Origin of the sequence: Propionivibrio sp. (assembly GCF_029255185.1) — a bacterium.
Classification (GTDB): Bacteria; Pseudomonadota; Gammaproteobacteria; order Burkholderiales; family Rhodocyclaceae; genus Propionivibrio.
In genome coordinates, this window is the sequence record NZ_JAPUVO010000100.1 from 1 (window position 1) to 54,267 (window position 54,267).

Here is a 54,267-nt window from a genome sequence, read left to right on the forward strand (position 1 = left end):
AAAAACTACGAACGCATGAAGCTTCTCATCGACCGATGGATCGAGCTGGGAACAGAACTATCCAATCTCCGACTCGCCAAAGAAACGATCTGAAGGGGGAGAACTTGTCACTCTCCAGGTGAAAAGGAAAATGGCTGATATTCAGCCTAAGGTAGTGCCATTGAGATTAGGCTTCTTTGACCAACAGATTTAAACGCACCCTGGACAAGGCTTGTTTTTGACGAAGCGGGTAGGAGTCGTTATAATGCGCCCCTTCTTGGCCAGTTAGCTCAGTTGGTAGAGCAGCGGACTGAAAATCCGCGTGTCCGTGGTTCGATTCCGCGACTGGCCACCAGTAATTCAAAAACCAACCCTTATCGGTTGGTTTTTTTTCGTCCGTTCCCGCCAGTACTGGCGCGGATTCCGGGCATGGCCTCGCGAGCGCCACTCACACGAACCCCGCATTTTCACCCCTGCCCAAGCCTCTCTGTTCTCCGTTCTCTCTGGTGGTCACGCGAGCGTGCGCGAGGCCAGTTCCTGTATTGGCGCGGGTTTCGAGGCGGTCGGTTGTGGCTGGAAACTCCTGTGGCAGAAGCGACCGAGCATAACGCAGGCGCAAAAAAACCGCCCGGAGGCGGTTGTTGGCACAGTGCTTGACGTGGTCACACGGGCGGCGCGAGCACCCTCATCTGATCGCCCCAACCACAGGGCAAGGGGCGGCGCATCACCTGCTCCAGCATAATGTCAGGCGCGCCCACCAAGCGTTCGATGACGTCCGGAGCCAACAGAGTCAGGCGTAGGACGCGACGCACCTGCGTTACGTCTATGCCCTCGGCTGTGGCAATGTCGGCCACCGTCGCTGCGCGCTCCTCGTCCAGCAACCGCTGCCAGTGGTGCGCCAGTCCGAGTGACCGCAGCAGTGCGCTGTCCTGCGCTGCTGCCCGAGCCTCACGCTCCCGGGTGGCTTCGGACAGGAATTCCTGTGGCGCATCCAATGGCGTGATGATCTGCTTCTTGAACCCTCGCTGCACCAGCCTCCAGGGCACAAAGGTTTCCAGTCGCACGCCACCGGCGGGCGTTGGGAGTTCATGGGTGACTGGACGACCTGTCTGCTTGCCGTAGTGCTTCTTGGACATCGCGCCTCCTATTTGAATTGCTCAAGCATTTGGCGTTGGTCTGGCCAGAGCGCGGGGATGTCGTTTCGCATCAGCCACAGCAGGGTCAGCCTTCGCGGCTGACATCCCATCATGAACTGTTCAACGATGTCGGGGGCAAGGCGCGCCAACCGCAAGAGCCGACCAACCGTCGTCGGCATCAACCCTTCGAGTCGTGCGATTTCGACCACGTTCTTGAAGGCACCCGAGTCGAGCAGGGAGTGCCAGTACGTTGCCCGAGCGACGGCCTCGATGATCTGTACGTCATGGGCAGACGATCTTCCGTCGACGAGCAACTTTCCCTTTTTTCGTTTGAAATGAAGAGGCACAAAGGTTTCGAACGAGCTGTCCATCAGGCTTCGACCTCCAGCAGTTCCGCACCAATCCCTCTCGGGGCAAATTCACCGATCAACTTGTCCCACCCCAGCTCTCGCCACTTCACCTTGATTCCCTGTACCTCGCCGATGTGAACGAGGTCGATGCGCTCGATCATCAGGTTGGCAACGCGGTGGCGCTCGACCGGGAACAACTGATCCCACACGTCGTTGAGTCGCCCCATCGCCATCACCGTACTGGCTTCGTCAATCTGCGCGCCGTTGCGCTGGATGTGGCGTACCACCGAGGCGATGGACTCGGGGCTGGTCAGCACTGTGCGGATTTGCGCCACCACCGCCGCCTCGATCTCCGGCGCGGGCAGACGCTCGTAGCTCTTGCCCGGCGCACCGAAGCGGCTTTCCGACTTGGACACGTAGTAGTGGTATTTGCGCCCACTCTTGCGCGAGTAGGTCGGGTACATCCGTTCGCCCGATGGGGCGTACAGCAGGCCGCGCAACAAGGCATCCGTGCGCGACCGGATCTTGGTCTCCACCGACCGCGCGTGGCCGTCCTTGGCCAGCACCGCATGCACCTTGTCCCAAAGCGTCTGGTCAATGATCGGCGGGTGCGCTCCGGGGTACCAGTTCCCCTTGTGCGACAGCTCCCCCAAGTAGATGCGGTTGCGCAGCAACTTGTGCAGGTACTTCTTGTCTATGCGGGTGCCGCTACGGGTCTGGCCTTCCTGTGTTGTCCACGACTTGGTGGTGATGCCATCCAAGGTCAGGCTGGCTGCAATCTGTGTCGGTGAGCCAATGGTCAGCATTTCCTTGAAGATCCGCTGCACCACGGCCGCCTCGGCTTCGTTGATGACCAGCAGACGGTTTTCGACGTCATAACCCAAGGACGGTACGCCACCCATCCACATGCCCTTGCGCTTGGCGGCTGCGATCTTGTCGCGGATGCGCTCACCGGTGACTTCGCGCTCGAATTGGGCGAAGGACAGCAGGACGTTCAGCATCAGCCGCCCCATCGGAGTGGTGGTGTTGAACTGCTGGGTGACCGAGACGAAGGACACCTCGTGGCGCTCGAACACCTCCACCATCTTGGAGAAGTCGGCAAGACTGCGTGTCAGGCGGTCGATCTTGTAGACCACCACGATGTCGATCCTGCCACGCTCAATGTCGGCCATCAGGCGCTTGAGCGCCGGACGCTCGGTGTTGCCACCGGAAAACCCGGGGTCATCGTAGTCGTCCGCCACCGAAATCCAGCCCTCGGTGCGCTGACTGGCGATGTAGGCGTGGCCCGCCTCCTTCTGTGCGTCGATGGAGTTGAATTCCTGATCGAGACGTTCGTCCGTGGATACCCGGCAGTAGACGGCGCAACGCTTGCGCGCCTTGGTGGAAGCAATGTCGCTCATCGCGCACCACCTGTGATCAGGCCGAAGAACAGCGGCCCACTCCAATGCTGGCCAGTGATATGTCGGGCCACCGCCGTCAGGCTTTTGAAAGTGTGGCCCTCGTACTCGAAACGGCCCTCGGCGGTGACCGACACCTGATGCTCGCGCTCACCCCATTCGCGCAACAAGATCGTGCCCGGCGCGAAATCGAACTCGCGTCGCTTGGCGCGCAGCTTGATCTTGGAATGCTTCGCGCCAATGGATTCCAGTCGCAGCTTCGTCTCGGGCGCGAGGCCGCCGAAGGCTTCCTCTTGCAGCTTGTAGGCGAGGCGCGACTCGACGTGCGTGCGGTTCGGGTAGTCCGGGCGGCGAGGGAAATATCGATCCCACACCGTCCAGAGTTCAGACATCGGCATGCAAGCCAGTTCGGCAATGCGCGCAGCGACAGATGCTTGTTTCTCGTTCATCACAACTTCTCCTGTTGATAGGGGGTTGTATGAACGCGCTGGTCGGGCAGGAAGCCAAGGCCAACTTCTCTCTGTTTCGGCTCGTTGGCGACAAGTGTGCGAACGATGGCTGCCGCAAGGATGGTAGTGATTTCACCAGCACGGGCGCTGGCGCTCATCTCCGAGGGAGATGCAAGTTCGAGGTTCTTCATGACGGCTCCGGGGAATAGCAACTGTCACAAATGATCAATCCGATCTTCCGAAGAGGATGGCAAAGGAGAGCAATCGGCGGTCATTTCTTGCGGTCGCCGCAATTCGTAAATTGCGCGTTAACAAAACAGTTGACGGCGGCGATTGCTGTCGTTATGATTGCGTCAATTAACCAATCACGCAACTGGGTCACATTATGGGTTTCGGAACCTACATCAGGCAAAAACGAGACGCGAAGGGCATCGCGATGAATGACTTTGCGCGCCAACTCGACATCTCACCGGCCTATTGGTCGCGCATTGAGCGCGAGATGGAAAAGCCGCCCAAGGACGAACTGATCCGCAAAGCTGCAGAAATTCTTGGTGAGAACCCCGATGAGGCGTTCATCGAAGCTAGTCGACTCCCGCCGGACATGCGAGAGGACGTGGGCGATATCGTTCGGATGTATCGCAAACGCGCGACGGGAGAGAAATGAATGCCGGAGTTAACTCTCGCCTACCGGTGCTGTGACCGGAAACTCCCTCGCTACATCAAACATTCTGAAGTCGAAGGCATTGCAGTGCTGGCTCGCCAGCAACTGGTTGATGCCAACACCGACGCCATCTCGCTGTCTGTGTTGCGCGACATCAGTAGCCTGAAAATTAACGGCATCCAGTTCGCCCTGTGGGTAGACACCGAGCACGCCGTCAACGACGAGCAGGGAAATCCGGTATTAGGTGTTTGCGAGTTTGATCCCGAGGCATCACCGGATGCCACCATGCTGTCCGTCTCGCCTGTCAGCGAAACGGCATCCGAAGAGCTGGTGCTCAGTACCTTTGCCCACGAGCTTGGCCACGCCATTTTTGATGCGCCGAGCTGGATTGCCGCCGCTGCTCAAGGCCCCGGCCTGTTTGACGATCCCGCCGAGCTGGCACGCAAGGCATACCGCACCACGACTCGTGACGCCGAGCACTTGGCAAAACAGCCAGAGCCGAGCGCAGCACGTAACAGTGAGCTTGTGCGCAATGTCCATTTTGCCGAGCTGCGCGCCAACGAATTCATGGGGTCACTGCTTGTGCCGCGACAGCATTTGTACCGCGCGGTAGAGACACTGGCACCGAAGCACGGTGTGACGATCCACCGTAGCCCGTCTCTAGATCCGGAGCTGCCCGGCACCACGATGCGGCTGACCGCCGATGGTGACATTGGCTTCTTCGACATGGAGTGTTTGCAGAGGGCCTTGGCAAAACGCTTCGGCGTTCACCGGCGATTCATCCAGGTTCGGATGGAACGTTACGGCCTTCTGACACCGGGGGCAGGTATCGCTTGATACTTGCTCTCACCTAGCCGCCGACTTCGTGTCGGCATTTTTTGAAACCAGTAATTAACTGTTCGCGCAATCGCGCACTTCATTCAGCAAAGGAATTTCATGATGACGGCAGTCGAACAAAACAACATCGCAAATCAAAAAGAGTCGGCTGCAGATCAGCAGACATCAAAGAAAGTGCGCAACCGGCAATCGGACGATGGCCCCGATGTCCTCCCTTGCATGGAGCATTTCGTCACCCTGGCGCGCAAGGTAAAGCGACCGGCGCTCATCTTGACCTTGGTCGAGCGTGCCGCCGACACCACGCTGCCTGAAATCGCGGCGCTGGTTGAGGTCGCAAAGGGTGTGCTGCCGATTCCGGCGCGTAAGGCCATGTTTCACGTTGTGGCCAAACTCATGCCCGATAAACAGCAGCGCATCGAGCGTGCGGCTGAACTGGTGGTGCTGCTGGACGATGAGTACGGTGCGCAGGCCGTCCAGTCCTTGCTCGAGGAAAAAAATGAGGGCGACGCGGCGGTACTCGTTGCGCCAACCGACAGGTACAGCCGCGCGCTGCACCTGCATCTCCTCCAGGAATTTCCATCGGACGGCGTCAAGGCCGAACACCGCTTCGAGCACGCCGAGCGCCTGCAAGTGATGCATCGGCAGTGGAAGAGTGAAAACTTCTCCAGCCATTACCTCGGGCCAAAAGGCATCGAGCCCAAGGTCGACGTCGACGTGCAGGATGTGCTGCGCACCCGGATCGCAGCCCTCTATCCGAAGGTGGCCGCCGACCAGATTCTCATCGAGCAATTCACGCGCCGCGACCTTGCTCATGCGGATCGCTGTGGCGGGGAGGACGCAGACGACTCGACGCCAGTGCTGTTACATACGCTCACTGCAACCTTCAATGGTTCGACGGCGCATTTCAAACAAGTCGCCGACGGTGAAGTGATTGACCACGAAGAACCAGCAGCCATGTCGGCCATCTTCTCGTGGGAGCCTGGCACGGGTGCGCTTGGCGTGTTCTGCGAGGACAAGGAGTCGCGCCGTGACCTGGCTACCATCTTCCGTGATGTCGTGCTGGCCTGCGAGGGGGCGATCAACGACATGCCAATGCGTGAATTCGATCTGCTGGGTTTTTCGACGCACGCCATGCTCAAGCGCCTTGAACAGCATCTCGTCGACGGCGTGGAGAAAATCTCGATCCTGCAAGTGAAGATCGCGCGCCCCTTCGAGCAGAGCACCATCGACGAAGCCAACGGGCGCGACATTGTCCAGCACCTGTCGAGCACGCTGATGATTGGTCGGGATCGGCGCGATGCCCGTCACATCTACCAAGTCGCCTATGACGACTACGGATTGGATGATCTGACCGGTTATGCCTTGTCACAGGTGAAGCTGGTTTTCCGGATGGCAAAGCAACCGCACCGCAAAGCCCATAACGTGGCCGTCCAGATTACGTCGCCCAATGGCCTGAACGACAAGAGCAAGACCGAGGATGACCGCAAGCGCGTGATCGAGCAATTGGCGCGGCTCGGCGTCTTGTGTGAATTCTGAGGAGCACGCCATGTCTGCGTATTTGGAATATTTCAACACCATTGAGCGCGTGCGCAGCGTTGAGCCGCGCGCAATTTCCTCCACCGTCGGCCACCACCGCGCCGAATTTGTTCGCCGCCGGTGGGTGGTTGAGGATGGCTACTTGACTCGTGTGATGGTGCCTTTCCTCGATTCGGAGGAAGAGGTCGAGGCCGATATTGACGAGGACGCTGGCGTGTTCCGGTACCGGAGCCCCCAACAGCGATCTCAAATCGTCACGCGCCCGCTCTCTGACATCGTGCTTTACACGTTGCGCATTGATACGTGGCTCACCGATCTGTGCAGTCTGATCGGCATCGAGCCACGACAGCTATCGCAACAGCGTACCCGGGTACCCGATCACCTCTGGCACCTCGGTAATGCGCGAATCGCTGGCACCCACGATTTCGCGCCGGTGTTCGTCGGACGTTTATGGGAGCGCGCACCGGCCGCAGAAACGACGCCAGTGCTGTGCGATCCGGTCTGGCCTCGCGGTGGTGTGCTCCTTCGGCATCGACCGAGCAGCGACAGTCTGCCTCGTGATCATGTTTTGCGCAGCCTGAACGATTTCGTTCGCGTGGAAGGCGGGGAGGACGTTTTCGACGCGAGCGCGTTCGACCGGGTTTTGCGTGGATTCTTGACGATCAATGGCATCCCCGAGCCAGCCCAATTCCTTCAGGGCGACCGCTTGAAATTGCCGCATTTCGTCACGTCACGCGAGCTCGCTCCCGAGCGCGCAAAGATCATCAAGGTGATGTGGGGCGAAGTAGGAAAGGCACCACCGGAAATGTCGTGGGCAGAGGTCAACGGGCTGGCCAACACCGGCTATCAGTCATTCGACGACGCTTTCGGCGGCCCCGAGGATCGAGGAGATGTGATTGAAAAAGCGCGACGTGCGCGTTACCGAGTGCGCCGCAACCCATAAATCCGACCATAAACGGAACCAGACACCGCCCATAAATCCATGCGGAAACTTCGATGTGCCCATTTCATAAAGGAGGCACATCGAAATGCAAAACCAAGTCCCATCAGTTGAATCCGGTCGGCCACACCGCCGGAACATTCGAGACGGTGCCACGCGCATCGCCATCGATGAAAACGAGCTCGCTACCCGCTGGGGGCTCTCCGTCAAAACTCTGCGCCGGTGGCGGCAAGAGTCCTTGGGCCCAGTCTTCTGCAAGCTGGGTGCCCGTGTCACCTACCTGATCTCCGAAGTTGAAGCCTTCGAGCGGCGCGTTTCGCGCTACTCGACCTTCGCTCGGGCATACCAGTAAGGGGGGCGGCCATGAGCGATCTGACCGTATTCCCCGCTGACCTCGCCGCAATGTCGGTGAGCCAACTGGCCAACCTGCCGCCCGCCCAGCTGGCCGAGGCTGACGCCAACCTCGATCACCTGATCGATTGGGCCAAAAAAACGCGCACCAAGCTCGATGCCGCGTTGGATCAACGCTTCGGCGAACAGGGCCGCACCGCACTGCGCGACTCCGGCCGCGACTTCGGCACTGCCCACATCAGCGATGGCCCGCTGCACATCAAGTTCGAGTTGCCCAAGAAGGTCAGCTGGAACCAGAAGCAGTTGGCCGAAATTGCCGAACGCATCGTGTCCTCCGGCGAGAAGGTCGAAGGCTACATCGACGTCAAGCTGGCCATATCGGAGTCGCGCTACACCAATTGGCCTCCGGCGCTGCAGCAGCAGTTCGCTGCCGCGCGCACTGTAGAACCCGGCAAGCCCTCGTTCACGCTGACCATCGAGGGGGACGCACCATGAAAAAGCTCCCCATCGTGTCCGCCGTCGAGCGCATGGCTGAACGCAAGGGCGTCAAGCTCTTGCTGCTGGGCAAATCCGGCATCGGCAAAACCACCCGCCTCAAAGACCTCGATCCCGCCACGACGCTGTTCCTCGACATTGAGGCGGGCGATCTGTCCGTGGCGGATTGGCCGGGCGACACCATCCGTCCGGCATCCTGGCCGGAGAGCCGCGACTTTTTCGTGTTCCTCGCCGGCCCGGACAAGTCCTTGCCTGCCGAGAGCGCGTTTTCGCAGGCGCACTACGACCACGTCATCGAGAAGTTTGGCGACACCACGCAACTGGATCGTTACCAGACCTTTTTCCTGGACTCGATCACGCAGTTGTCGCGCCAGTGCTTCGCTTGGTGCAAGGCCCAGCCTAGTGCGGTCAGCGACCGTTCCGGCAAGCCTGATCTGCGCACGGCCTACGGACTGCTCGGGCAGGAAATGATCGGTGCCTTGACCCACTTGCAGCACGCCCGGGGCAAGAACGTGATCTTCGTGGCGATCCTCGACGAACGCTTGGATGACTTCAATCGCAAGGTGTTCGTGCCGCAGATCGAAGGCAGCAAGACCAGCCTTGAGCTGCCCGGGATCGTCGACGAGGTCGTGACGCTGGCCGAGCTCAAGGCCGATGACGGCAGTTCGTATCGCGCCTTCGTCACCCACACCGTCAATCCCTACGGCTTCCCCGCCAAAGACCGCAGCGGTCGCCTCGACGTGCTGGAGCCGCCGCATCTGGGCGCGCTGATCGCCAAGTGCGCCAGCAGCGCTTCCACGTCCGGCACCGCCGCCCAAACCCATACCGAATCCAAGGAGTAATCGCAATGACCGCCAATACATGGAATGACTTCAATGACGCCGACTCACAGCAGTCCGGTTTCGATCTGATCCCCAAGGGCACCGTTGTACCGGTGCGCATGACCATCAAACCCGGTGGTTACGACGATCCCGAACAAGGCTGGGGTGGCGGCTACGCCACCGAATCCTTCGACACCGGCTCGATCTACCTCTCTGCCGAGTTTGTGGTCACCGACGGTGAGCATGCCAAACGCAAGATGTGGAGCAACATCGGCCTGCTGTCCAAGAAGGGGCCGACCTGGGGTCAGATGGGACGCAGTTTCATCCGCGCTGCGCTCAACAGTGCCCGCAATATCCATCCGCAGGACAACACACCGCAGGCCACCGCCGCACGCCGCATCCAGGGCTTTCATGAACTGGACGGCATCGAATTCATCGTTCGCGTTGATATCGAAAAGGACGCCAAGGGTGCGGATCGCAATGTGGTCAAGGTGGCGGTCGAGCCTGACCACGCCGACTACGCCAAGTTAAAGGGTGTCGCGGCCAAGGCCAACTCCGGCGGTGGCAACTCTGGCGCTCCCGCACAGGCAGCACCTGTTTATCAGGCTCCCGCTGCTGCTCCACAACGCGCACCCGTGACGGGCAAACCGTCATGGGCGCAGTGAGGGGGATGGCCATGAACGCACCCATTCTCACTGCCAGCCACTACGGCGTCGTCCATTTCGGCGATCTGGAATGCGAGGCAGTTGTCCTCAAGGGTGGCGAGCGCGGCTACGTGCGCCGCCAGCTTGCCAAATTGCTCGGCTTCCACGAAGGCCACAAGGGTGGCCGATTCGCCCGGTTCCTCACGGATTTCGCGCCTAACTCCTTGTCGGAATTGGAGAAAACACGTGAGCCGATTTTGCTGCCGTCCGGTCGGCAGACGCAGTTCTTCCCGGCCGGAATCATCGCTGACCTCGCGTCTGCCGTGGTCAATGCGGCGCTGACCGGAACGCTGCACAAGGCTCGCAAGGGCATCGTCCCCAACTGCATGAAGATCATGCACGCGCTGGCCACCACCGGCGAGGTCGCGCTGATCGACGAGGCAACGGGCTACCAGTTCCACCGTGCGCCCGACGCACTGCAGGACTTGATCGCCAAGCTGCTGCGCCAATCCAGTGGTTCGTGGGAACGGCGCTTTCACGCCGACTACTACCGCGCCATCTACCGTCTGTTTGGCTGGAAGTACCAGGGCCACGCCCAGAACCCGCCCCACGTCCTTGGCCAGATCACCCAGCGCTGGGTCTACGGGCCGGTGTTGCCGGAGGAGTTGCTCGATGAGATTCGCAGTCGCAAGCGCATCTCGGACAAGCACCACCAGTGGCTGACCGACAAAGGGCTGACGCGGCTGGAGCAGCAGATTCATTCGGTGACGGCGATTGCGCGCTGCTCGACCAACTACCGCGATTTCAGCAGGCGCTGCGAGGCAGCCTTCGCGGGCGGCGCGCTGCAGCTCGGTCTGTTGATCGACGAGTTTGAGGAGGTGGCGTGAAATGCTGGGTCTGCAAACGTCAGGCACGGGGATTCGGTCACACCGACAACCGACACGGTGTCGGCAATCCCCGCCGCTACCCCATCGACTGGGTGTTCTGCTCGCAGCGCTGCCAGAACGTCTTTCACGCGATGTACGGCAACTGGCTCAAAGCCAAGGACGAGCCGGGCAAACGCAGGGAGGTCGTGATGATCGATCCCTCTGACATCGAGATCGCCTCGATGAAAAAGTGCCTGAAGGCATTCGGTGAAGCGGCTGGCGAAATTGGCTTCACGAAGCCCCTCGGGGATTACTCGGAAGCCGAAGCGCTGCGGGTTATCGACGCCATCGTCACCCGCTACACCGAGGCAATGGTCGAGCATCACGAGGCGACCAAGTTTCCGCCGGTGCGTGGCATGCCACCAACGCCCGATCCCTTGGCGAACCCGTTTGCCGATCTTGAGGACGATCTGCCGTGGGAGACCACGCCATGATGGACTTCAATTCCACGGCAAGCGTGTCCGGGCAAATCAGCGTGCTGGTCGACGCCGGTCTGCAGCGAGCGCGTGCCCGGCAGTCGGTGCGCCACTACCTTGGCGCATCCCGCTTGGGCGTGGCCTGCGAACGCGCGCTGCAGTACGAGTTTGCGCAAGCACCGGTCGACTACGGGCGCGACGTGCAGGGTCGGATATTGCGCATCTTTGAGCGTGGCCAGGTCAACGAAGAGTGCATGGTCGGATGGCTGCGGGATGCGGGCTTCGATCTGCGCACCCACAAGGCCGACGGCGAGCAGTTCGGTTTCTCAGTGGCTGACGGACGCCTGCAGGGCCACATCGACGGCGTGTTCGTCGGTGGCCCCGAGGGCTTCGCCTATCCGGCCCTTTGGGAAAACAAGTGCCTCGGCTCGAAGTCCTGGCGCGATCTGGAGAAAAACCGGCTCGCCATTTCCAAGCCTGTCTACGCGGCGCAAGTCGCGCTGTATCAGGCCTATCTCGAACTACACGAGCACCCGGCGATTTTCACGGCGGTGAACGCCGACACGATGGAGATCTACACCGAGGCCGTGCCCTTTGACGCAGCACTGGCCCAGCGCATGTCGGATCGGGCGGTGAAGGTCATCACGGCGACCGAGGCAGGAGAACTCCTGCCTCGCGCCTTCAATGACCCGACCCATTTCGAATGCCGGATGTGCGCGTGGCAAGACCGCTGCTGGAGGACACCAGCATGACCGATACCAACACTCTGACGAATGCCATCGAACCGATGATCGACGCCAAGCAGGCCGCCGCCGCACTGCGCCTGCCGTACTACTGGTTCGCCGACCACGCCATGCGCAGCAAGTACCGGATTCCGCACTACTTGATGGGCGGTCTGGTGCGCTACCGCTTGTCTGAACTCTCAGCGTGGGCCACGCGCAGCACTGCCGTACAAGGCCGTGATGCTCAGGATGCGGACGCATCTGTCGAGGGGGCCGAATGATCGACTTCAACGACACCACTCAAACTGTGGAGCACGACCGGGAATCTCAGCGCGACGAGATTCGCGCCGAACTGATCGCACGAATGGACTCGGTGCTGACCACGATGTTTCCGGCAGGCAAGAAGCGCCGGGGCAAGTTCCTCATTGGCGACATTCTCGGCAGTCCGGGTGACAGCCTCGAAGTCGTGCTCGAAGGCGAGAAAGCGGGCCTGTGGACAGATCGCGCCACGGGCGACGGCGGCGATATCTTCGCGCTGATCGCGGCTTATCTCGAGGCCAACATCCACACCGACTTTCCTCGTGTGCTCGACGAGGCTGCCGATCTGCTCGGTCGCTCTCGGTCAGTGCCTGTTCGCAAAGCCAAGATGGAAGCCCCGGTCGACGATCTTGGCCCGGCCACTGCCAAGTGGGACTACTTCGATGCCACGGGCAAGTTGATCGCCGTCGTCTACCGCTATGACCCTCCGGGCCGCAAGAAGGAATTCCGGCCGTGGGATGCCAAGCGGCGCAAGATGGCTCCGCCAGATCCCCGCCCGCTGTACAACCAGCCGGGCTTGGCTGCTGCTGGCCACGTCGTGTTGGTCGAGGGCGAAAAATGCGCGCAGGCCTTGATCGCCATCGGCGTGGCGGCCACCACGGCGATGCACGGCGCGAACGCCCCGGTCGACAAGACCGACTGGTCGCCGCTGGCGGGCAAGTCGGTGCTGATCTGGCCTGACCGGGATGCGCCGGGCTGGGATTACGCCGACCGCGCATCGCAGGCGATCCTGAATGCGGGCGCGACCACGGTCGCCATCCTGGTACCGCCCGACGACAAGCCAGATGGTTGGGACGCAGCTGATGCCATCCCCGAGGGCTTCGACGTGGGAGGCTTCCTCGCTGTCGGCGAACGGATGCCAGTGATGCGCTCGGTCGAGGAAACGCCGCCGCCCGATCTTCTGACTGGCGTCGATTGGACGACGGAAGACGGTCTGTCCTCGACCTTCACGCGCCGCTACGGTGAGGACTGGCGCTACTGCGCGCTGTGGGGCAAGTGGCTGGTCTGGACGGGCGTGCGCTGGAATCCGGATCAGGTGCTCTACGTGTCTCACCTCTCACGCGGCATCTGCCGGATGGCGTCGCTCAAAGCGGACAGCCCCCGGCTCAAGGGCAAGCTGGCCAGCTCGGCGACGATCTCCTCGGTCGAGAAAATCGCGCGTTCCGATCCGAAGCACGCCTCCACTGCCGAAGAGTGGGATGCCGACGTCTGGGTGCTCAACACCCCGGGCGGCGTGGTCGATCTGCGCACGGGCCGGATGCGCCCGCACCGACGCGACGACAGGATGACCAAGGTGGCCACCGCCACACCGCAGGGTGACAGCCCGACGTGGCGCGCATTCCTGGCCGACGTCACCGGCGGCGATGCCGAGCTGATGGCCTACCTGCAACTGATGGTCGGCTACTGCCTGACAGGCGTGACCAGCGAGCACGCGCTGTTTTTCCTGTACGGCACTGGCGCGAACGGCAAGTCGGTGTTCGTCAACGTGCTGACCACGATCCTTGGCGACTACGCCGCCAACGCGCCGATGGACACGTTCATGGAGGCGCGCACCGACCGGCATCCGACCGATCTGGCGGGCCTGCGCGGCGCACGTTTCGTGTCATCCATCGAAACCGAGCAGGGTCGGCGCTGGAACGAATCCAAGGTCAAGGCCATCACCGGGGGTGACAAGGTGTCCGCGCGCTTCATGCGCCAGGACTTCTTCGAGTACATGCCGCAGTTCAAGTTGGTGATCGCGGGCAACCACAAGCCCTCGATTCGCAACGTGGACGAAGCGATGAAGCGGCGACTGCACCTGATCCCTTTCACGGTGACGATCCCGCCCGAACGGCGTGACGGCAGGCTGACCGAGAAGCTGCTCAAGGAACGGGACGGCATTCTGGCGTGGGCGGTCGATGGTTGCAGCCTTTGGCAACGCCAGGGTCTGAAGCCGCCCGCCAGCGTGGTGTCGGCAACCGAGGAGTATTTCGAAGCCGAGGACGCGCTCGGGCAATGGATCGAAGAGCGCTGCCTGCTGGCCAAGTCTCACCGCGAAGGCGTCTCCGAACTGTTTGCCGACTGGCGTGAATGGGCCGAACGCGCGGGCGAGTACGTGGGCTCGATCAAGCGTTTCTCCGAACTGATGGCGACCCGCAAGTTCGAGAAATGTCGGCTGACCGGGGGCGCACGCGGCATCGCGGGCATCGCCCTCAGACCCAAGCCGTACAACCATGGCTTCCCCTACCGAGATGACTGAGCAATCCGGGCGAGTGACGGATTTGACGGGTTTCCTGATTGACGCGCTACGCGTGCGCGCACGTAAAGGCTGTTATCCCAAGAACCCGTCGCATCCGTCACTCGCCCCCCGAACTGGAGCACGACGATGAACACAACGATCCTGGCCCTTGATCTGGGCACACACACCGGGTGGGCTTTGCAGCACCTGGACGGCACCATCACCAGTGGCACGGAGCACTTCAAGCCGCAGAGATTCGAGGGTGGCGGAATGCGCTTCCTTCGTTTCAAGCGCTGGCTCAACGAACTGCTCTCGACCAGCAACCATATCAACGCGGTGTTCTTCGAGGAAGTTCGACGGCACGCGGGCATGGACGCGGCGCACGCCTATGGCGGTTTCATGGGGCACCTGACTGCGTGGTGTGAGCATCACAACATTCCATACCAGGGTGTTCCGGTCGGCACGATCAAGAAGCACGCGACCGGCAAGGGCAATGCGGGCAAGGACGAAATGATCGCGTCCGTCCGAGAGCGCGGTCACATCCCAGTCGATGACAACGAAGCCGATGCCCTGGCGCTATTGCACTGGGCGGTCGAGACGCAGGAGGTGTGACGTGAAAGTGCCGACACCCCAATACCGCTGCCCCCTTGGTCGGCTGCAACCCCAGGCCACGGATCTGGCCGCGATCAAAGAGCGTGGCTGGCACGACCAGCGCATCCTGGTCGTCTCCGCTGACGACGAACGCCTCGACTGGATGGAGCGCGAATTGGTGCGCCAGATCGGCGAGCGCCTCTACGGTGCAGGAGGACGACGCCATGGCTGACCGTCGCAACGCTTGGACAATCGAGGACATAGCCGCTCGCTTCGAGGAGGCGGCCAGCACTGCACGCCGTTTGCCACCCGTGCGTGTGCAGGGCTACTTCAACTGCTGGCCTGCGATCAAACGCATGCCCTGGGAAAACCTTGGCGCGGAACCGGCGGTCTACCGCTTTCCTCCCGACCCTGCTGCCATCGAGCGGATGCTGGAGGTCATGCGCTGGGTCCAGTGGCTGGAGGAGGAACACAGGCACTTGGTCTGGATGCGGGCCAAGCGCTACGGGTGGCGAGACATAACGATCCGCTTTGCCTGCGACCGAACGACGGCATGGCGGCATTGGCAGCGGGCATTGCAAACGGTCGCCGACCACCTCAATGCAGCGCACGGCGGTGTCACGCTGCGCGCACAGTGATCACGCTCCACACAGCGAGCCATTGACAATGGATGCTCCAAAAACGTGGGCAATTTAGGGTAATGCCTGCCGTGTTTGTCCTCGCCTTGCCTCGTTTGTCCTTTTCGAGACCCGGTAGCCCTGCAACAAAACGGGCCGGTCGGGGGTAGTATTTCAGCTATCTTCTGGACAGAGGTGACGGCAGAGGGAGCCACCCGGAAATCAACGGGTCCTTCCTGGCCAAAAGCCAATGCGGGGGGCGACAGCGCGGCATTTCGCTAGCGTCAAACTGCAAACCGAGGTTTGCAGGGTTTGCAGGTTTGCACCCCAGTCCGACCGGCCCGCCACTGCGCGGGCCTTTTGGTTTCTACCGCAGCAGCGACCCTCGTGGCCCGTGACGGGGCTTTCCTCCTTTCACCCGTCCGGGCCGCACCTTTTTTGGAAACCCGAACTGAACATGCTCAACGTCGAGTACCGCAAGGTCGAGACGCTGATCCCCTACGCCCGGAATCCGAGGACGCACAACGATGAGCAGGTGGCGAAGATTGCCGCCAGCATCGTCGAGTACGGCTGGACGAATCCGATCCTGGTGGACGGCGAGAACGGCATCATTGCCGGCCACGGTCGGCTGGCAGCTGCGCGCAAGTTGGAGCTGGCCGAAGTGCCGGTCATCGAACTGGCTTACCTGTCGCCCACCCAGAAGCGCGCCTACGTGATTTCAGACAACCGCCTGGCGCTCGATGCCGGATGGGATGACGCGATGCTGGCGCTGGAACTGGCCGAGTTGTCCGAGGTGGGATACGACCTTGCGCTCACCGGCTTCGACGATGCCGAGATCGAGCAGTTGCTCGCCACCGACGTCGCAGTCGACGGCGAAGCGGACGACGCGCAGGAGAGCGACGAACCCGATGTGGCCGACGACGTACCAGCCACTCCGGCGACGCCTGTCTCTCAGCCCGGTGATGTCTGGGCATTGGGTGCGCACCGGGTGGTCTGCGGCGACGCCACCGATCCGGCTGTGATCGTGGCACTGATGGCCGGCGAGCAAGCGGCGCTCTGCTTCACGTCGCCGCCCTATGGTAACCAGCGCGACTACACGAACACCATCATCGATTGGGATGCCATGATGCGCGGCGTTTTCGCCCAGCTGCCGATGGCCCCGACCGGCCAGGTGCTGGTCAATCTCGGGCTGATCCACCGCGAGCAGGAAGTCATTCCGTACTGGCATGCCTGGCTCGACTGGATGCGTACTCAAGGCTGGCGGCGTTTCGCCTGGTACGTCTGGGATCAGGGGCCGGGGCTACCCGGCGACTGGAACGGTCGGCTCGCACCGGCCTTCGAATTCGTCTTCCACTTCAACCGGAAGGACAGCGAGGCGCGTCGCCCCAACAAGATCGTGCCTTGCATCTATGCCGGGCGCGACACCCATCTGCGCGGCGATGGCACCAGCGCCGGTGGCATGCGCAACAAGGATGGCAGCAAGACGGCGTGGAACCACGTCGGCACCGTCACCCAGGATTTCCGCATTCCCGACTCGGTGATTCGCATCATGCGGCACAAGGGCAAGATCGGTCAGGACATCGATCACCCGGCCGTGTTTCCGGTGGCGCTGCCCGAGTTCGTGCTGGAGTCCTACACCGACGAGGGCGAGATCGTGTTCGAGCCGTTCTGCGGTTCTGGCACCACCATCCTTGCCGCCCAGCGTACCGGGCGAGTGACCCGGGCAACGGAGATCGCTCCCGAGTATGTCGATGTGGCGGTCAAGCGCTTCCAGCAGAACTTCCCCGATGTGCCGGTGACACTAATGGCCACCGGGCAGGCTTTCGATGAGGTTGCCGCCGAACGATTGGGAGCGTCGGCATGAGCATCTCCTGGCTCGCCGACAAGATCGAGCAGTGGCCGACAGCCAAGCTTGTGCCCTACGCCAGAAATGCGCGCACCCATTCCGATACGCAGGTGGCTCAGATCGCTGCGTCGATTGCGGAGTTCGGTTTCACCAATCCAATTCTTGCGGGCAGCGATGGCGTGATCGTTGCCGGGCATGGCCGACTCGCCGCCGCCCAGAAGCTCGGCATCGAAACGGTACCGGTCGTGGTGCTTGACCACCTGACCCCAACCCAACGCCGGGCGCTGGTGATCGCTGACAACCGGATTGCCGAGAACGCGGGCTGGGACGAAGCGATGCTGCAGGTGGAATTGGTCGCCTTGCAGGATGACGACTTCGATCTGACCCTGACCGGTTTCGACGCCGATGCCTTGTCTGATCTGCTTGCTGGCGGCGAGACGACTACCGAGGGTCAGACCGACGAGGACGCTGCCCCGGAGGTATCGGAGATCCCGGTTTCCCGACCGGGCGACGTCTGGATCTGCGGCGAGCATCGTGTGCTTTGCGGCGATGCCACCGATGCCGATGCTTACGCCACGGTGCTGGGCGACGAGTTGGCCGGCATGGTTTTTACCGACCCGCCCTACAACGTGAACTACGCCAACAGCGCCAAGGACAAGATGCGCGGCAAGAACCGCGCGATCCTGAACGACAACCTCGGCGATGGCTTCTACGATTTTCTGCTGGCCGCGCTGACGCCAGCCTTGGCGCACTGCCGGGGTGGCATCTACGTCGCGATGTCCTCCAGCGAACTCGACACCCTGCAATCCGCCTTCCGGGCTGCCGGTGGCCACTGGTCGACGTTCGTCATCTGGGCCAAGAATACCTTCACCTTGGGGCGTGCCGACTACCAGCGCCAGTACGAGCCCATCCTCTACGGATGGCCGGAGGGTGGCGAGCGCCACTGGTGCGGTGACCGCGACCAGGGCGACGTCTGGCAGATCAAGAAGCCGCACAAGAACGATCTGCACCCAACCATGAAGCCGGTGGAACTGGTGGAACGGGCGATTCGCAATTCCAGTCGCCCGAGCGACGTGGTGCTCGACCCGTTTGGCGGATCCGGCAGCACGCTGATCGCCGCTGAGAAGTCGGGACGGCGGGCGCGGCTCATCGAGCTCGACCCGAAGTACGTGGATGTGATCGTGCGCCGTTGGCAGGACTATGCCGGGGCGCAGGCCACCCGCTTGGCGGATGGCGTCGCCTTCGATCAGGCGGCGACTTCTTCTTCGATGATCTCGCAGTGAATCACAAAGCCCGTCAGGTAAGGCAGGCCGCGCGGGATGCCGTACTCTTTGCTGGTCTGGCGGCCAATCGTCCAGTCCATCCAGCGGGTGACCGCCGCGTCGGCCGCTTGCTTGATGGCGTGGCCCCGGAGCATCTCGTTCAGAACATCGTCTGCAAAGTGCCGCCCGTGGCGGCTGTCGAGGAAGGCCCTGACCGATTCGAGGGGCTGGCAAGTGGCGTCCGAGATCGCGGTCATCGCGGTGGGCCAGGCGGCTTGGGCATCGTTGTTCATCGTGCCCCAAAAACCCCAGGCTTCGTTTTGGGTAGCGGGGATTTGCTTGGTGGTGGTCATCGTTTTCTCCTTCGGGTTGATCGTTGCGACACCCGTATGAACGCGCTGTTCGATTGAGAAGCCAAGCGCCTTCTGCATCTTTTTCAACCCTCGATGGCAATGCCGACGTAACGCCCGTATGCGCTGCCCGAGGGGTCGACGTACAGGGTCTTGCGATTCTCGGCTTTGACTTCGACGACGTGCCGTGTGGTCTGGTCTGGGTACCCGCCTTTGCCGGCCAGCCAGTCGCGGTCTTGCAGCAGCGTGCTGGAAAAGACATCGTACTCGGCGGAGGTCAATTCGCGGGTTTCGCTGATGATCACCGGCTCTGGACGTTCGTCGTAAGGTGTGGCCGCCAGCACCTCCTGCAGGTCGACGGGCTTGCGGGTGAAGCGGACACGGAGAAGGTTGGCGTGGTTGCTGATTTCGGTGGTCATGGCGGTTGCTCCTGGTCGCGTTGATGACGCTCGTATGAACGCGCTGTTCAATCGGGAAGCCAAGCTATTTAGGAGATCGCTTCGGGGTGGCGTGGATATGCCGCCACCCCATCACGAAATCAACTGACTCGGTAGATGCGCTCGCTGCCCTCGGGCTTTTCCGAGGTGATGGTGAGCCCGAGTTTCTTTTTGAATGCCCCGGCAAAGGTGCCGCGCACCGTGTGCGCCTGCCAGCCGGTGGTCGCGCAGATCTGGTTGATGGTGGCCCCCTCCGGGCGCTGCAGCATCTGGATCACGGCGGCCTGCTTGCTGTTCTCGCGGGTGCGGGGCTTGTTCTCGACACCGACCTTGAGCAGTTGCTTGGCCGCGTCCTGTTTTTCTTGCGACCAGTTGGCCTCTGCGGCCGACACGGCGGCCTCGACCTCGGGGTCGGGGTGGATGGTGGCCGGCGTCGGCCGGGCGCGCCCCAGGGCGTCGTAGCCCTCGGCGGCGACGAACCAGTCGGTGCTGTCGCGGGTGATCAGGGCCTTGTTGAACAGGCCCTCCAGCACCTTGGTGCGGGCACCGCCCTTGATGTTGTCGGGAAACCACTCGATCTTGCCGCCGGTGTGCTCGATGGCGTAGGCGAGGATCGCGTGTTGGGCAGGGGTCAGTTGGATGGTGGTCATTTGATGCTCCTTCGTGATGGTTGATGGTCTGGTCATGAACGCGCTGTTCGCGAGTGAAGCCAAGCGCCTTCTGCTTCTTTCTCAGTCCTGCGTCGTGGCCTGCCGCCCTGCCTCGTAAGCGGCCAGCAGAGCGCTCTTGACGGCCCAGACGCTGACCTCGTGGAAGTCCAGCCGGTCACTGTGGCGGGTTTCCAGGGTTTCGATGAAGAGGTGATCCAGCGCGATCTGCTGCAGTTGCTGGTCGAGGTCTTTGGCGGCTTGCTTCGTCATGTTTTTCACCTTGTGGCGTCGTTGATGGTGATGTCATGAACGCGCTGTTCCAGAGAGAAGCCAAGCTGAATCTGAACGGGGCTGCACCAATGCTTGATGGAGATCATGGGACTGTCGATTCGCGCCTATGCCCGGCACCGAGGGGTGTCGGACACCGCCGTGCACAAGGCCATTCGTGCCGGGCGGATTACGCCGGAGGCCGATGGCAGCATCGATCCGGACAAGGCCGACCGGGACTGGGCGAAGAATTCCGACACGCCCAAGGAGGGCACCAAGCGCCGGGCTGAGACGGTCGCGGTTAAGGAGCCTGCCGGCGAGCCAGTCGCTCCGGCATTGAATGCCGGTGGCACGTCGCTGCTGCAGGCCCGCACCGTCAACGAGGTGGTCAAGGCGCAGACCAACAAGGTGCGCCTTGCCCGCCTCAAGGGTGAACTGGTCGACCGGCCCCAGGCCATCGCCCACGTATTCAAGCTGGCGCGTTCTGAGCGCGATGCCTGGCTCAACTGGCCGGCACGCATTTCTGGGCAGATGGCATCGAAGCTCGGCGTCGATGCTCACACGCTGCACGTCGCACTGGAGACCGCCGTGCGGGAACACTTACAGGAATTGGGTGACGTTCGCCCCCGGGTGGATTGATGCTGGATGCGGATTACGAAGGCGGGATCGACATCGAACGCGCCTGGCGCGAAGGACTGACGCCCGATCCGCTGCTGACGGTGTCCGAGTGGTCGGATCGCCACCGGATGCTATCCAGCAAGGCATCCGCCGAGCCGGGCCGTTGGCGCACCAGCCGCACACCGTACCTGAAGGCGATCATGGATTGCCTGTCGCCGATGTCGGCGGTCGAGCGGATCGTGTTCATGAAGGCGGCGCAGCTGGGCGCGACCGAGATGGGCAACAACTGGATCGGGTACGTGATCCATCACGCGCCCGGGCCGATGATGGCCGTGTCGCCCACGGTGGAAATGGCGAAGCGCAATTCCAAGCAGCGGATCGACCCGCTGATCGAGGAATCGCCGGTGCTGGCTGAACTGATTGCGCCGGCTCGCAGTCGCGATGCCGGCAACACGATCCTGGCGAAGGAGTTTCGCGGCGGCGTGCTGGTGATGACGGGCGCGAACAGCGCGGTCGGCCTACGCTCGATGCCGGTGCGCTACCTGTTCCTGGACGAGGTCGATGGTTACCCGAGCGACGTCGATGGCGAAGGCGATGCAATTTCGCTGGCCGAGGCGCGCACTCGCACCTTTGCCCGCCGCAAGATATTCATCGTCTCGACGCCGACGATTGCCGGTGCCAGCAGTATTGAACGGGAGTTTGACGCCAGTGACCAGCGCCGCTATTTCCTGCCGTGCCCGCATTGCGCGCACCGGCAGTGGCTACGCTTCGAACAGTTGCGATGGGAGAAGGGGCAGCCCGACACGGCGGCCTATGTGTGCGAGTCCTGCGACACGGCCATTGCCGAGCAGCACAAGACCTGGATGCTGGAGCACGGTGAGTGGCGTGCACTGGTGCCGGAGAACGGGGTCAAGACGGCAGGGTTTCATCTTTCCTCGCTGTACAGCCCGGTGGGTTGGCGCAGTTGGCGGGAAATTGCCGCCGCGTGGGAGTCTGCCGTGAACAAGGAATCCGGATCGGCGGCCGCCATCAAGACCTTCAAGAACACCGAGTTGGGCGAGACCTGGGTCGAGGAAGGCGAAGCCCCCGACTGGCAGCGGCTCATCGAACGGCGCGAAGACTATCCGGTTGGGCGCATCCCTTCCGGCGGTCTGCTGCTGGTCGGTGGTGCCGACGTGCAGAAGGATCGCATCGAGGCCTCGATCTGGGCATTCGGGCGAGGCAAAGAGTCCTGGCTCGTCGAGCACCGCGTGCTGATGGGCGACACCGCCCGCGATGCTGTGTGGAAACGCCTCGGCGAGCTGATCGCCGAAACGTGGTCGCACGAGTCAGGTGCGCAATTGCCGCTCGCCCGGTTCGCCCTGGACACCGGCTTCGCCACGCAGGAGGCCTACACCTTCGTGCGGCTGGTACGCGATCCCCGCGTGATGGCGGTCAAGGGTGTGCCCAAAGGTGCGGCCCTGGTCGGCACGCCGACGGCGGTCGATCTCTCGCAAGGCGGGAAGAAGCTGCGCCGGGGCATCAAGGTGTTCTCGGTCGCGGTCGGCATCGCCAAGCTGGAGTTCTACAACAACCTGCGCAAGAGCGCCGACGTCCTGGAGGACGGTGTCACCCTGCGTTACCCGACCGGCTTCGTGCATCTGCCCAAGGTCGATGCCGAATTCGTGCAGCAACTTTGCGCCGAGCAGCTGGTCACCCGCCGCGACCGCAACGGCTTCGCCATCCGCGAGTGGCAGAAGATGCGCGAGCGCAACGAGGCTCTGGACTGCTACGTGTATGCACGGGCAGCGGCCAGCACCGCCGGCCTCGACCGCTTCGAGGAGCGGCACTGGCGGGAGCTGGAACGACAGATTGGATTGCCACCGCCCGGCGATCCCGATCCGCTAATCGAACACCCCACTGAGGCCACCCAACGCGGTGGCCTCGCTGTTTCTGGAACCCCGAGAACGGGCCGGCGCGTCATCCGCAGTCGCTGGTTCAGCTAATCACCACCACTGGAGAACCCCACCATGAGCCTGCAAACCCAACTCAACAGCTTCGTCCTGCGCGTCGCCGAGGAATTCAACACCGTCAAGGGACGAACGGGCACGCTGACGGCACTGACCACCACCGACAAGTCGAGCCTGGTGGCGGCGATCAACGAACTGAAGGCCGCGATCATCACGGCGGTGGCCATCGACGACCTGACGGTTGCCACGACCAGCACCTACTCCTCGTCGAAAATCGTCTCGGTGCTCGATGCCCTCAAGGCCGACATCTTGGGCGGTGCCGACCCGGCCTACGACACCCTGCTGGAACTCCAGCAGGCGCTGCAGAACGACCAGACCGGCATCGCCGCGCTCACGGCCGCCATCGACAAGCGCGTGCGCTTCGATGCCGCGCAGACCCTGACCGTTCCCGAGCAGACGCAAGCCCGAGACAACATCGGTGCGGTCGCCGCCACCGACATTGGCGATACCACCACCGACTTCGTAGCGATCTTCAACGCCGCCCTGGTGTAAGTGATGAGCCTCGTCGCCCAACTGTCGGCGCTCGCCACCCGCATCGGCACCGAGATCAAGGGGCTGATCCGTCCCGACCATCCCGGACTCGCCCGCGCCTGGGTGAATTTCGGCTACGTGGGCGGGGCGATCCAGCTTCGCGCCGCCTACAACGTCGCCTCGGTGACCCGGCTCGGGACAGGCCGCTACCGCATCGACTTCGAAACGCCGTTTCCCGATGCCAAGTACTGCTGGGTCGCTACGGGCAGGAGCAACACCGCGACGGGAACCATCCGTTTCGCTGCGGCCCGGGGAACCACTGATGGTAAGACCGCCGATTACCTCGAACTGGTCTGCACCAGTTCGGCGGCGTCGCTGGCCGACACGCCAGAGATCAGCCTGGTGGTCTATCGATGAGCACGCCGACCTACACCGAGGTGCAGTTGCAGGCCCTGCGTGATGCGCTGGCCAAGGGCGAGAAGCGCGTGACCTTCGGCGACAAGACCGTCGAGTACCGCACCGTCGAGGAACTGAAGCAGGCCATCGCCGAGGTCGAAGCCGCGATGCACAAGGATGCCGTGGCCACCGGCCTGTATCCGCGTGCACCGCGCCAGATTCGGGTGACTACCGGAAAGGGCTTCTGATGGGCTGGTTCGGAACCATCAAACGCCGGGTCTTCGGCGGTACGCCCACCTACGACGGTGCAGGCTTCGGTCGGCGCACGCTCGCCTGGACGGTAGCCAACCCCGGTGCGGTGGCGGCACTCGCCTACACGCAGGAACAGCTTCGCGCCAAGAGCCGCGACCTCGTGCGGCGCAATGCCTGGGCGGCTGCCGGCATCGAGGCCTTCGTCGCCAACGCCATCGGTACCGGCATCAAGCCGCAGAGCATGGTGGAAGATGCTGCCCAACGCGAAGCCATCCAGCGTTTGTGGTGGGACTGGTGCGAGGGCGCCGATGCAGCGGGCCTCACCGATTTCTACGGGCTGCAGTCGCTTGCCTGCCGGGCCATGCTGGAGGGAGGCGAGGCGATCGTGCGACTGCGCTGGCGGCGTCCCGAGGACGGGCTGCCGGTAGCACTCCAAATTCAGGTGCTGGAGGCCGAGCACCTGCCGCTGGCGATGAACCGGGAGCTCGCCAACGGGAACGTCATCCGCGCCGGCATCGAGTTCGACCGGCTCGGACGACGTGTGGCTTACCACCTCTATCGTTCGCATCCGAACGACGGAAGCCTCGGCCCCATGTCGGGGGCCGGCGGTGTCGAAACGGTTCGTGTGCCGGCCGAGGAAGTCGTCCATCTCTTCCGTCCGCTGCGGCCCGGGCAGATACGGGGTGAGCCATGGCTCGCCCGCGCCTTGGTGAAGCTGAACGAGCTCGACCAGTACGACGATGCTGAACTGGTGCGCAAGAAGACCGCCGCGATGTTCGCGGGCTTCATCACCCGACTCGCCCCCGAGGACAACTTGATGGGCGAGGGACTGGCCGACGCCAATGGCGTGGCCCTGGCCGGACTGGAGCCCGGCACGTTGCAGATTCTGGAGCCGGGCGAGGACATTAAGTTCTCGGCCCCGGCCGATGTCGGCAGTTCCTACGCCGAGTTCATGCGCCAGCAGTTCCGGGCAGTGGCGGCCGCCATGGGCATCACCTACGAGATGCTGACCGGCGATCTCACTCAGGTGAACTACTCCTCGATCCGCGCCGGCCTACTGGAGTTCCGCCGTCGCTGTGAAGTGATCCAGCACGGCGTGATCGTCCATCAGCTGTGCCGGCCGATCTGGCGGGCCTGGATGGACCAGGCGGTGCTCGAAGGTTCGCTCGTGCTCCCTGGTTACAGCCGCCGTCGGCGTGAGTACCAAGTCGCCAAGTGGATTCCGCAGGGCTGGCAGTGGGTCGACCCGCAGAAGGAATTCAACGCCATGAAGCTCGCCATCCGGGCGGGCCTCACCAGCCGTTCGGAGGCGATCTCGGCCTACGGCTACGACGCCGAGGATGTCGATCGGGAGATCGCGACTGATAACGCCCGTGCCGATGCATTGGGCCTCGTCTTCGATTCCGATCCACGGCACGACCAGGCACCGGCGGTCGCGCCGCCTCCACAAACCGAACAAACAACGGAGTAATTCATGCTGCCACATCTCGCCTCCCGCATCTTCGGGACGCCGTTGCTCGTCCATCGCGCCAAGCTCGACGTGATTCTGTCCGCCATCGGGCCACGATTGGGAATCGACAACCCGATCCCTGCTGATACCAGGGAACTGCTGGCGGCAGTACCCGCACCCCGTTCGAATATACCCGGTGCGATCGGCATCGCTGTGATTCCGATTCACGGCACGCTGGTGAAACGCACCCTGGGGCTGGAGGCGGCCTCAGGGCTCACCAGTTACCAGGACATCAGCGTGATGCTCGATGCGGCGCTGGCCGACCCGAGTGTCACCGGCATCCTTTTGGATGTCGATTCGCCGGGTGGCGAGGCGTCGGGCAGTTTCGAGCTCGCCCGCCGCGTGCGTGAAGCCGCTGCTGTGAAACCCATCTGGGCCGTGGCCAATGACGCCGCCTTCTCGGCAGCCTACGCCATCGCATCTTCCACCGAACGCATCGTCGTCACCGAAACCGGTGGCGTCGGCTCGATCGGCGTGATTGCGCTGCACATCGACCAGTCGGTGAAGGACGCCAACGATGGCTACCGCTATACCGCCATCACGGCGGGCCGGCACAAGAATGATTTCTCGCCGCATGAGCCGCTCACCGACACGGCGAAGAGCGAGCTCCAGACTGAAGTCGATCGGCTCTACGACATCTTTGTCAGCCATGTGGCCGCCATGCGTGGGCTGCCGGAGATGGCAGTGCGTGCGACAGAGGCAGCCCTCTACTTCGGCCCGAACGCCACGGCGGCCGGTCTTGCCGATGCCGTCGGCACGCTGGAGGCAACGCTCACTGAATTCTCGATTTACCTCAGCTCCCGAGGCCGCAAGGCGCCCCCGGCTCGGGCAGTGTCTCGAAACGGGGCGACTCATTCGCTGGAGAACGTTATGTCCGAAAAAGAAGTGCAAGTAGAAATGATCAGCGTGGATGAGGCGGCCGCTCAGTTGGCAGAGCGGGTCGCCGAAGCCCGCCGCGAAGTCACCCAATCCGCCCAGGCCATCGCCGAGCTATGCCTGATCGCCGGCTGTCCCGACAAGGCTGCCGCATTCATTGCAGAAGGCAAGAGCGAGGCGGATGTGCGCCGAGTGCTGTGTGAGGCCAAGGCCATCCGGTCGGAAGCCACGCCCATCCACTCGACCATCACGCCTGAAGCCGGCACCGATGTGTCCCAGCGTCCCGAGTCTTCGCCCGTGGTCGCTGCCGTCAAGAAACTCACCACCAAGGAGTAAGTCATGCCCGCCATCACCCAGAGCAAGAATCTCGGCGACCTGCTGAAGTATGAGGCACCGAACCTCTATTCCCGCGAGGCCGCCACCGTGGCTTCCGGCCAGAACCTGCAACTCGGCACCGTGCTCGGCAGGAAAACCGCCGACGGCAAGCTGTATGCCCTGGCACCGGCCGCAACCGACGGCACCGAAGCGGCCGTGGGCGTACTCGCTGCAGACACCGATGCGACCCTGATCGATCGGGACGACGCCATCGCGGTGGCACGCCACGCCATCGTCGCGCGAGGCACCCTGATCTGGCCAGCCGGTATCACCGTGCCGCAGAAGGCGGCTGCGGAGGTACAGCTTATCGCCCTCGGCATTCTGGTGCGCGACGCAGCCTGATCCGACCCATCCCTTCGTTCCCAAGAAGCCCGCCATCCGGCGGGTTTCGTCATTCTGGAGATATGAAATGCAGAATCCCTTCGACAACCCCGGCTTCGCCATGGCAAGCCTTACCACGGCCATCAATCTCGTCCCCAACCGCTACGGTCGTATCGAGCAGTTGGGGCTCATCCCGGCCAAGCCGGTGCGCACCCGGCAGATCATCGTCGAGGAGTACGCAGGCCGCCTCAACCTCCTGCCCACCAAGCCGCCCGGTTCGCCGGGCACGGTGGGCGAGCGCGGCAACCGCAAGCTGCGCTCCTTCGTCATCCCCCACATCCCGCATGACGACGTGGTGCTACCCGAGGAGGTACAGGGCATCCGCGCTTTCGGCTCGGAGACCGAGATGGAGGCGATCGCTGGCGTCATGGCCCGGCACCTGGAGACCATGCGCAACAAGCACGCCATCACCCTGGAGCACCTGCGCATGGGCGCACTCAAGGGCCAGATCCTGGATGCCGACGGCAGCACCATCTACGACCTCTACACCGAGTTCGGCCTCACCCCCCAGGCGGTGAACTTCGACCTCGCCAACGCCAACAGCGAAATCAAGGGGCACTGCTACGACGTGCTCGCCGCCATCGAGGACGGTCTCATGGGCGAGTTCATGACCGGCGTGCATGTGCTCTGCTCGCCCGATTTCTTCCGGGCGCTCACCACCCACAAGGAAGTCAAGACGGCCTACGCCAACTGGCAGCAGGGCGCGATCCTGATCAACGACGTGCGCTCCGGTTTCACCTTCGCCGGCATCACCTTCGAGGAGTATCGCGGCCAGGCCAGCGACATCAACGGCACGGTGCGCAAGTTCATCGCCCCGGGTGAAGCGCATGCCTTCCCCCTGGGTACGATCGACACCTTCGCCACCTACTTCGCGCCAGCGGACTTCAACGAGACGGTGAATACCCTCGGCCAGCCGCTCTACGCGAAGCAGGAGCCGCGCAAGTTCGAACGTGGCACGGATCTGCACACCCAGTCCAACCCGCTGCCGATGTGTCACCGGCCCGGGGTTCTGGTGAAGCTGACGAGTGCCTGATGGTAGCCGTGGCTGATCTGTACGACGCGGCCGCCCGCGCTGGTCTGCTCACCGCCGTCAAGGTCGGCACCCTGATCGTCGAGTGCGGTTTCCGCGCACCCGACGAGACGGTGCTCGACGGCCTCGCGCTCTCACGCGATTACGAGATCGAGTACCCGACCGAGCGTCTGCTGCTCACCGTCGGGGATACGGTCGAGATCGCAGGCCACCCCTACCGCGTGCGCGAAGTCATTGCGCTGCGGGACGGCAACGAGTGTCGGGCAAAGCTCGCGAGGTTGCCATGAACTCGGTGCGTGAACGGATTGTGCGCGAGGTGGTGGCACGGTGTGGGACGGCGTTGGCGCCTATCGTGGTGATGCGTCAACCCACCACGGCCATCCCGCGCGAGCAGACGCCGGCCCTCGTCGTGATCGTCGAGTCCGATGCACCGGTGAAGCGCGGCAATGACCGTATGGAACGCGAGCTCGTCGTGCGGCTCGTAGGTCTCGCCCGCGATCCGACCGACGGCCATTCCGTGGCCGACGACCTGATCTGCCGTGCTCACGTCGCCCTGTTCGCGGACAGCACCCTCGGCAGTCTGGCACTCGGGGTCGCCGAGATGGATGCCGATTACCAGGCCGAGGACGCCGACATCGACGCCATCGCTATCCCGGCCATTTACCGCATCACCTACCGCACCCTCGTTTCCGACATCACTCAAGGAGGCTGACATGCCCAAGCTGAAACTTTTCATCACCCATACCCACGCCGGGGTGGCCTACCCCGCCGGCCACGTCCTCGACGTGGACGAGCATACCGCCCGCTGGTTGATCGACCACCGAGTCGGCGAACCCGCCACCCAGCGCCCCGATCCTGCACCGGATGCACTCGATGCCTCAGTGAAGATCGCCAAGCCCCCCAAGGAGTAACCCATCATGTCCTACTACGCATCGTTCCAAGGCCGGGTCTATCTCGGCGAACGCAACGCCAATGGCGACCCGATCAATGTCCGCTCGCCCGGCAACGTCGCCGACCTGTCGCTCGCGCTCAAGACAGATGTCATCGAGCACTACGAGAGCCAGACCGGACAACGCGCTGTCGACCTGCGCCTGGTCAAGCAGAAATCCGCCACCGTCGCACTCACGATCGAGGAGTTCACCAAGGAGAATCTTTCGCTGGCCCTTTATGGCAACCATGTCACGGATGCCGGCGGCAGCGTCACCGGCGAACCCGTCGGCGGCGCCACTCCAATCGTCGGCGACCGATACTTCCTGGCTCATCCCAAGGTATCTGCCCTGAGCTTGGTCGATTCGGCCGGCACGCCGGCAACGCTCACCGCAGGCACGCACTACACGGCCGACGAGGATTTCGGTGCCGTCCAGTTTCTGGACATCACTGGCCTCACCGCCCCGTTCAAGGCGAGCTACACCTTCGGCGCAGTGACGGAGATCGGCATCTTCACGCAGCCTCTCCCCGAACGCTTCCTGCGTCTCGAAGGGGTGAACACCGCCGCCAGTAACGCCAAGGTGCTGATCGAGCTCTACCGCGTGGCGTTCGACCCGTTGAAGAAGTTCGACATCATCTCGAACGACCTCAACAAGTTCGAAATGGAGGGCTCGCTGCTGGCCGACTCCACCAAACCCTACGACGCAGTGCTCGGCCAGTTCGGTCGCATCGTCCAGCTCGGGTGATCGCCATGACTGACGATACCTTTGCCGCGCTGCCGCCTATTCCTGAAACCGTGACCATTGGGGGCGAGACGCTCGACATCACGCCCCTCAAGGTGGGCGAACTGCCGATCTTCGCCCGCACCATCCGTCCTTTCGCCGGGAAGCTCACCGCCGATCCCGACTGGCTGCGCCTGCTGTCAGAGGATGGCGAGGCGGTGATCCTCGCATTGGCCATCGCCTGCCGCCGCCCGCCGGAATGGGTGTCTAGCCTTGCTCTGGACGACGCGATTCGGCTTGCCGAGGCGGTGTTCGGGGCAAACGCGGATTTTTTTATCCGCCGCGTGGTACCGGAAATCACGCGGGTGAGCCAAACACTCGGCACGCTGATCCCTGGAGCGACGCCATCGCCCGGCTCCTCCGGGCCGGACACCGCTATCCCGATGTCCTGACCTACACGCTCGCGCAGCTGCGGGCGTTCCTGGTTGCCGCCGAACGCGCCGAGCGGGAAGACCTCGCGGGGCAGTTCGCCTTGCTGGTGACGGCCGTGCGCGGTGGCAGCAACGAAATCAAATCCCTCGTGCGAGAACTGAAGCCATGAAACTGTCGCTCATCACCTCGGGGCTGCTCGATCCGAAGCGGCTCGACAGTTGGGTGCCGGAGAAGCGGCGGGCGATTCGCAAGGCCGTGGAAGCCGGCATGAAAACCGCCGGCAAGGAGATCGCTCAGGCGGCCCAGGCTCGGATGCAGTCAGTCTTCAAGGTGAGGAAGGCAGGATTCTTGAAGTCGATGCGGCACAAGCTCTACGCCGGCAGCCCCGAGAAATTCCCGGCGCTCCTCATCGGCTCGCGCATCTCCTGGCTGGGCATCCACGTTCGGGGCGGCACCATCGGCGGTCGCCTGCTGATTCCGCTCCTGCCCGAGCACCAGCGCATCGGGCGCAAGGCGTTCCGCCGCGTGATCGACGGCCTGATGCGTGCCGGCAATGCCTTCTTCATCGAGAAGAACGGCAAGGTAATCCTGATGGCCGAGAACATCAAGGACAACACCAGCGAACTGCGTCGCTTCAAGCGTGCGGAACGGGGTCGCTCCGGTGCGAAATCGATCAAGCGTGGTCAGGAAATCCCCATCGCCGTGCTGGTACCGAGCGTGACCCTGCGAGGCCGCTTCGATCTGCCGGGCCTCGTGCGCTCGCAACTGCCCAAGCTCTCCACCGCCATCCTGCAACAACTGAACGCAAAAGGTCTGTAACCCGTGGCCTCTGACCGCGCCCAAATCCTCATCACCGCCATCGACCAGACCAAGGCAGCGCTCGCCTCGGTCAAGGGCAACCTGGAAGGTTTGTCGGTCGCCGCGAGCAAGGTCAACGGCGTGCTGGCAGGCTTGGGTGCGGCCTTGTCGCTGGGGGCGCTGGTTGCCGCTGGCAAGGCGGCGCTCGACACCGCCGACAACCTCTCCAAACTCTCGCAGAAAACCGGCATCTCGGTCGAATCGCTGTCGCTGCTGAAACCCATCGCCGAGCAGTCCGGCATCTCGTTGGAGGGACTGGCCAAGGGAATGCAGAAGCTGGCGACCGCGATGGTCGAGGCGGCGGGCGGATCGAAGGAACAGGTCGAGGCATTCAGCCGGCTTGGCGTCTCAGTCAAGGATGCCGCCGGCCAGCTGCGCCCGACCGAGGAGGTGCTACTCGACCTCGCCGACGCCTTCGCCGCGATGCCCGATGGGGCCGAGAAATCGGCGCTGGCGGTCAAGCTCTTCGGCAAGAGCGGCGTCGTGCTGATCCCGTTCCTCAACCAGGGGCGGGCTGGCATCGAGCAGTTGAAGCAGAAGTTCAAGGAACTTGGCCTCGAGATCAGCGGCGACACCGCGAAGGCCGCCGAGAAATTCAACGACACGCTCGACACGGTGAAGCAGGCCCTATCCGGCATCGCCATGAAGGTTGCAGAAGCAGCGCTGCCGGCCTTGCAGAAACTGGCAGACGCTCTGGTGGCGCTGGCCTCCCACGGCGAGGAGATCATGGCCGTGCTGCGGGTACTCGGCGAGATCATCGTCGCTGTGCTGGCCGTCAAGGGCGTCGCGGCGGTGGCTGCGCTGGGTAGTGCATTGGCGGTACTGAAGGCGGCCTTCATGCGTTTCCTGCCGGTGCTCACCGCCGTCGCCGTCTGGGAGATGGGACGCGGCATCGTCAATATGGTGCAGGACATCCGCGAGACCAACCGCGCCATCGACGAGATGAACCGGCAGCGCCAGCAGCTGGAACAGCTGACCGCCGCGATGGAGGAACTGGCCAACACCGGCACGCTCTCCGTCAAAACCCAGATGATGCTGGCCGCGCAGGCCGCCGAGCGGCTCAAGGCCGCATTGCCCGGCACGGCGGATGCGCTGCGCGCCATCCAGGGCGCGGCCACCCAAGCCGGCGAGGCCATCCGGCAGTCACTCGATGCCGAAACCAAGAAGGCCGCCGAGACGGTCAAGCAACTCTCGGCCAGCTACAAGCAAGTGGCCGCCGACATCAAGGCGATCTGGGATGCTCGTGTCGCTGAGATCGAGTCGAACTACAAGCGGCAGGAAGTAGCGGCGCAGAATGCCGCGCGCTCTGAGGCGGCTGCCATCCGCGAGTCGGCCCAGGCATTGCTCGCCGCCGAACGGGAAAAGCTCGCCGCCGTCGAGGCCGGTGCGCGGCAGATGGAGTCGGCCTGGAAGGCGACCTATGGTCAGGCGGTGGCGCTGGCCCGGGCTGCCGGCCAGGACGTGCAGGCCATCGAGCGGCAAGCGGTCGAGGCGCGCATCGCCATCTACTCCCAACTGGAGTCGGCCTACCGCGCCACCGTCGACCGGCTGATCGCCGAGGAGCAGCGCCATCTGCAAGCGGCCAAGGCGGCTGACGAAGCCCGGCTCAACCTGCGCCTCTCGGTCGAGGATCGCATTCGCGAGCTGTCCCGCAAAGGGATGGACGAGTACGCCGCCTATCAGGATCGGCTGCGCCAAATCGACGAGAAGCAGGCGCAAGCACGCGCAGCACTCGCTGCTGGAAACTATGAGCAGGCTCGCAAACTTGCCGAGGAAGCGATTGCACTGGCCGAGCGCACGGCCTCGGCGGTGACCCGCCAGGTCGAGCAGAACGGCAAGACGGTGACCCAGACCGTGGTGTCGGAGGGTCAGGCGGCAGCCACTGCCATCGGCGAGATCAAGGAAGCCGCCGGCATTGCCGATGCGGCCCTGAAGGGCTTGGGCGACGCGCACAAGCAGGCTGCCAGCGCAGCTGGCCAGGGTGCCGACGAAGCCAAGCGGGCACTCGCATCGGTTTCCGACGAACTGGACAAGCTGCGGAGCCAACTGCTCGCGCAGGACAAACTCAAGCTCGATGTCGACATCGAGGCCGCCAAGTCCGGCATCGAAAAACTCAAGGCGCTGACCGAGGCGCAGCAGCTGGTAGTCAAGATTCAGGCCGACACCAAGGAGGCGCAAGCATCCCTGGAGAAACTCAAGTCCGACACGGACAACCTGCAACTGCTCGCCAAGGTCGAAGCCGATACCACGCAGGTCATGGCCGACATCGACCGGCTCAAGGGGACACTGGCCAGCGCCAACGTGGAAATCCCGGCGCTGGTCTCCTTCGATCAGCCCCGGCAGCAGCTGGCGTCGTTTGCACAGGATGCCAAGACGGTCTTGTCGGTCCCGACCTCGGCCACCCACACCGTCCAGCCCGACCTGAATCAGTACCGGGCTGCCGTGTCGGAACTGCTGCGGCCGACCTCGAGCACCCACACGATCTACGTCACCAAGGTCTACACCAATGCCCAGGGTGGGCTGATCCAGAAGCTGGCCGAAGGTGGGCAGGCCGTGGCCGAGGGATTTCGGCGGATGTCGGGACGCATCTTCGGACCGGGTACCGAAACCTCGGATTCGGTGCCGGCGCTGCTCTCCCACGGCGAGTTCGTGATCCGTGCGGCCAGCGTGCGCAAGTTCGGCGAGGCCTTCTTCGCTTCGCTCAACGCAGGGTTCCTGCCGACCTTGCCGCGCCTGGCCGTGGGCGGCGTGGTTGGCAACGCGGTGAGCCAGGTGGCGATGATGGCCGGTGACAACAGCTCGCCGGCCCGCGACGTGGTCGACCTGCGCTTCCACGTAGGTGGCAAGCCGCACACGCTGCAGTCATCACGCGAGACGGCGATGCAACTGGCGCAGGCGTTGCGCGAACTGTCGCGGGGGGCGTGATGAAGGAACCGTCGCCAACTCCTCTGCCGGATGTCACGCCGCCACTTGGTGGGCCGGTCAAGGCCAACCTCAAGCAGGCGGTGCCCATCGAATTCTTCGCCTGTACCTGGCAGAGCGCGCAGGACGAAGTGCGCCAGCAGCGTGACTGCGACTGGTGGATCTACGACTGGCAGAACGTCGATTTCTACTGGCTGTTCGGCAACAACTACTGGTGGATTCAGCCGCAACCCGATCACAGTCCGCTGGCACGCCGTTACTACGACCAGGTGATCAGCGAGCTCAACAACGCCACGAGTCAGGCTTACAGCCAGTGCGAGAGCCGCCATTACGCCTCGCAGTCGGAACCCGAGCAGGGTCTGCGCCTCACCGTATCGAGTCGCCTTAACCGGGGCGGGGTGAGGCGCGGCAGTAGCACTGAGCCCAGCGGAATCGAGGCGCGGCTGTCCGTACCGTTCGCGGCCGGGACGAACCCGCCGCCGCCGACTCCCTGCCCGATGCTGCGGCGCGAGCTCTTCTCCAAACCGGTCGACTTCAGCTACGTGTTGCATGGGCCGGGCGGCGGGAATTTCCGCTGGGAGTGGCGTGACCAGCAGGCCGTGACGCCCGACCCGTATTTCGAGCTCTACGGTCGGACACTGAAGTTCTCCGGCAGCAGCGGCTCGCAGTTTCTCGGCAGCCTGCACCTCATCATCGACCGGCTCGCCGACCTGTGGGTGCGCTTCGAAAATAGGCCGATTCCCGGCACCGTCGCGGATCGGGTCGATCCCGCGCAACCGCTGTCCTATCAGGTCAGCACCGGGGGCGGCTATTTCGGCATCGCCGCCGTGATCGAGGTCGCCCATCTGGAATCCGGGCAGATCTGGTACCAGAGCGTGCACGGGTCAAGCTACTCGCCCGGCCAGATGACCACCTACAGCTGGTGGCCGAGCGGATGGGAACAGATGTCGATGGACGCCAACGGCATCATCCGGCATTACAACGTGGACTGGTTCTACTGGCTCAACACCATCGACCCCGCCAGCATTGGTCTGCCGACCACCGGCACCTACCGGATGCGCTACATCCTGCTGGCCTACGGCTACCAGACCTACAGCCGTTCGGTGAGCAGCAGCGCGCTGGGTCTCTCCGGCGATACGCGGATGTCGTGGAAGTCGATCTGGCTCTCGCAAATGCCCTCGTTGATCACGTACACGCCCGGGATGACGGACGGCATCATCCCGCCGTTCGAGGTGACCTACACGCGCAGTCCGGTGCTCTATCCGTGGCCGGCAAACGGAACCGGCATCCTGTTCGATGCCGTGTTCGACATGAAGAACATCACCACCTTCCGCTTCGTGATCAAGGTGGGCAACACCTTCGATTTCGCCGTCGGATTGGTGGTGCAAGCCTCGGGCTGGCAGGCGTGGGTGCATCTGGAGCCGGGCGAGACGAAATACCTGGCCGGCGGCGTCTCGATTTCAGGGATGGCCAACTGGAATGCCTACCCGCTGCATCCCCAATCGCCGAACTACGGTTGGCAAGGCAACTGGGGCAGCAGCTACATCTCGATGTACAACGGCCAGTGCTCGATCTCGTTCAGCCTGTTCCTGACGGCACCGAACAATCCGGAGACGACCCCGGCGAACCTGCCAGCCCTGAAGGCTACGCAGCGCTGGTATTGGGACCTTTCCAGCTGGGGGCCGCAGTACGAACCCGAGTGGGGCGCGATCAAGAAATACGCGCCTGACGGGCGCTACGACTACGAGTACGTCCTTCAGCAATACAACCTGAACGCGGTGGCGATCACGAGCATCAACCGCTCGATCACCAAGCCCAGCTACCAGCCGCTGATCAACCCTGCGACCTACTTCGTGACCGGCTACCAGACGACGATGTATGACTGGATCAGCCCGTGGCACAAACGTCCCTGGCCCGGCTACTCGGGATGGGGAAGCCTGAGTGCGCCGATCATGATCAACGGCGAACAGCGCACCTGGAACGGCTCGCAGTACGTCTGGGTGCCGGTGGAAGCGGTGTCGATCTCGCTCACCCGCGCGATGATGCAGCAGGTGGCGGCAATGCTCGGTGTCGTCGAGTACGTGGTGATGGATGGCGACGACATTCGCTGGTTCGTGCCGGTCACCTACAGCCCGCCGACCTATCCCGAGTCGTTCTCGAACGTCTTGTGGATCGACCGCTTCTACACGCGGGGCGGGGCGCTGATCGATGACGCGGCGATGCGATCCGCCTTCCAGACGGTGATCGCCAACAATGCCGCCAGTTGGTCGAACTACCGGAACATCGTCATTCATCCTTCGGTGCGCTTCGGCAGCTTCCTCGACAACGGCGGCTTCGAAGTCGGCGACTACCTGCTCGGGCCCAACGGCGACATGGTCGAGGTGGGCAGTCTCGCCGATCTCGGCTCGGTGAGCACACGCTTTCTCTACCACGTCCGCCCCGAGTTTCAGTAGGAGACCCACGTGATCATCTTGGACGGCATTCAACTGCCGGCGGGCCTCCTTTGGTCCGACGAATGGACTGCAAGCCGCGTCGCGCAGACCGTGCGCCGCACCCTCGACGGGTCGGTGGTGGTGTTCTACGGCCAATTGCAGGCTGGTCTGCCCATCACCCTGGAATCGGAATCCGACGCCGGCTGGTTCACGCGCGCCCAGATCGAGGCACTGGCCCTGCGGGCGGCAAGCCCAGGCGGCGTCTACAGCCTGACCCTGCGCGGTGAGGCGCGGCCGGTGATGTTTCGCCACCAGGATGCGCCCGCCTTCGATGCCCGGCCCCTCGTGCCAGTAGCCAATCCGCAACCCGGCGATTTCTACCTCGCCACCCTGAAGCTCATGACCGTTTGAGAGGAAACCATGCCCATTCTCGACAATGAAATCGTCTGGCGGCCCGCCGCCCTGATGTCCGATGTGACGCCCACCCAGAACGGCGGTCGAATGGCCGGCGCGCTGCTGGTCTCCGGGGTGAAGAACAATCTCTTCCCCGACGTCTCGCAGTCTGAGCGACTGGCCGGCGCGGTGAAGTGGCGCAAGGCCTTCATTCACGTCAACAGTGCGCAGGACACGGCGCTGCTCAACGTGCGCCTGTTCCTCGACAGCCTGACGCCTGCCGGTGATTTCGTGGTGTTCCAGCCGGGCACCCAGACCGACACCGAGGATCAGATCGGCGGCCGCCCCTACGGCGTCGGCACGCTCTACGCGCCGATCAATGGCGGGGCCATCCAGATTCAGGTGGCCTGCGAGCACAACGTCGAATACGCCACCCTGCAGCCGCTCCGGGTCGGCGACGTGGTGCGCGTCTCGGATCGGCCCAGCACCGGAGGGGCTGGCAACGAGGAATGGGTGAGCGTGACCGGCATTGCCTACGGAGCGGATTTCGCCACGGTCGACATTTCGCCCGCGCTCGCGAACAGCTACGCCACGTCGAACACGCTGGTGTCCAGTGTGCTCGAACTGCCCAGCGCGGTGGCTGGTGTCACCGGAGTGACGATCACCAGCGGTGGCGGCAGCTTCGATTCCGCCACCGTCGGCAACCTCGTCGCCCACAACAAGGGAGCTGTCGAGGAAAACTGGACGCTGACCTTCGCCGATGCCACCACCTTCGCAGTTTCCGGCAACACGGTCGGCACCCTGGCGAGTCCGGGATCGGTAAGCGCCGACTACACGCCGCTGAACCCGGCGACCGGCACGCCGTACTTCACGATCAAGGCCATTACTTGGGGCGGCAGCTTCCAGGCCAACGACACCATTACCTTTGCGACGCAGCCTGCTGCGATTCCGATCTGGTATCGCCGCCAGGTGCCGGCGGGGACGTTCAGTCTGGCGAACGACTACACGTCGCTGGCCATTCACGGGGAGAGTGCGTGATGGCTCGGGTTGGTTTCAAGAAGACGTTCCCGGCTGGCACCTTCGACAAGGCCGCCGTGCAGGCACTGTTCGGGCACCTCAAGACCTTTGTGGCGAACGCCGGCTTCAACGTGCTGCTCGACACCATCGACGGCATCGATTTCATCCGGATGGGCTCGCCGGCAGGCACCGCCGACGACGACATTCCGCACTGGGCATTCAGCTTCCAGGATCAAGATCCCTACGGGGCGATCTTCGCGTACCCGGTCTACGGCAACGACTACCTCGATGCCAATGCCTACGCGCACAGTTACACCATCGTGCACTCCGGGTGGGTGGGCGATCCCTCGCCGGAGATCACAGTCTGGTTCGCCGCCGACGGCGCGGCCGGGTGGTGGTGGCTGCATGCCAGCCAGGTAGACACCAACAGCGCAACCGGCGTGTCGATGCGCTTCGCTGCTACCGGCGCGACCTCACGGCGCTATCCGTCCGATACCCACCAGGGGCTGTGTGCTCGCTATGGCATCTGGGATGCCTGGGGCGATTGGGAGCCGGCCTACGCGAAGGACGAAACGGGGGTGATCGATATGTACCCTTGGACGGGCACGTGGTCGCCCTTCGGCGAGGGCTGGAGCTTCAACGCCAAGCGCCATGCCGGGTCGCCGATTCCCAAGATGGCTGTGCCGCAGTTCCCCAACCGGGACGGCGGCATCAGTGCCTGCATTCTCGGCGAGTTCAATGAGATTCTGATTCTCACCGATGGCTACGCGCAGGAGGAGGTCGTCGTGCCGGGGTGGATCGCGATGATCGGCGACGAGTGGGATCAGCCCTACGCCGTGCCAGCCCCGGCCCAGTTTGATGACCCGGATGCCGGCCCGCTATGACCCTCGGCATCTCGCTCGCCCTCACGCTGGGGGCGGGTCTCTACGCCGACTCCGGCCCGACAGTTCTCAAGCGGCGGTTCGAGGCGGCCTGGGGCAAGACGGAAGTATTTGTAGCCAATGCCACGCCGTGGGAACTGGCTCGGGAGCGCGCGTGGCAGCACGCGGAAAGCTGGTCGATCCGCTTTGCGCAGAATCTCCAGTCACCCTACGGACTGCGGCTGGAGGGCGGAAGTCGGTATCCCTACGGGGACATGCGCCAGCACCGCCGGAACATTTCGGCTGCCTGGGGCGACGTGCATCAGACCAAGGGCCGCCACGTCATTCCGTACACCGATCTCGGCGCTTGCCGGAAATCGATGCAGGCTGCGTACTGGCTGACCCAGACGGTCACGGCCAGGCAGGTACTTGGGTATGACGTGACCGATGTCGACCCGGTCGCCAAGCGACTGACGGCGTCCTGGTCGATCCTCGATGATGCCCGGCTGCAGGCGGTGGTGAATAGCCCGGAACTCGTCTGGCGTGGCCAGCGAATCCGCATCGTCGAGGCGACGCTCTCCTGCGACGAGGAAAGTCCGGTCTGGATCGCTCGGGTCGAGATCACGGCCATCACCGACTTCGCCGCCATCGGCATCGGCGATACGATCACCCTTGCCCTGGGGCTGGAAAGCTTCGTACTGGTCGTCGACGGCAAGACGCTGTCGCGCACCTCGGTCGCCGAACAGCGGATGGAGCTGACAGCGGTCTCGCCTGTGGCGCTACTGGATGCTCCCTTCGCCGGCGCGATCCGCTACTACGATGCCGGTGCGGTCACCGCGCGTGCGGCCGTGGAGTTCCTGATCGGCCCGGTGGACTGGCAACTGCCCGACTGGATCATCCCGGCAGGCCGGCTGATGCTGGAAGGGGCGACGCCGCTGGCAGCCGCCCGCAACATCGTGGCGGCCATCGGCGGCATCGTCGAGAGCAACCCGGACGGATCTGTGGTCTGCCGTCGCCGGCACCCGATGAGTATCCCACAGTACGGGACTACCTTTGTTGACCACAGCCTGTTCGATGCCGACGTGATGTCGGCGCAGGCGCAGATTGCGCCGATGCGCGGTTACAACCGGGTGACGCTGGCCAACGACGAAGGCGGCGTAAGCGCTTCCGCCGACCGTATCGAGTACGTGGCCGACGCTGATGATGCCTACCGGGGCACGGTGCGCGCCTATCTCGACACCGTCCGTGCTGTGGTGCTGGCCCATACCGGGCATTCGGCCACGGTGATCGCCACGCTGGGCGAGACGATGCGCACCGAGATCGAGACGGTCGAGTTCATCGAGGGGCGGGCGAGCACCCGCTACCCGGTGACAGTCATCGTCGATCTGGCATGGCAGCACACCGGGCTGGGCGACGTGACCGCCGCAGGCCAGAACCTCACGGCGGCCACGGCGGGTTATAGCCTGCTCCGAATCACCTACACCACCACGTCGTTCGACTGGCGCGTCGCACTTCCCGTCGATGAGGAAGTGCAATTCGTGCTGGTCGATGCTTGAGGACACATCATGGCCAATGCCACCATTCGCGTTCAATTCGGCAACCCGGACGGCTCGGGTTCGGACGGCCATTTGTCGGCCGAGGTCGACACCCGACCCGATGGGCTGAACGGCGGCCGCAGTTCATTCAGCCCGGGTGAGACCGCCTACATCCTCGTCTACAAGTCCGACAACGTCAGCATCACCGACACCATCTGTTCGGCCGGCTCGCTCTCGGCACAAGGTAGCGCCGTAGTGACGGTGACCGAGGAGCTGATGTTTGAGGATTCCGATACGGCGCAGCTCTCCAAGCCGGCGCGCTCGGCCATCTCACAGTCGGTTTGGTATGGACGCAGCCTCGGTGGCCTCACCCTGCAGTCCGACAAGGTCACATTGAAGGCATCGAGTAAGGGCGTGGCGGTGGCCAAGGTCACTTACGATGCATTGGCACTGGTCTATGCGCTGTCGTCGCCGAGCACGCTCAACGGCGAGACGGATTTCTCGATCCTGGCCCTCATCAAGGGGACGGCATCGTGATCATTGAGGTCTACCGAGGCGACGGCTCGCGTGAAGGCTCGCCCATCCTGGAACCCTTGCTCGCCGACGACGCGTTGATTCACCGGGGCGTGGCTGAGATGGATGCCAATGCCCACGCCTTCAACCGGGTCGAGATGGCGGTGGTCTTCCGGCCCGGGTTTCGCCTCGGGCAGATCGTCGAGGCGACCGACCCATCCACGGCGAGTCCTTACCGCGCCAAGGTGACGGGAATCCAGATCACGGTGTCGGAAGCGGCCATCGAAACCCAACTCACCCTGGAGCAGCCGCGATGACCTTTGCGCTGAAGGAACTCTCTCGGCTACTCGCGCCGGAGCAGACGGTGGTTGGCGCGGTGGTCGGCATCGAAGGGGCCGTGGTGCGCGTGGCCACCGAGCGTGGTGCAGTCACCGCCAGGACGCTCGATGCCGTGGCCGTCGGAGACCGGGTGCAGATCAAGAACGGCATCGCCACCAAGGCACCGGTGGCGCGGCAGGTATTTCCCGTCTGACGACAAAGGAGGAATCGCAAATGAATCAGCCGACGACATTTCTGGAACGGGTGCGGCCCGTGATCGACGTCATGACCGATGGCCCCGACAAGGACAAGCTGCTCGCACTGGCCGAGGCTCAGGACACCATCGAACGCGGTGATGTGCATCCGAAGCAGCGTGCGCTGGCCATGCGCCGGCTGCTTGGAGGTGCGGTCACGACCGGAGGGAAGGCGCTGCGCCGGCAGGCCAATGGTCGCGTCAAGAATCCGTAGCACCGCATCTATTTTGATACCCGCGAACCCGCCCACGAGGCGGGTTTTGCATTTCTGGAGGACGAAAACATGGATTCCACCCAAATGGAGCGCCGGAAGATGGTGAGCATCCCGCAGGAAGAATTCGAGGCGATTCTGGAGCGTGCCGCCGAGCGCGGTGCCCGGCACGCCCTCGCAGATGTCGGTCTCGACGGGCCGGAGGCTGCGCACGATATCCGCGAACTGCGTGGATTGCTCGACGCCTTCAACGAGGCCAAGAAGACCGCCGGCCTGACCATCGTGAAGATGCTGGTCACTGGCCTGGTGATGGCGTTGCTGGCTGGCGCGTTCCTGAAACTCAAGCTGTTCGGAGGCGGGCAATGATCGAAACCCTACTCGGCGGCCTCCTCGGTGGAGCCTTTCGTCTTGCCCCCGAAGTCCTGAAGTGGCTCGACCGTAAGGGCGAGCGCGGCCACGAACTGGCGATGCAGGACAAGGCGCTGGAGTTCGAGAAACTGCGCGGTGCGCAGCGGATGGCCGAGATCGGTGCCTCCGCCGATGCAGCCTGGAACACCGGGGCCATTGATGCCTTGCGAGAAGCGGTGGCCGCGCAGGGGCAGCGTTCTGGTGTGCGCTGGGCCGATGCTTTGTCGATCAGCGTGCGCCCGGTGATCACCTACTGGTTCATGGCGCTCTACTGCGCAGCCAAGACGGCGGCGTTTGCGGCTGCCGTCACTGCTGGCACTGGTTGGGGTACGGCGATCCTGCATGCATGGACGGAGGCCGATCAGGCGCTGTGGGCCGGCGTGCTGAACTTCTGGTTCCTTGGGCGCGTGTTCGACCGGGTGCGGCCGTGATCGAGGTTCCGGAGGCTGCCATCGACCTTGCCAAGCGATTCGAAGGGTTCGAACGCAAGGTAAAGCGCGGCACGGAAATCACCGCCATCCCGTACGTTTGTCCCGCAGGCTTCTGGACGATTGGTTACGGTCATCTTTGCGATCCGAAGCACTTGCCGATCGTCGAGGCCGAAGCTGAGGTCTATCTGGCGTGCGACCTCAAATCGGCACTCGCCGCCACGCTGCGTTACTGCCCGGTGCTGGCGACAGAGCAGGAGGGCCGGCTCGCGGCCATCGTGGATTTCACGTTCAACCTTGGCGCTGGGCGGCTGCAGACCTCGACGCTGCGACGGCGCATCAACCAGCGGGACTGGGCTGCCGCCGCGACGGAGTTGCGGCGCTGGGTTTACGGAGGAGGCCGAGTCTTGCCAGGGCTGCTTGCTCGCAGAGCGACCGAGGCTGCTTGGCTGCTTCTCAACGTTTAATCCAAAAAGTGTGTGAAAAACATCATTCGCCCGAGTGTGGAAAAACCAGGGAAAAGCACGTGATGCCTTGCGCAGATTTCACACTGGCGTGGCCACCATGAGCCTCGACAATCGCCTTGGTGATGGCCAAGCCCAACCCAGCGCCATCGGAGGTGGGATGCGTGCGCGCCGGGTCGGCGCGGTAGAAGCGATCAAACAGTCGCGGCAGCACCTGGGGATCAAGGTCTTCACCAGTGTTCTCTACCGAAACTTCGGTGCCGTTTGGCAGGGCGACCACAATGATCCGGACATTGCCACCTGCCGGGGTATGGCGCAGCGCATTGGATAGAAGGTTGCTCAACGCACGGCGAAACATCAGGCGATCACCCTCGATGCTGCCGTTGCCTTGCACCGTGAGGCTGATTCCTTTGTCGTCCGCCACAGCCTCGTAGAAATCGAGCAAGGCTTGGGCTTCATCGGCCGCCATGAAGCGTTCTTTGTGTGGAAGATCCAGGCCACGTTCGGTTTTGGCCAGCAGCAGCATGTCGGCCACCATGCGGGCCAGACGCTGCAACTCCTCGGCATTGGAAGCCAGGATGTCACGGTAGGCCGTGTTATCGCGCTGCGCTGCCAGAGTGACCTGGGTCTGGGTCAGCATGTTGCTGATCGGGGTGCGCAACTCATGGGCTAAGTCCGAAGCGAACTCTGACAAGCGCCGAAAGTCGTCTTGAAGTCGCTCCAGCATCTGGTTCAAGGTGTGCGCCAGATCGGCCAATTCAACGGGAACGGCCTGAACTGGCATACACGCCTGCAATCGTTGCGCCGTCACGGCTGCTGCGTGTGCCTTGATGGCTCGAAGTGGAGCTAGGCCGTAGTGGATGGCCGCCCATCCAAGCAGGCCGCTGACCAGAATGGCGACCAGTGCATACGTCGCAAATGTGCGCAGCAGATCATCCAGAAAATGCCTATGGTGGGTCGTATCCATGGCCAGGGTGATCACCAGTGGGGCCTCAGGCGCGTATTGCGCCTGGGTACGGAATTGCTCGGTGCGGTATTGCCGCTGCCCGTGCTGCCCCCCCGTTAAGGCATGCGCAAGCGTTTCGTGCTCGGGTAGCAGCCAGCGATCTGTTGCCGGAAACCCCTCGGTCTGAAACAGGACGGTCCCTGCCTGGGTGGTCATTCGCACGAATAGTCCGTGATGATGGTTGAGCGCTTCGGAGAGCCGCCAACGCGCATCGTCGGCAGAATTGGCGCTAGCCAGGATGTCGTCGATGAGGTGTTGCTTGTCTTGCAGTACGCTGCGATCCAACTCGATGAAATGACGGTCCGCCGCTGTCATGAACAGTCCGCCGAGGCTCAGCACAACACTGGCCGCTACCAGGGTGAAGAATAGGCTCAGACGGCGGGTCAGCGAGAGGCGGCGCAACATTCAAGGCTCCTGTGGTACTTCCAGTACGTAGCCCATGCCCCGCACTGTCTGGATTAATTTGACGGACTGCCCGTCGTCAACCTTCAGCCGCAGCCGACGCATGGCCACTTCGATGACATTGGTGTCCGAATCGAAATTCATATCCCACACCTGCGAGGCAATCAATGAGCGCGGCAGGACTTCACCCTGACGGCGCATCAGCAATTCCAGAAGACCAAACTCCTTGGCCGTCAGGTCGATGCGTTTTCCGCTCCGCATGACGCGGCGGCGCAGCAGATCTAGCTCCAGATCGGCCACACGCAGGACATTGCTGTCCAGTCCACCTCCTCGTCCGCGCCGAAGGATGGTGCGCACGCGGGCCAACAACTCGGCGAAGGAAAATGGCTTGACCAGGTAATCATCTGCTCCCAGCTCCAGCCCTTTGACGCGATCTTCTACCTGATCGCGGGCGGTCAGAAACAGCACCGGCATTTCCAGCCCGCGCCGCCGCAGTGATGCCAGCACCTGCCAGCCATCCAGTTCCGGCAGCATCACGTCCAGGATCACCAGGTCGTATTCGCCATGCAAGGCCAGGTGCAGCCCATCACCGCCATTGGCCGCCAAATCCGCGACAAAACCGGCTTCATTCAACCCTTGGCGCAGGTATTCGCCGGTTTTCGGTTCGTCTTCAACAATCAATATTTTCACGGGCCTGCTCCATCTATTTCTACCCGTTAGTCTGACAGCAATTTGTCTTTATGGCAGCAAGATGACAGAAATGTCATCTTGGAATCACCTTCCTGACAGGGGTGGTGGCCCAAACTCTTTCCATGTTTCAACAAATTGATAGGAGTTTGCGGTGATGCCAAGCCCTTCGTCCCTGTCCAGAAGTCTGTTGCCGTGGCTCTGCGTGCTGGCTACCGGTGCCGCACTGGCCGCACCAGTGGAAAAAATTCAGGTCAATCCACCACCGACCAAGTTGCAGTACACCTCTGCATTGAGCAGTTATCAGGGCTACACCGATCAAGCTGTGCAGTCCTGGCGTGAGGCCAATGACCGGGTTGGTCGCATTGGCGGCTGGCGCGCCTACGCCAAGGAGGCCGCAACAGGGCAGTCAGCATCCGATACGCCACCGGCGGCCAATCCGCACGCTGGACACCATGAAGGAGGCAAGAAATGAGGCACTTGCTCACATCGCGCCGCACCAAGCTAGCAGTGACCGTGGTTGCTATCGGGGTTCTGTCTGGCTGTGCCAGCGTCAGCCTTGAGCAGAACGTGAATCGCGTCAATACCGAGACTACCGTATTCACTGACGGGCAATTGAGCTTGGCCCAAAGCAATCAGGAACGTGAGCAACGCGCGCAGCTCGCCGCCCAATTACTGGCCAATCCGATTGGGCAGAAAGAAGCTGTGCAACTCGCATTGACCAACAGCCACGCCTTGCAAGCCCTGCTGGCCCAGGGCTGGGCCGAGTCTGCCGACGCCGCACAGGTCGGCCGCATTGCCAACCCCATCTTCAGTTTTGAGCGCATGGTGGTTGGCGATGAACTGGAGCTGGCGCGCTCGCTCTCGTTTGGCCTGCTGGATCTCTTGACCCTGCCAGCCCGAGCCGGAATCGCCGAACGTCGCATCGAGCAGGCGCAGTTGCGTCTGTCCGCTGAGGTGGTGGATCGTGTGACACAGGTACGCCAAGCCTGGGTGCGTGCTGTGGCGGCCCAGCAGACCCTGGGCTACGCACGGCAGGTGTTTGAAAGCGCCGAGGCCGGTGCCGAACTCGCGCGGCGGATGCAGTCGGTGGGCAATTTCAACCGTATCAGTCGAGCCCGTGAGCAATCTTTCTATGCCGATGCCGCTACCCGCCTGGCGACCGCCCAACACCAGGCCACAGCGAGCCGGGAGGAGCTGGTTCGTTTGCTGGGGCTTGATGAGACGCAGGCACAACAGCTCCAACTGCCCGACCGCTTGCCTGATTTGCCCAAAGCGCCGCTCGAACCAAATGCGGTAGGCGCATTGGCGACGAATGGTCGCTTGGATATCCGTTTGGCGCAAAGCGCACTGGCTGGCGTGGGCAAGTTACAAGGCCTGAGCATCATCACCAGCTTCACGGACATCGAGTTGACCGCGCGACGCAATACGGTATTCGACAACGCCGCCGGAACACGAACTGATCCGCGCGGATTTGAAGTGGCGGTTCGCTTGCCGATCTTTGACTGGGGCGGCATGCAGCGCGATGGGTGGAACGCCCGCACTCTCGCGGCAGCCAACCAACTGGAGGCCACGGTGCGCGCAGCGGGCTCCAGCCTGCGCGAGAGCTATTCAGCCTACCGCACGTCTTTTGATGTGGCCAAACATTATCGGGATGAGGTGCTACCCGTGCGCCGTGTGATCTCCGAAGAAAACCAGCTTCGTTACAACGGCATGCTGATTGGTGTCTTTGAGCTGATGGCCGATGCTCGTGATCAAGTCGGCACCGTGACCGCCGCCATCGCTGCGCAGCAGCAGTACTGGCTGGCGGACGCAGCCTTGCAGGCATCGTTGATCGGCCGCCCCACTATGACCTCCCTGTCCGTGATGACCAGCGCGCCTAGCGCTGGCGCGGCTGGACATTGAACACGAGAGTAAAGCAATGACATCCAGAAGAGATTTTTTTCGATTGGCCAGTATCGCCGGTGGTGCGGTTGCAGTCAGTGCCGTGAGCCGCGTGGCGCTTGCAGCCTTGCCTGATCCCGTCATTCAAACCAGCCCTGACACCATGCCGCCACTGGTGCCCAATACTGGGCGCGCATACAACCCGGTGGTGACACTCAACGGCTGGACTTTGCCCTGGCGCATGAACAACGGCGTGAAAGAGTTTCACTTGGTGGCCGAGCCAGTGGTGCGCGAGATGGCCCCAGGCTTCAAAGCCCACCTGTGGGGCTACAACGGGCAAAGCCCTGGCCCCACCATCGAAGTGGTCGAGGGCGACCGCGTGCGGATTTTTGTCACCAACAAGCTCCCTGAGCACACCAGCATCCACTGGCATGGCCAGCGCCTTCCCAGTGGTATGGATGGTGTGGCCGGCTTGACCCAGCCTGCTATTCAGCCGGGCAAGACGTTTGTCTATGAATTCGTGGCGCGCCGCCCCGGCACCTTCATGTACCACCCGCATGCGGATGAAATGACGCAGATGGCCATGGGCATGATGGGCTTTTGGGTCACGCACCCCAAAGCCAAGCACCCGTTGATCGATGAAGTGAACCGGGATTTTTGTTTCCTGCTCAACGCCTACGACATCGACCCTGGGAGCTACACGCCCAAGATCATGACGATGCTGGACTTCAACCTGTGGAGCTGGAACAGCCGAATCTTCCCCGGCATCGATTCGCTAAACGTGCGGCTCAATGACAAGGTGCGCATCCGCATCGGAAATTTGACGATGACCAACCACCCGATCCACCTGCACGGGCACGAGTTTCTCGTCACAGGCACAGATGGCGGGCCAACTCCCAAGAGCACCCGCTGGTACGAGGTCACCACCGATGTCGCGGTCGGCCAAATGCGGCAGATCGAATTTCTCGCCGACGAGGAAGGCGACTGGGCCTTCCACTGCCACAAGAGCCACCACACCATGAATGCCATGGGCCACAACGTGCCCACGCTCATCGGCGTCGATCATCGTGGCATTGCCAAGAAGATTAATTCCTTGATTCCTGATTACATGGTGATGGGCGAACGCGGCATGGCCGACATGACCGAGATGGAAATGCCAATTCCTGACAACACTGCGCCCATGATGACCGGCGAGGGGCCGTTCGGCTCGGTCGAGATGGGTGGCATGTTCAGCGTGCTCAAGGTACGCCGCGACCAAAAGTCTGGCGACTACAGCAATCCTGGTTGGTTCAAGCACCCGCAAGGCACGGTGGCGCACGAATACACCGGGCCGCTGACTGAGCCTGCCCGCTTCAAATCTGAAGGTGGGCAATCCATGCCACGCGCCCAGAAACCGCTCACCCCAACGGAAGTGAAGGTGCGCAAGCCCAGCAGTGGCCATGAGAACCACTGATCCACTTTGATTTAACCCAGGAGACCTTGTAATGACTCAGATGACCCGCACCCTTCGCCCCTTGACCTTGATCGCCGCGTTGGCCTTGTCTGGTGCTGCTTTTGCCGGTGGCACCCATGCAGGTGGCCACGGCCACGACAGCGACGAGACCGCGATTGGGAAACCCGGCGTGGCCAGCAAGGCCAGCCGAACCGTCACCGTTGAGATGACGGACAACATGCGCTATACGCCCGCCGATATTCAGGTCAAGCAAGGTGAGACGATTCGTTTCATCGTCAAAAACAAGGGCCAGGTCAAACACGAGCTGAGTTTGGGCACTCAGCAGGAACTGTTGGAACACTTGGAACAGATGCGCAAGTTCCCGGATATGGAACACGACGAGCCCAGCAAAGTCACGCTGGCTCCTGGAAAGCAGGGGGAAATCGTCTGGCAGTTCACCAAAGCGGGCACCGTGAATTTTGCTTGCCTGATGCCGGGGCACTACGAGGCCGGTATGAAGGGTCAAGTCAAGGTCAGCAAAAAATAGTTTGAGCAATCAACAAGGAGCGCCCCATGTCACGACTGCACTCAATGGCATGTACCACCCGACGCATTTGGCTTGCCGGTATAGGAGTGCTGGCGCTGGCACCTTCGACCATGGTCGCCTACGCCGCACCGGCAACCTTGCAGGTCTGGAAAGATCCCAACTGCGGCTGCTGCAAAGACTGGATTGCGCACCTCGAAAAAAGCGGATTTGCAGCCACAGTCATTGAACACGGCAATAGCGCTGCACGCGCACGCCTTGGTATGCCGCAGAAATTCGGCTCTTGTCACACGGCCTTGATCCAGGGCTACGTGATTGAGGGTCACGTGCCCGCTGCAGACATCCAGCGCTTGCTCAAAGAAAAACCTAAAGCCTTGGGACTGTCAGTGCCAGGCATGCCGATTGGGTCGCCAGGCATGGATGGGCCTGCTTACGACAACCGGCGCGATGCGTATCAGGTGCTACTGATCCAGCGCGATGGCAGCACCACTGTTTTCAACACCTACCCAGGAGGATAACTATGAACATCATCCAAAAAATCACCGCTGTTTCCGCCCTAGCCATGGGCATTACTCTGTCTGCAAGCGGCATAGCACAGACCACTATGGATCACAGCAAGATGGACATGTCGCAGCCTGCTGTATCGATGACCGAAGGCGAGGTCAAGAAAGTAGATATTGATGTCGGCAAAGTCACCATCAAACACGGCCCCATCAAACACATGGACATGCCTGGAATGACCATGGTCTTCACTGCCAAGGACAAAGGGCTGCTCGCCAACGTGAAGCCAGGCGACAAGATTCAATTCATGGTGGTAAACGAAGGAGGAAAGATGGTTGTCACCGAGATTCAAGCTGCGCGGTAAAAAACGCTGTATTGGCGTACCGTTGCTGAATGTCGCGCAAAACATCGGCAACATTAGTCGTTTTCAATTCACAGAAGGAGAAACTCATGAACAGCACTCACAAATATTTGATCGGACTCTTCGTCGCCACTCTGTCGCTCGGCGCGCTGGCTCAAGCCGACGAGCACAAAGAACACCACTCCGCTGGCACCAAACCCGCTGCAACTGCAGTCCAGAAACCTTCCTCTGGTCCCATGGGGGCGGACAAGATGGTGGCAGTGGATCAGCATATGAAAATCATGCAGGCCATGCACGATAAATGTTTGGCCGCAAAGACTCCGGAAGAGCGTCAAGCGTTGATGGTGGAGCACATGAAATTGATGCAGGACGGAATGGCCATGATGAATCAGATGGGTGGTATGTCTGCAGGAATGGCCAAAAACTCCAAGATGACTGATCGCCAACAGATGATGGAAAAACGAATGGACATGATGGAGTCCATGATGCAAATGATGATGGACCGGATGCCTGTACAAACAAAATAGCCTGTCGAATTCTTGGAGAACTGCTATGAACCACCAACGTGAGGGACACGAAACGCCCCGAAGCTTTTGGTCTTCACGCTACGCCATTGGATTATTGGTCATTGGTGGCATAGCGGCCTACTTTCTATTAACTGAGCACTTGGCGCATGTCGTCGGCGCTTTACCATTTCTGCTTCTTCTGGCTTGTCCGCTGATGCATGTATTCATGCACGGTGGTCATGGACATCACCGGGGACGCAGCCATTCGGAATCGCAGAGTAGTTCCGAGTCAGGAAAGCCGGGAGAGCCGTCATGAACCACAGTGAATCAGCTTACGGCTTATGGTCGCTGGTTATCTTGAACTCAGCGATATTCATCATGTTCGCATTCAGCTTTTTCAAACCAAATACGGCGCGAGATTGGAGAACCTTCAGTGCCTTCGCGGCGTTTGTCGTGGCTTTATTTGTGGAAATGTATGGTTTTCCGCTGACCATTTACCTGTTGTCGGGTTGGCTCCAAACTCGTTTCCCGGGACTTGATCTGCTCTCCCACAACTCGGGGCATCTGTGGTCGACGCTGCTTGGAGAGAAAGGAGACCCACATTTTGGGATTCTGCATATCGGCAGTTACATCTTCCTAGGCTATGGCTTTTATTTGCTTTCAACAGCTTGGAATGTTCTGTACCACGCTCAGCGGCACAACTCTTTGGCAACCAGCGGTCCTTACGCACAAGTTCGGCATCCCCAATACGTGGCCTTTGTGATGATTCTTTTCGGCTTCCTTTTGCAGTGGCCCACTTTGCTGACTTTAGTCATGTTTCCGATTCTTCTGATCATGTACGGACGACTGTCAGTTGCTGAGGAAGCAGAGATGCAATCGCATTTTGGAGATACGTATAAGTGCTACGCTGAAAAGACTCCGCGCTTTTTCCCGAGGATCAGTCCACCCACAGATCCATCCAAAAATAGTTAAGTCTGAATCGACGTAATAAAAGGGCATGGCATCGATTGGGTCGAGGATGTGGCTACGACTATGGGCATACTATGAACGTACATCAAAGCAATCATCACACGCATGACCATGGGCACATTCGTCATAGGCCGAATAGTCATGGCGAATCTGCTTTGGCTTTGGGCACGGGTAATTCCAATCCTTCAAACATGAAGGATCCAGTGTGTGGAATGACGGTAACCGACCAGTCTGAATGCCGGTCCGTCCACATGGGAAGGACGTTTTTCTTTTGCGGGACTAAGTGCAAAGCGAAGTTTGATGCCGACCCCATGCAGTACATGGAAGAACGCACTGACAAGTCGCCCACTTCACCTGCGGGAACAGCCTATACCTGTCCTATGCATCCTGAAATCCGTCAGGACCATCCAGGCAATTGCCCCAAGTGCGGCATGACACTCGAGCCGCTTTTGCCAGAGTTGGAGAAAGACGAAAACCCCGAGTTGCGAGACTTCCAACGACGCTTTTGGTGGACGCTCCCACTCACCATCGTGGTGACTTTTTTAGCGATGGCTGGCCACCAGCTGAACTGGTTCGGAATGTCCGTGCAAAGCTGGATCGAACTGGCGCTATCCCTGCCAATCGTCATATGGGCTGGTTGGCCATTTTTCTCACGAGGCTGGCAATCTGTTGTGAACCGTAGTCCAAACATGTGGACACTGATTGGCCTGGGCACTGGTGCCGCCTTTGCATACAGCGTGGTTGCCACTGTGGCACCGCATGTATTTCCAGACTCCTTTATCTCGATGGGTCGAGTCGCCGTGTATTTCGAAGCAACGGCTGTCATCATTTCACTGACCCTGTTGGGGCAAGTTCTTGAACTCAAGGCTCGCTCTCAGACATCTGCAGCCATCAAATCACTTCTCGGGCTGGCCCCCAAGACGGCACGTCGCCTGTACCCTGATGGCTCTGAGGAAGATGTTCCTTTGACGCATGTGCATGTGGGCGATTTGCTGCGCATTCGCCCCGGCGAAAAGGTTCCAGTTGATGGGGAGGTGACAGAGGGCAGTAGTGCAGTCGATGAATCCATGCTGACCGGTGAACCTGTACCAGTGTCTAAGCGAGTTGGCGACAAGGTGATCGGAGCAACGCTCAATACCAACGGTGCTCTCGTGATGCGGTCTGAAAAAGTCGGCTCAGCCACCATGCTGTCGCAAATCGTTCAAATGGTGGCCCAAGCGCAACGCTCCAAAGCGCCGATGCAACGAATGGCTGACACCGTAGCGGGCTGGTTCGTGATGGCTGTTGTCAGCGTTGCCTTGCTCACTTTTTTTGTTTGGGGTCTGTTGGGGCCCGAACCCAGTTGGGTTTACGCCTTGATTAACGCAGTGGCGGTTCTGATCATTGCCTGCCCATGCGCACTTGGTCTGGCGACACCGATGTCAATCATGGTCGCTACTGGGCGCGGTGCCACTCATGGCGTTCTGTTCCGTGATGCTGCTGCAATCGAGAATCTGAGGAAAATTGATACCTTGATCATTGATAAAACCGGCACGCTGACAGAGGGCAAACCGGCTTTTGATCGCGCAGTGGCCGCGCCGGGTTTTGAAGAGACAGAGGTGCTGCGCCTCGCTGCCAGCCTTGACCAGGGCAGCGAACACCCGCTGGCCGATGCCATCGTGCGCGCAGCTCGCGAACGTAATTTGTCTTTGGACAAGCCGGAGAACTTTGAGTCGGGCTCAGGAATTGGCGTGCGAGGTCAGGTTGGAGGACGACAACTGGCCCTTGGCAACACGGCATTGATGGAGCAACTTGGCGTGGCTGTCAAGGTACTGGTATCACAGGCAGAGTCTTTGCGATCAGAGGGAGCAAGCGTGATGTATCTGGCCGTTGATGGGCAGCTGGCAGGTCTGTTGGCCGTATCTGATCCGATCAAGGCAAGCACGCCCGAGGCGCTGACTGCACTCAAAGCTGCCGGTCTGCGTATCGTCATGGCGACCGGTGACGGTTTGACCACTGCCCGTTCTGTTGGTGAACGACTTGGAATCGACGAGGTTCATGGTGAAGTCAAGCCTGCGCACAAATTAGCACTCGTGGATCAGCTGCAAAAGCAAGGACGTATTGTGGCAATGGCGGGTGATGGCATTAATGACGCACCAGCACTAGCCAAGGCCGATGTCGGTATTGCCATGGGAACTGGTACTGACGTAGCCATGAACAGCGCCCAGATTACGCTGGTCAAGGGCGACCTGTGCGGCATTGCCGTCGCCCGTGCCTTGTCGCAAGACACCGTGCGCAATATGAAGCAGAACCTGCTGTTCGCTTTTCTCTATAACGCCTTGGGTATTCCGATTGCCGCAGGTGTGCTGTACCCGCTCACCGGTTGGCTGCTGTCGCCCCTGATTGCAGCGTTGGCCATGAGTCTCAGTTCAGCTTCGGTGATTGGTAATGCATTACGGTTGAAAAGCTAAAAGAGGTTGTCGATTTGTGTACAGCAAACATACTCGGTTGTAAACTACGAATATGCGCCGATTCTTGTTAATTTTGTTGATGTGTTTGTTGCCGCTGCAAAGTTTTGCAGCGGTCTACGCACGCCTGCAAATGGACGACAAGATCGTAACGATGCAGCACATAGTGGGACAAGACTCACCTCCTTGCCACGAGGATGCAACAAGCACCTCCGCAACACAAGATGAGGGGTGTTGCAAAAGCAACGCGACATGCGAGTTTGTATGCGGTCTGTCCGTTGCGGTATTTTCCGACGCGATCATTCTTCATATCCCCATTGCGCCCGAAGCGCACTCCGCAAGATTGCCGACTTCATTCGTCAGCACACCCCTCGCTCAGCCTGTAAAACCGCCCATCCTCGGATCTCCCTAGCCTAAGTCCGTCCGCATTTTGCCGACGCTTTGTGTTTTGCTGGAGATTTAGAGTGAAAAAAATCCTACTCGGAATTTTTATCAATGCCATTCTTTGGATCGGCCATGCTGCGCATGCAGGGCCGGTTCTGTCCCTCGATCGGGCTTTGCAGCTTGCCGAAAGTCGGTCACGCCAGCTTACCGCCCAAGATGCCGCAGCCACCGCCTCCCGCGACATGGCTCTAGCCGCCGGGCAACTGCCCGACCCCACGCTCAAATTTGGCATCAACAACCTGCCAATCAATGGCGA

Annotated in this window: 68 protein-coding genes and 1 tRNA gene (1 of these 69 only partly in view); 58 read left to right on the forward strand and 11 right to left on the reverse strand. The window is 61.9% G+C overall.

From position 1 onward, the window contains the following. Positions 1 to 258 precede the first annotated feature (258 nt). A tRNA-Phe gene (locus Q1J43_RS08030) sits at positions 259 to 334 on the forward strand. 307 nt (positions 335 to 641) lie between these two features. Here Q1J43_RS08030 and Q1J43_RS08035 read toward each other — a convergent pair. From Q1J43_RS08035 to Q1J43_RS08055, 5 genes are read right to left on the reverse strand one after another with little or no spacing between them, the layout of a single operon-like run. Then, positions 642 to 1,115, reverse strand: coding sequence for a hypothetical protein (locus Q1J43_RS08035; protein WP_301101938.1), 474 nt, complete (start codon positions 1,113 to 1,115; stop codon positions 642 to 644). 8 nt (positions 1,116 to 1,123) lie between these two features. Then, positions 1,124 to 1,486 (reverse strand): site-specific recombinase resolvase, encoded by a 363-nt coding sequence (locus Q1J43_RS08040; protein WP_301101940.1) that lies wholly within the window; start codon positions 1,484 to 1,486, stop codon positions 1,124 to 1,126. Beyond that, complete coding sequence (locus Q1J43_RS08045; RefSeq protein WP_301101942.1) at positions 1,486 to 2,865, reverse strand: recombinase family protein; 1,380 nt, start codon at positions 2,863 to 2,865, stop codon at positions 1,486 to 1,488. Before Q1J43_RS08045 ends, Q1J43_RS08040 begins: the two co-directional genes overlap by 1 nt. Continuing rightward, complete coding sequence (locus tag Q1J43_RS08050) at positions 2,862 to 3,311, reverse strand: DUF2924 domain-containing protein (RefSeq protein ID WP_301101943.1); 450 nt, start codon at positions 3,309 to 3,311, stop codon at positions 2,862 to 2,864. Before Q1J43_RS08050 ends, Q1J43_RS08045 begins: the two co-directional genes overlap by 4 nt. Next, positions 3,311 to 3,502 carry a hypothetical protein gene (locus Q1J43_RS08055; protein WP_301101944.1) on the reverse strand — a complete coding sequence of 64 codons (192 nt, stop codon included), beginning with the start codon at positions 3,500 to 3,502 and terminating at the stop codon, positions 3,311 to 3,313. Before Q1J43_RS08055 ends, Q1J43_RS08050 begins: the two co-directional genes overlap by 1 nt. A 194-nt stretch (positions 3,503 to 3,696) precedes the next feature. Here Q1J43_RS08055 and Q1J43_RS08060 point away from each other — a divergent pair, with 194 nt between their 5' ends. The 18 genes from Q1J43_RS08060 to Q1J43_RS08145 all read left to right on the forward strand — a co-directional run bounded on the left by Q1J43_RS08060 (position 3,697) and on the right by Q1J43_RS08145 (position 18,533). Then, positions 3,697 to 3,975 (forward strand): helix-turn-helix transcriptional regulator, encoded by a 279-nt coding sequence (locus Q1J43_RS08060; protein ID WP_301101945.1) that lies wholly within the window; start codon positions 3,697 to 3,699, stop codon positions 3,973 to 3,975. Further along, entirely contained in the window at positions 3,976 to 4,809 is an 834-nt protein-coding gene (locus Q1J43_RS08065; RefSeq protein WP_301101946.1) for a hypothetical protein, read from the forward strand. It begins immediately after the preceding gene. Positions 4,810 to 4,908: 99 nt separating this feature from the next. Continuing rightward, positions 4,909 to 6,345 carry a hypothetical protein gene (locus Q1J43_RS08070; protein ID WP_301101947.1) on the forward strand — a complete coding sequence of 479 codons (1,437 nt, stop codon included), beginning with the start codon at positions 4,909 to 4,911 and terminating at the stop codon, positions 6,343 to 6,345. 10 nt (positions 6,346 to 6,355) lie between these two features. After that, entirely contained in the window at positions 6,356 to 7,288 is a 933-nt protein-coding gene (locus Q1J43_RS08075) for a hypothetical protein (protein ID WP_301101948.1), read from the forward strand. Between the two features lie 85 nt (positions 7,289 to 7,373). Beyond that, a complete protein-coding gene (locus tag Q1J43_RS08080) occupies positions 7,374 to 7,637 on the forward strand; it encodes a DNA-binding protein (RefSeq protein ID WP_301101949.1) in 264 nt (87 codons plus the stop codon). Between the two features lie 11 nt (positions 7,638 to 7,648). Continuing rightward, on the forward strand, positions 7,649 to 8,131 hold the full coding sequence (locus tag Q1J43_RS08085; RefSeq protein WP_301101950.1) for a hypothetical protein: 483 nt from the start codon (positions 7,649 to 7,651) through the stop codon (positions 8,129 to 8,131). Next, the gene (locus Q1J43_RS08090) at positions 8,128 to 8,973 is read left to right on the forward strand and encodes an ATP-binding protein (RefSeq protein WP_301101951.1); all 846 of its coding nucleotides are present in this window, start codon (positions 8,128 to 8,130) and stop codon (positions 8,971 to 8,973) included. The genes Q1J43_RS08085 and Q1J43_RS08090 overlap by 4 nt, the downstream gene beginning before the upstream one ends. 5 nt (positions 8,974 to 8,978) lie before the next feature. Next, complete coding sequence (locus Q1J43_RS08095) at positions 8,979 to 9,617, forward strand: hypothetical protein (protein WP_301101952.1); 639 nt, start codon at positions 8,979 to 8,981, stop codon at positions 9,615 to 9,617. An 11-nt stretch (positions 9,618 to 9,628) separates the two neighbouring features. Then, positions 9,629 to 10,483, forward strand: coding sequence for a P63C domain-containing protein (locus Q1J43_RS08100; protein WP_301101953.1), 855 nt, complete (start codon positions 9,629 to 9,631; stop codon positions 10,481 to 10,483). Continuing rightward, complete coding sequence (locus Q1J43_RS08105) at positions 10,480 to 10,956, forward strand: DUF6511 domain-containing protein (RefSeq protein WP_012080544.1); 477 nt, start codon at positions 10,480 to 10,482, stop codon at positions 10,954 to 10,956. Before Q1J43_RS08100 ends, Q1J43_RS08105 begins: the two co-directional genes overlap by 4 nt. Beyond that, entirely contained in the window at positions 10,953 to 11,690 is a 738-nt protein-coding gene (locus Q1J43_RS08110) for a hypothetical protein (protein ID WP_301101954.1), read from the forward strand. Before Q1J43_RS08105 ends, Q1J43_RS08110 begins: the two co-directional genes overlap by 4 nt. Further along, positions 11,687 to 11,941 (forward strand): hypothetical protein, encoded by a 255-nt coding sequence (locus tag Q1J43_RS08115; protein ID WP_301101955.1) that lies wholly within the window; start codon positions 11,687 to 11,689, stop codon positions 11,939 to 11,941. Before Q1J43_RS08110 ends, Q1J43_RS08115 begins: the two co-directional genes overlap by 4 nt. Next, entirely contained in the window at positions 11,938 to 14,217 is a 2,280-nt protein-coding gene (locus Q1J43_RS08120; protein ID WP_301101956.1) for a phage/plasmid primase, P4 family, read from the forward strand. The genes Q1J43_RS08115 and Q1J43_RS08120 overlap by 4 nt, the downstream gene beginning before the upstream one ends. A gap of 126 nt (positions 14,218 to 14,343) precedes the next feature. After that, complete coding sequence (locus Q1J43_RS08125) at positions 14,344 to 14,808, forward strand: hypothetical protein (protein WP_301101957.1); 465 nt, start codon at positions 14,344 to 14,346, stop codon at positions 14,806 to 14,808. A gap of 1 nt (position 14,809) precedes the next feature. Further along, complete coding sequence (locus Q1J43_RS08130) at positions 14,810 to 15,019, forward strand: hypothetical protein (protein WP_366141863.1); 210 nt, start codon at positions 14,810 to 14,812, stop codon at positions 15,017 to 15,019. Then, on the forward strand, positions 15,012 to 15,425 hold the full coding sequence (locus tag Q1J43_RS08135; RefSeq protein ID WP_301101959.1) for a DUF6362 family protein: 414 nt from the start codon (positions 15,012 to 15,014) through the stop codon (positions 15,423 to 15,425). The genes Q1J43_RS08130 and Q1J43_RS08135 overlap by 8 nt, the downstream gene beginning before the upstream one ends. A 436-nt stretch (positions 15,426 to 15,861) precedes the next feature. Next, on the forward strand, positions 15,862 to 17,268 hold the full coding sequence (locus Q1J43_RS08140; protein WP_301101960.1) for a site-specific DNA-methyltransferase: 1,407 nt from the start codon (positions 15,862 to 15,864) through the stop codon (positions 17,266 to 17,268). After that, positions 17,265 to 18,533 carry a site-specific DNA-methyltransferase gene (locus tag Q1J43_RS08145; RefSeq protein ID WP_301101961.1) on the forward strand — a complete coding sequence of 423 codons (1,269 nt, stop codon included), beginning with the start codon at positions 17,265 to 17,267 and terminating at the stop codon, positions 18,531 to 18,533. Before Q1J43_RS08140 ends, Q1J43_RS08145 begins: the two co-directional genes overlap by 4 nt. Here Q1J43_RS08145 and Q1J43_RS08150 read toward each other — a convergent pair. The 4 genes from Q1J43_RS08150 to Q1J43_RS08165 all read right to left on the reverse strand — a co-directional run bounded on the left by Q1J43_RS08150 (position 18,497) and on the right by Q1J43_RS08165 (position 20,219). Next, entirely contained in the window at positions 18,497 to 18,943 is a 447-nt protein-coding gene (locus tag Q1J43_RS08150) for a hypothetical protein (RefSeq protein WP_301101962.1), read from the reverse strand. The two genes, Q1J43_RS08145 and Q1J43_RS08150, sit on opposite strands and share 37 nt — an antisense overlap. Before the next feature lie 5 nt (positions 18,944 to 18,948). After that, complete coding sequence (locus tag Q1J43_RS08155) at positions 18,949 to 19,281, reverse strand: hypothetical protein (RefSeq protein WP_301101963.1); 333 nt, start codon at positions 19,279 to 19,281, stop codon at positions 18,949 to 18,951. 119 nt (positions 19,282 to 19,400) lie between these two features. Continuing rightward, on the reverse strand, positions 19,401 to 19,949 hold the full coding sequence (locus Q1J43_RS08160; RefSeq protein ID WP_301101964.1) for a DUF3489 domain-containing protein: 549 nt from the start codon (positions 19,947 to 19,949) through the stop codon (positions 19,401 to 19,403). A gap of 81 nt (positions 19,950 to 20,030) precedes the next feature. Beyond that, a complete protein-coding gene (locus Q1J43_RS08165; protein ID WP_301101965.1) occupies positions 20,031 to 20,219 on the reverse strand; it encodes a hypothetical protein in 189 nt (62 codons plus the stop codon). Positions 20,220 to 20,324: 105 nt separating this feature from the next. On the opposite strand from Q1J43_RS08165, the gene Q1J43_RS08170 reads away from it, so the two are divergent. The 28 genes from Q1J43_RS08170 (at position 20,325) to Q1J43_RS08305 (ending at position 42,831) form a co-directional block, all read left to right on the forward strand. Then, complete coding sequence (locus tag Q1J43_RS08170) at positions 20,325 to 20,855, forward strand: elements of external origin (RefSeq protein WP_301101966.1); 531 nt, start codon at positions 20,325 to 20,327, stop codon at positions 20,853 to 20,855. After that, on the forward strand, positions 20,855 to 22,819 hold the full coding sequence (locus tag Q1J43_RS08175) for a phage terminase large subunit family protein (protein WP_301101967.1): 1,965 nt from the start codon (positions 20,855 to 20,857) through the stop codon (positions 22,817 to 22,819). The genes Q1J43_RS08170 and Q1J43_RS08175 overlap by 1 nt, the downstream gene beginning before the upstream one ends. A 24-nt stretch (positions 22,820 to 22,843) precedes the next feature. Further along, complete coding sequence (locus tag Q1J43_RS08180) at positions 22,844 to 23,335, forward strand: hypothetical protein (protein WP_301101969.1); 492 nt, start codon at positions 22,844 to 22,846, stop codon at positions 23,333 to 23,335. Between the two features lie 3 nt (positions 23,336 to 23,338). Beyond that, on the forward strand, positions 23,339 to 23,731 hold the full coding sequence (locus tag Q1J43_RS08185; protein WP_301101970.1) for a hypothetical protein: 393 nt from the start codon (positions 23,339 to 23,341) through the stop codon (positions 23,729 to 23,731). Next, positions 23,728 to 23,958 (forward strand): hypothetical protein, encoded by a 231-nt coding sequence (locus tag Q1J43_RS08190; protein WP_301101971.1) that lies wholly within the window; start codon positions 23,728 to 23,730, stop codon positions 23,956 to 23,958. Before Q1J43_RS08185 ends, Q1J43_RS08190 begins: the two co-directional genes overlap by 4 nt. Continuing rightward, entirely contained in the window at positions 23,958 to 25,433 is a 1,476-nt protein-coding gene (locus Q1J43_RS08195; protein ID WP_301101973.1) for a phage portal protein, read from the forward strand. Before Q1J43_RS08190 ends, Q1J43_RS08195 begins: the two co-directional genes overlap by 1 nt. 3 nt (positions 25,434 to 25,436) lie before the next feature. After that, complete coding sequence (locus tag Q1J43_RS08200) at positions 25,437 to 26,684, forward strand: S49 family peptidase (RefSeq protein ID WP_301101974.1); 1,248 nt, start codon at positions 25,437 to 25,439, stop codon at positions 26,682 to 26,684. A gap of 3 nt (positions 26,685 to 26,687) precedes the next feature. After that, positions 26,688 to 27,065 carry a head decoration protein gene (locus Q1J43_RS08205; RefSeq protein ID WP_301101975.1) on the forward strand — a complete coding sequence of 126 codons (378 nt, stop codon included), beginning with the start codon at positions 26,688 to 26,690 and terminating at the stop codon, positions 27,063 to 27,065. 67 nt (positions 27,066 to 27,132) lie between these two features. After that, on the forward strand, positions 27,133 to 28,137 hold the full coding sequence (locus tag Q1J43_RS08210; RefSeq protein WP_301101976.1) for a major capsid protein: 1,005 nt from the start codon (positions 27,133 to 27,135) through the stop codon (positions 28,135 to 28,137). Beyond that, a complete protein-coding gene (locus Q1J43_RS08215; protein WP_301101977.1) occupies positions 28,137 to 28,421 on the forward strand; it encodes a hypothetical protein in 285 nt (94 codons plus the stop codon). Before Q1J43_RS08210 ends, Q1J43_RS08215 begins: the two co-directional genes overlap by 1 nt. Further along, the gene (locus tag Q1J43_RS08220; protein ID WP_301101978.1) at positions 28,418 to 28,846 is read left to right on the forward strand and encodes a hypothetical protein; all 429 of its coding nucleotides are present in this window, start codon (positions 28,418 to 28,420) and stop codon (positions 28,844 to 28,846) included. The genes Q1J43_RS08215 and Q1J43_RS08220 overlap by 4 nt, the downstream gene beginning before the upstream one ends. Before the next feature lies 1 nt (position 28,847). Continuing rightward, positions 28,848 to 29,045 carry a hypothetical protein gene (locus Q1J43_RS08225; protein WP_301101979.1) on the forward strand — a complete coding sequence of 66 codons (198 nt, stop codon included), beginning with the start codon at positions 28,848 to 28,850 and terminating at the stop codon, positions 29,043 to 29,045. A 6-nt stretch (positions 29,046 to 29,051) separates the two neighbouring features. After that, complete coding sequence (locus Q1J43_RS08230; protein ID WP_301101980.1) at positions 29,052 to 29,807, forward strand: hypothetical protein; 756 nt, start codon at positions 29,052 to 29,054, stop codon at positions 29,805 to 29,807. A 5-nt stretch (positions 29,808 to 29,812) separates the two neighbouring features. After that, positions 29,813 to 30,235 carry a DUF6631 family protein gene (locus Q1J43_RS08235; RefSeq protein WP_301101981.1) on the forward strand — a complete coding sequence of 141 codons (423 nt, stop codon included), beginning with the start codon at positions 29,813 to 29,815 and terminating at the stop codon, positions 30,233 to 30,235. Between the two features lie 145 nt (positions 30,236 to 30,380). Beyond that, positions 30,381 to 31,034: a DUF6441 family protein gene (locus tag Q1J43_RS08240; RefSeq protein ID WP_301101982.1), complete on the forward strand. Its 654-nt coding sequence runs from the start codon at positions 30,381 to 30,383 to the stop codon at positions 31,032 to 31,034. A 3-nt stretch (positions 31,035 to 31,037) separates the two neighbouring features. Then, positions 31,038 to 33,998: a hypothetical protein gene (locus tag Q1J43_RS08245; RefSeq protein WP_301101983.1), complete on the forward strand. Its 2,961-nt coding sequence runs from the start codon at positions 31,038 to 31,040 to the stop codon at positions 33,996 to 33,998. Next, entirely contained in the window at positions 33,998 to 36,448 is a 2,451-nt protein-coding gene (locus Q1J43_RS08250; protein ID WP_301101984.1) for a hypothetical protein, read from the forward strand. The genes Q1J43_RS08245 and Q1J43_RS08250 overlap by 1 nt, the downstream gene beginning before the upstream one ends. Positions 36,449 to 36,457: 9 nt before the next feature. After that, a complete protein-coding gene (locus Q1J43_RS08255) occupies positions 36,458 to 36,838 on the forward strand; it encodes a hypothetical protein (protein WP_301101985.1) in 381 nt (126 codons plus the stop codon). 9 nt (positions 36,839 to 36,847) lie between these two features. After that, a complete protein-coding gene (locus tag Q1J43_RS08260; RefSeq protein WP_301101986.1) occupies positions 36,848 to 37,858 on the forward strand; it encodes a hypothetical protein in 1,011 nt (336 codons plus the stop codon). Further along, on the forward strand, positions 37,858 to 38,721 hold the full coding sequence (locus Q1J43_RS08265) for a hypothetical protein (RefSeq protein WP_301101987.1): 864 nt from the start codon (positions 37,858 to 37,860) through the stop codon (positions 38,719 to 38,721). The genes Q1J43_RS08260 and Q1J43_RS08265 overlap by 1 nt, the downstream gene beginning before the upstream one ends. After that, a complete protein-coding gene (locus Q1J43_RS08270) occupies positions 38,718 to 40,253 on the forward strand; it encodes a hypothetical protein (protein ID WP_301101988.1) in 1,536 nt (511 codons plus the stop codon). Before Q1J43_RS08265 ends, Q1J43_RS08270 begins: the two co-directional genes overlap by 4 nt. A gap of 9 nt (positions 40,254 to 40,262) precedes the next feature. Continuing rightward, the gene (locus Q1J43_RS08275; protein ID WP_301101989.1) at positions 40,263 to 40,769 is read left to right on the forward strand and encodes a hypothetical protein; all 507 of its coding nucleotides are present in this window, start codon (positions 40,263 to 40,265) and stop codon (positions 40,767 to 40,769) included. Further along, positions 40,766 to 41,062 (forward strand): hypothetical protein, encoded by a 297-nt coding sequence (locus Q1J43_RS08280; RefSeq protein ID WP_301101990.1) that lies wholly within the window; start codon positions 40,766 to 40,768, stop codon positions 41,060 to 41,062. The genes Q1J43_RS08275 and Q1J43_RS08280 overlap by 4 nt, the downstream gene beginning before the upstream one ends. Further along, entirely contained in the window at positions 41,059 to 41,277 is a 219-nt protein-coding gene (locus Q1J43_RS08285; protein ID WP_301101991.1) for a hypothetical protein, read from the forward strand. Before Q1J43_RS08280 ends, Q1J43_RS08285 begins: the two co-directional genes overlap by 4 nt. Positions 41,278 to 41,297: 20 nt before the next feature. Beyond that, positions 41,298 to 41,531 (forward strand): hypothetical protein, encoded by a 234-nt coding sequence (locus Q1J43_RS08290; protein WP_301101992.1) that lies wholly within the window; start codon positions 41,298 to 41,300, stop codon positions 41,529 to 41,531. Between the two features lie 69 nt (positions 41,532 to 41,600). Beyond that, the gene (locus Q1J43_RS08295; protein WP_301101994.1) at positions 41,601 to 41,894 is read left to right on the forward strand and encodes a DUF6127 family protein; all 294 of its coding nucleotides are present in this window, start codon (positions 41,601 to 41,603) and stop codon (positions 41,892 to 41,894) included. Continuing rightward, on the forward strand, positions 41,891 to 42,367 hold the full coding sequence (locus Q1J43_RS08300) for a hypothetical protein (RefSeq protein ID WP_301101996.1): 477 nt from the start codon (positions 41,891 to 41,893) through the stop codon (positions 42,365 to 42,367). Before Q1J43_RS08295 ends, Q1J43_RS08300 begins: the two co-directional genes overlap by 4 nt. Next, the gene (locus tag Q1J43_RS08305; RefSeq protein ID WP_301101997.1) at positions 42,364 to 42,831 is read left to right on the forward strand and encodes a lysozyme; all 468 of its coding nucleotides are present in this window, start codon (positions 42,364 to 42,366) and stop codon (positions 42,829 to 42,831) included. The genes Q1J43_RS08300 and Q1J43_RS08305 overlap by 4 nt, the downstream gene beginning before the upstream one ends. A 22-nt stretch (positions 42,832 to 42,853) precedes the next feature. Here the strand turns inward: Q1J43_RS08305 and Q1J43_RS08310 are convergent, their stop codons facing one another. After that, the gene (locus Q1J43_RS08310; RefSeq protein ID WP_301101998.1) at positions 42,854 to 44,239 is read right to left on the reverse strand and encodes a heavy metal sensor histidine kinase; all 1,386 of its coding nucleotides are present in this window, start codon (positions 44,237 to 44,239) and stop codon (positions 42,854 to 42,856) included. Beyond that, positions 44,240 to 44,926, reverse strand: a complete 687-nt coding sequence (locus Q1J43_RS08315) for a heavy metal response regulator transcription factor (protein WP_301101999.1) — start codon at positions 44,924 to 44,926, stop codon at positions 44,240 to 44,242. It abuts the gene before it with no gap. A gap of 154 nt (positions 44,927 to 45,080) precedes the next feature. Between Q1J43_RS08315 and Q1J43_RS08320 the strand changes: the two genes are divergently transcribed. The 11 genes from Q1J43_RS08320 to Q1J43_RS08370 form a co-directional block, all read left to right on the forward strand. Next, positions 45,081 to 45,398 (forward strand): hypothetical protein, encoded by a 318-nt coding sequence (locus tag Q1J43_RS08320; protein ID WP_301102000.1) that lies wholly within the window; start codon positions 45,081 to 45,083, stop codon positions 45,396 to 45,398. Beyond that, on the forward strand, positions 45,395 to 46,828 hold the full coding sequence (locus Q1J43_RS08325) for a TolC family protein (protein WP_301102001.1): 1,434 nt from the start codon (positions 45,395 to 45,397) through the stop codon (positions 46,826 to 46,828). Before Q1J43_RS08320 ends, Q1J43_RS08325 begins: the two co-directional genes overlap by 4 nt. A 16-nt stretch (positions 46,829 to 46,844) precedes the next feature. Continuing rightward, positions 46,845 to 48,260, forward strand: coding sequence for a copper oxidase (locus Q1J43_RS08330; protein WP_301102002.1), 1,416 nt, complete (start codon positions 46,845 to 46,847; stop codon positions 48,258 to 48,260). Positions 48,261 to 48,291: 31 nt separating this feature from the next. Continuing rightward, positions 48,292 to 48,786 carry a cupredoxin family protein gene (locus tag Q1J43_RS08335; RefSeq protein ID WP_301102003.1) on the forward strand — a complete coding sequence of 165 codons (495 nt, stop codon included), beginning with the start codon at positions 48,292 to 48,294 and terminating at the stop codon, positions 48,784 to 48,786. Positions 48,787 to 48,812: 26 nt separating this feature from the next. Further along, positions 48,813 to 49,301: a DUF411 domain-containing protein gene (locus Q1J43_RS08340; RefSeq protein ID WP_366141866.1), complete on the forward strand. Its 489-nt coding sequence runs from the start codon at positions 48,813 to 48,815 to the stop codon at positions 49,299 to 49,301. A gap of 2 nt (positions 49,302 to 49,303) precedes the next feature. Continuing rightward, entirely contained in the window at positions 49,304 to 49,648 is a 345-nt protein-coding gene (locus Q1J43_RS08345; RefSeq protein ID WP_301102004.1) for a copper-binding protein, read from the forward strand. A gap of 86 nt (positions 49,649 to 49,734) precedes the next feature. Next, positions 49,735 to 50,172, forward strand: coding sequence for a hypothetical protein (locus Q1J43_RS08350; RefSeq protein WP_301102005.1), 438 nt, complete (start codon positions 49,735 to 49,737; stop codon positions 50,170 to 50,172). A 25-nt stretch (positions 50,173 to 50,197) separates the two neighbouring features. Further along, a complete protein-coding gene (locus Q1J43_RS08355) occupies positions 50,198 to 50,467 on the forward strand; it encodes a DUF2933 domain-containing protein (protein ID WP_301102006.1) in 270 nt (89 codons plus the stop codon). Further along, positions 50,464 to 51,123, forward strand: a complete 660-nt coding sequence (locus Q1J43_RS08360) for an isoprenylcysteine carboxylmethyltransferase family protein (RefSeq protein ID WP_301102007.1) — start codon at positions 50,464 to 50,466, stop codon at positions 51,121 to 51,123. Before Q1J43_RS08355 ends, Q1J43_RS08360 begins: the two co-directional genes overlap by 4 nt. Positions 51,124 to 51,311: 188 nt before the next feature. Continuing rightward, complete coding sequence (locus Q1J43_RS08365; protein ID WP_301102015.1) at positions 51,312 to 53,570, forward strand: heavy metal translocating P-type ATPase; 2,259 nt, start codon at positions 51,312 to 51,314, stop codon at positions 53,568 to 53,570. 461 nt (positions 53,571 to 54,031) lie between these two features. After that, a protein-coding gene (locus Q1J43_RS08370; protein WP_301102008.1) for a TolC family protein crosses the window boundary here: on the forward strand, positions 54,032 to 54,267 show its start. 1,069 nt of this gene lie beyond the right edge of the window; 236 of the gene's 1,305 nt are visible here — the first part of the coding sequence; it begins with the start codon at positions 54,032 to 54,034; the stop codon falls past the right edge of the window.

Coding starts and splice junctions, on each gene's coding strand:
- Q1J43_RS08035 (WP_301101938.1), bottom strand. CDS start 1,115: ATGTCCAAGAAGCACTACGGCAAGCAGACAGGTCGTCCAGTCACCCAT.
- Q1J43_RS08040 (WP_301101940.1), bottom strand. CDS start 1,486: ATGGACAGCTCGTTCGAAACCTTTGTGCCTCTTCATTTCAAACGAAAA.
- Q1J43_RS08045 (WP_301101942.1), bottom strand. CDS start 2,865: ATGAGCGACATTGCTTCCACCAAGGCGCGCAAGCGTTGCGCCGTCTAC.
- Q1J43_RS08050 (WP_301101943.1), bottom strand. CDS start 3,311: ATGAACGAGAAACAAGCATCTGTCGCTGCGCGCATTGCCGAACTGGCT.
- Q1J43_RS08055 (WP_301101944.1), bottom strand. CDS start 3,502: ATGAAGAACCTCGAACTTGCATCTCCCTCGGAGATGAGCGCCAGCGCC.
- Q1J43_RS08060 (WP_301101945.1), top strand. CDS start 3,697: ATGGGTTTCGGAACCTACATCAGGCAAAAACGAGACGCGAAGGGCATC.
- Q1J43_RS08065 (WP_301101946.1), top strand. CDS start 3,976: ATGCCGGAGTTAACTCTCGCCTACCGGTGCTGTGACCGGAAACTCCCT.
- Q1J43_RS08070 (WP_301101947.1), top strand. CDS start 4,909: ATGATGACGGCAGTCGAACAAAACAACATCGCAAATCAAAAAGAGTCG.
- Q1J43_RS08075 (WP_301101948.1), top strand. CDS start 6,356: ATGTCTGCGTATTTGGAATATTTCAACACCATTGAGCGCGTGCGCAGC.
- Q1J43_RS08080 (WP_301101949.1), top strand. CDS start 7,374: ATGCAAAACCAAGTCCCATCAGTTGAATCCGGTCGGCCACACCGCCGG.
- Q1J43_RS08085 (WP_301101950.1), top strand. CDS start 7,649: ATGAGCGATCTGACCGTATTCCCCGCTGACCTCGCCGCAATGTCGGTG.
- Q1J43_RS08090 (WP_301101951.1), top strand. CDS start 8,128: ATGAAAAAGCTCCCCATCGTGTCCGCCGTCGAGCGCATGGCTGAACGC.
- Q1J43_RS08095 (WP_301101952.1), top strand. CDS start 8,979: ATGACCGCCAATACATGGAATGACTTCAATGACGCCGACTCACAGCAG.
- Q1J43_RS08100 (WP_301101953.1), top strand. CDS start 9,629: ATGAACGCACCCATTCTCACTGCCAGCCACTACGGCGTCGTCCATTTC.
- Q1J43_RS08110 (WP_301101954.1), top strand. CDS start 10,953: ATGATGGACTTCAATTCCACGGCAAGCGTGTCCGGGCAAATCAGCGTG.
- Q1J43_RS08115 (WP_301101955.1), top strand. CDS start 11,687: ATGACCGATACCAACACTCTGACGAATGCCATCGAACCGATGATCGAC.
- Q1J43_RS08120 (WP_301101956.1), top strand. CDS start 11,938: ATGATCGACTTCAACGACACCACTCAAACTGTGGAGCACGACCGGGAA.
- Q1J43_RS08125 (WP_301101957.1), top strand. CDS start 14,344: ATGAACACAACGATCCTGGCCCTTGATCTGGGCACACACACCGGGTGG.
- Q1J43_RS08135 (WP_301101959.1), top strand. CDS start 15,012: ATGGCTGACCGTCGCAACGCTTGGACAATCGAGGACATAGCCGCTCGC.
- Q1J43_RS08140 (WP_301101960.1), top strand. CDS start 15,862: ATGCTCAACGTCGAGTACCGCAAGGTCGAGACGCTGATCCCCTACGCC.
- Q1J43_RS08145 (WP_301101961.1), top strand. CDS start 17,265: ATGAGCATCTCCTGGCTCGCCGACAAGATCGAGCAGTGGCCGACAGCC.
- Q1J43_RS08150 (WP_301101962.1), bottom strand. CDS start 18,943: ATGCAGAAGGCGCTTGGCTTCTCAATCGAACAGCGCGTTCATACGGGT.
- Q1J43_RS08155 (WP_301101963.1), bottom strand. CDS start 19,281: ATGACCACCGAAATCAGCAACCACGCCAACCTTCTCCGTGTCCGCTTC.
- Q1J43_RS08160 (WP_301101964.1), bottom strand. CDS start 19,949: ATGACCACCATCCAACTGACCCCTGCCCAACACGCGATCCTCGCCTAC.
- Q1J43_RS08165 (WP_301101965.1), bottom strand. CDS start 20,219: ATGACGAAGCAAGCCGCCAAAGACCTCGACCAGCAACTGCAGCAGATC.
- Q1J43_RS08170 (WP_301101966.1), top strand. CDS start 20,325: ATGGGACTGTCGATTCGCGCCTATGCCCGGCACCGAGGGGTGTCGGAC.
- Q1J43_RS08175 (WP_301101967.1), top strand. CDS start 20,855: ATGCTGGATGCGGATTACGAAGGCGGGATCGACATCGAACGCGCCTGG.
- Q1J43_RS08180 (WP_301101969.1), top strand. CDS start 22,844: ATGAGCCTGCAAACCCAACTCAACAGCTTCGTCCTGCGCGTCGCCGAG.
- Q1J43_RS08185 (WP_301101970.1), top strand. CDS start 23,339: ATGAGCCTCGTCGCCCAACTGTCGGCGCTCGCCACCCGCATCGGCACC.
- Q1J43_RS08190 (WP_301101971.1), top strand. CDS start 23,728: ATGAGCACGCCGACCTACACCGAGGTGCAGTTGCAGGCCCTGCGTGAT.
- Q1J43_RS08195 (WP_301101973.1), top strand. CDS start 23,958: ATGGGCTGGTTCGGAACCATCAAACGCCGGGTCTTCGGCGGTACGCCC.
- Q1J43_RS08200 (WP_301101974.1), top strand. CDS start 25,437: ATGCTGCCACATCTCGCCTCCCGCATCTTCGGGACGCCGTTGCTCGTC.
- Q1J43_RS08205 (WP_301101975.1), top strand. CDS start 26,688: ATGCCCGCCATCACCCAGAGCAAGAATCTCGGCGACCTGCTGAAGTAT.
- Q1J43_RS08210 (WP_301101976.1), top strand. CDS start 27,133: ATGCAGAATCCCTTCGACAACCCCGGCTTCGCCATGGCAAGCCTTACC.
- Q1J43_RS08215 (WP_301101977.1), top strand. CDS start 28,137: ATGGTAGCCGTGGCTGATCTGTACGACGCGGCCGCCCGCGCTGGTCTG.
- Q1J43_RS08220 (WP_301101978.1), top strand. CDS start 28,418: ATGAACTCGGTGCGTGAACGGATTGTGCGCGAGGTGGTGGCACGGTGT.
- Q1J43_RS08225 (WP_301101979.1), top strand. CDS start 28,848: ATGCCCAAGCTGAAACTTTTCATCACCCATACCCACGCCGGGGTGGCC.
- Q1J43_RS08230 (WP_301101980.1), top strand. CDS start 29,052: ATGTCCTACTACGCATCGTTCCAAGGCCGGGTCTATCTCGGCGAACGC.
- Q1J43_RS08235 (WP_301101981.1), top strand. CDS start 29,813: ATGACTGACGATACCTTTGCCGCGCTGCCGCCTATTCCTGAAACCGTG.
- Q1J43_RS08240 (WP_301101982.1), top strand. CDS start 30,381: ATGAAACTGTCGCTCATCACCTCGGGGCTGCTCGATCCGAAGCGGCTC.
- Q1J43_RS08250 (WP_301101984.1), top strand. CDS start 33,998: ATGAAGGAACCGTCGCCAACTCCTCTGCCGGATGTCACGCCGCCACTT.
- Q1J43_RS08260 (WP_301101986.1), top strand. CDS start 36,848: ATGCCCATTCTCGACAATGAAATCGTCTGGCGGCCCGCCGCCCTGATG.
- Q1J43_RS08265 (WP_301101987.1), top strand. CDS start 37,858: ATGGCTCGGGTTGGTTTCAAGAAGACGTTCCCGGCTGGCACCTTCGAC.
- Q1J43_RS08270 (WP_301101988.1), top strand. CDS start 38,718: ATGACCCTCGGCATCTCGCTCGCCCTCACGCTGGGGGCGGGTCTCTAC.
- Q1J43_RS08275 (WP_301101989.1), top strand. CDS start 40,263: ATGGCCAATGCCACCATTCGCGTTCAATTCGGCAACCCGGACGGCTCG.
- Q1J43_RS08285 (WP_301101991.1), top strand. CDS start 41,059: ATGACCTTTGCGCTGAAGGAACTCTCTCGGCTACTCGCGCCGGAGCAG.
- Q1J43_RS08290 (WP_301101992.1), top strand. CDS start 41,298: ATGAATCAGCCGACGACATTTCTGGAACGGGTGCGGCCCGTGATCGAC.
- Q1J43_RS08295 (WP_301101994.1), top strand. CDS start 41,601: ATGGATTCCACCCAAATGGAGCGCCGGAAGATGGTGAGCATCCCGCAG.
- Q1J43_RS08300 (WP_301101996.1), top strand. CDS start 41,891: ATGATCGAAACCCTACTCGGCGGCCTCCTCGGTGGAGCCTTTCGTCTT.
- Q1J43_RS08310 (WP_301101998.1), bottom strand. CDS start 44,239: ATGTTGCGCCGCCTCTCGCTGACCCGCCGTCTGAGCCTATTCTTCACC.
- Q1J43_RS08320 (WP_301102000.1), top strand. CDS start 45,081: ATGCCAAGCCCTTCGTCCCTGTCCAGAAGTCTGTTGCCGTGGCTCTGC.
- Q1J43_RS08325 (WP_301102001.1), top strand. CDS start 45,395: ATGAGGCACTTGCTCACATCGCGCCGCACCAAGCTAGCAGTGACCGTG.
- Q1J43_RS08330 (WP_301102002.1), top strand. CDS start 46,845: ATGACATCCAGAAGAGATTTTTTTCGATTGGCCAGTATCGCCGGTGGT.
- Q1J43_RS08335 (WP_301102003.1), top strand. CDS start 48,292: ATGACTCAGATGACCCGCACCCTTCGCCCCTTGACCTTGATCGCCGCG.
- Q1J43_RS08340 (WP_366141866.1), top strand. CDS start 48,813: ATGTCACGACTGCACTCAATGGCATGTACCACCCGACGCATTTGGCTT.
- Q1J43_RS08345 (WP_301102004.1), top strand. CDS start 49,304: ATGAACATCATCCAAAAAATCACCGCTGTTTCCGCCCTAGCCATGGGC.
- Q1J43_RS08350 (WP_301102005.1), top strand. CDS start 49,735: ATGAACAGCACTCACAAATATTTGATCGGACTCTTCGTCGCCACTCTG.
- Q1J43_RS08355 (WP_301102006.1), top strand. CDS start 50,198: ATGAACCACCAACGTGAGGGACACGAAACGCCCCGAAGCTTTTGGTCT.
- Q1J43_RS08360 (WP_301102007.1), top strand. CDS start 50,464: ATGAACCACAGTGAATCAGCTTACGGCTTATGGTCGCTGGTTATCTTG.
- Q1J43_RS08365 (WP_301102015.1), top strand. CDS start 51,312: ATGAAGGATCCAGTGTGTGGAATGACGGTAACCGACCAGTCTGAATGC.